We start from the raw sequence: 57671 nt of genomic DNA, 5'->3' as shown, positions 1-57671 counted from the left end.
GCCATACAATTCAAAGTTTTTTAACTTATTGAAAGTGAACTGGATATTCTGAATGCTCCATGTTGGCGAATATTCCTGACGCGGGTCCAGATCGCCCAATAGCGGCAAACGCATCGGACCGTAAAGGTTCCCCGTGTAATCGATGTCAAGGAACCATTTTTTCAAACGGTAGGAAACAGCCCAGGTTCCTGAGAATTTTTCCGTGAGCATTTGTCGGGTTTTCACATCGTTTTCCGTTTTGGCAACATCCATTAACGTGGCACCTACAATCAGTTTCAGTCCGTTTCGGAAAACGGCATCGAGATTTACACTGATTCCTTTGGTAACGGCATATCCGTCAAGGTTTTTATAAATAATCTGATCCGGGTTGGTGTCGTAATCCGGAATGATAGAGTTGGTAAAATGTGTGTACCATGCGGAGGTTTCCAGCGCCAGGTAATCGCCATCCTTAGAATAGAATTTCTTTAGGTAGTTGATGTTCATGTTGTAGGAACGCTCGGGCTTAAGATCCTCCAGAATGATAACTTTACGGGAACCTGTCAGCGCGGCGTGTTCTTCGGTAAACAGATTAACAACACGGAAACCGGTTCCTGCATTGAAACGCAGTATGGAACTGTCATCGGGTGCCCATTTGTAGGCCAGACGCGGAGTGACAATGCTGCCGTGATCGTTGTTGTAATCGTAACGGATGCCTAACAACGTAGTGTGTTTTTCCGCCAGACGGATTTCGTCCTGAACAAAAAGGCTGGGAATCCAAGTCTCATCATCAGTTTGGGCAGCCACTGTGGTATTGTCGTTATAAAACTGATAGCGGACCGCGGTTCCGAAAAGGAAATCATGACGGTTTATTTTTTTATCCCAGGTAAGCTGGCTGAAGCCGATTTTCTGTTGTGCCAAAAAGGGTATTTTACCGTAAACCGAATTCTGATCGTGATCGGTATACGAAAAGGAAAACAGCATTTTTTCGGAAACCGGCAGCTCATAAGCGCCTAATAATTCCCAACGTTTGGTGTAGATGCTTTCGCCATAAACTTCGTCACCGCCTCTGTATTTCTTTTCCCACTGCATTTCACCGCCCCAACGGTCTTCGTAAAAATAGCGTCCTGCCATTGAGAAAAGTTTGTTGCTTTTTCGGTTGAAATTCCACTTCTGGAAAATGGAAATACGGTCCTGTAGGGTTACATCGGTAAAATTATCGTTATTGTTGTCGATGGGATTGCTGTAGTTGAAGTAATTTATCCCGGTTAGCACTGATGCGGTTTTTCCGGCATTGGCTTTGAATCCCAAATCGGCATTCACTTCGCCCCAGCCTGATACAAAAGTGTCGGCGAAAAAGGAAGGGGAACTTTTTGGGTTTTTGGTGATGATGTTGATCAATCCGCCCACGGCTTCACTTCCGTAGAGCGAGGAGGCTGGGCCTTTTACGATTTCAACGCGTTCCAGAAGCGAATTCGGAATTCCGGAAAGTCCGTATACAGTAGATAATCCGCTCACTATCGGCATACCGTCAATAAGTACCAAGGTGTAAGGGCCTTCCAGTCCGTTGATGTGAATGTCACCGGTGTTGCAGACATTACAGTTCAATTGCGGACGAACACCGTTCACGTTTTGCAATGCTTCGAATATAGTAGGTGTCGGATTCTTTTTGAAGAACGTGGGTTTGTATACTTCTACGGGTACCGGGCTTTCCAGACGGTTGACGGCTTTCAGGGTTCCGGTAACCACCACTTCGTCCAGTGAATTGTTTTCTTTCAGGTCGAAATCGAGAATAATTTCTGTGGTGTCCGTAACGATTACCTTTTCGCGAACCGACCGGAAACCGGAATGGGAAACCACAATTTCATAATTGCCTTTCGGGATGCTATTGATGCGGTAATTTCCCAAACTGTCGGTGGGAACCCTTAAATTGGTTTTGCTCAAAGCAACATTGGCGTGCTCCAACGGCATTCCCAATGAGGTGACTTTTCCTTTAAGGGTTGTCTGTCCGAAAGTTACCAAAGTGAATAAAAGACATGTTATATGAATTAGATTTTTCACAATTTAAATTTAGTTATTTACGTAATTAAAATTTAGGCAAATCTAAAAATTTATTTTGAATCAAAAAAATTTGTACTTTTGAAATCGAAAAAAAAATGCAATGACCTATTCTGAAGAAAATTACCTGAAAGCGATTTACCATCTTTCGTTATCCCAAAAACAGGGCGTGAATACGAATGCCATTGCGGCGATGGTAGAAAGTAAAGCCTCATCGGTTACCGATATGATTAAAAAGCTGGCCGAGAAGGAGTTGGTGATTTATCAGAAATACCAAGGTGTTTCATTAACAGAACACGGACTTTTGGCGGCAAAAATGATTGTCAGAAAACACCGTTTGTGGGAAGTTTTTCTGGTGGAAAAGCTGGATTTTTCCTGGGATGAGGTGCATGATGTGGCCGAAGAACTGGAACATATCAAATCGGAAAAGCTAATTAACAAACTGGATGCTTTTTTAGGTTTTCCAACGGAAGATCCGCACGGCGACCCGATTCCGGACAAAAACGGAAACATTGTTAAAGTGGAAAAACAGTTGTTATCGGAATTTGAAATCGGTCAGACCGGAATTTGCGTGGGCGTAAAAGATTCGTCCTCGAGTTTTTTACAATACCTGGACAAACAACAGATTGCCTTAGGATCTAAAATTAAAATAATTGCAAAAGAAAGTTTCGATATGTCGTTAACCATTGAAGTAGAAAAGAAGCAAATGATCATTTCGAATAAAATTGCAAGTAATCTTTTTGCAAAAATCGTTTTATAAAACAAATGGCAACAAAATCTAAATCGTTAGAAGAAGTACACGAGTCGGTGGCGGTAGTTCATAACACCTCTATCTGGAAAAAAATACTGGCATTTTTCGGGCCGGCCTATATGGTGAGTGTAGGATATATGGATCCCGGAAACTGGGCAACGGACATTGCAGGAGGAAGTCAGTTCGGATACACCCTGATTTGGGTTTTACTGATGTCGAATATCATGGCGTTATTGCTGCAGAGTTTAAGCGCGCGATTGGGAATTGTCCGTCAGCGAGATTTGGCGCAGGCTTCTAGGGATACGTATTCCCGACCGGTGAATTTCGTATTGTATTTTTTAGCCGAAATTGCCATAGCCGCCTGTGATTTGGCCGAAGTATTGGGAATGGCCATCGGATTGCAGTTGCTTTTTGATATTCCGTTGCTTTGGGGAGTTAGCATTACCATGTTGGATACATTCCTGTTACTTTTTCTGCTGAATAAAGGAATCAAAAAAATGGAAGCCTTCATTATCGTGTTGGTGGCTATTATCGGTGTTTCGTTTTTGGTTGAAATGTTTTTGGCAAAACCGGAAATTACCGAAATTGCCAAAGGGATGATTCCTTCAATTCCAAACAGTACGGCGTTATACATTGCCATCGGAATTATTGGTGCCACCGTAATGCCGCACAATTTGTACCTGCATTCTTCCTTGGTACAAACCCGAAAATTCGACCGTACGGCCAAAGGAGTTAAACAGGCCATCCGCTATAATTTCTTTGATTCACTAATCGCTTTAAACCTTGCTTTTTTTGTGAATGCCGCCATTTTAATATTGGCTGCATCCACGTTTTATAGAAACGGACTGTTTGATGTGGCGGAAATTCAGGATGCACATAAATTTTTGGAACCGCTTTTGGGAAGCCATTGGGCGCCTACGTTATTCGCTGTGGCTTTGATTGCGGCAGGACAGAGTTCTACGATTACAGGAACGCTGGCTGGGCAGATTGTAATGGAAGGTTACCTGAATTTGAGGATACAACCGTGGGTGAGACGAATCATTACACGTTTAATTGCAATTGTTCCGGCATTTTTGGCCATTATGTATTTTGGAGAATCCGCAACGGGAAAATTACTAATTTTAAGTCAGGTAATTTTGAGTCTGCAATTAGGGTTTGCCATCGTTCCGCTGATCCATTTTGTTAGTGATGACAAAAAAATGAGAGGTTTCGCGATTGGGAAATATACGAAAATTGCTTCGTGGTTAATTGCTCTGGTAATCGTTTCGTTGAATGCCCGTTTGGTTTTCGACGAGATCAAAGGATGGATTGAAACGGCCGAAAATCCGGTGTATATCTGGGTGTTCGTAGTTCCGTTGGCCGTAGCTGCGGCATTGCTTTTAATCTATATCATTGTCAAACCTTTCGTCGAGAAGAGTATGGCAACGCCAACATTGGTTCCGCATATTAAAGAGATTATTGTGAAAGAGGCCGAAAAACCAATCGTGTATTCGAAAATTGCCATCGCTTTGGATTTCTCCAAAACCGATCAGAAAAGTATCGAAAGTGCGTTGCAGTTGGGCGGGAAGGAAGCTCAGTATACAATCATTCACGTAGTGGAATCGGCTGGGGCGATGGTGTATGGCGATGAAATTCAGGATTTCGAAACCACGAGCGACCTTGGCTATTTAGAGAAATACAAATCCGCATTGGAAGAAAAAGGATATAAGGTAAATGTCCTGCTTGATTTCGGAATCCCGAAAAGAAGTATCGCCAAAATGGTCAACGAAGGCGATTTTGATATTTTAGTCCTTGGCGCACACGGACACAACTGGTTCAAAGACTTGTTGTTTGGTACAACGGTGGATGCTGTCCGTCATAGTATTCGTATTCCGTTACTGATCATTCAACACTAATTATAAAGTGATGAAAAGCAAAATCGTTATTTGTTGTATTTTATTTTTGATGGTGGCTTGCAGCTCCGCTAAAAAGAGCGATAACACAATCAATCAGAAATTGGATTCCAAAACGGATAAAGAAATTGTTCTGGTGAAAGTCAGTAACGATTCCCGTTGTCCCGAAGGTGTGGAATGCGTATGGGCCGGGGAAGTTACTTTTGAAGTGGCGGCTTATGAAAACGGAAAGATATTGGAACAAATGCAATTTACCCTAAACCAAAATACAGCAGAAGAAATAAGAGCCTGGTTTGTCCTGCATCTGCCTGAAAATAATAAGGAACTTAAAGCCATAGGCGTTGTGCCTTATCCGAAAGAAGGAATGAAAATACAGCCGAAAGATTATTACATACAGTTAGTTTACTAGTTGCAGCCACATCCGTTGTTGCCGCAATTTTTGTCTTTTCCCTTTTTGCCGAAGAATTTTTTCCACAGAAAAGCCAGGGCAACTCCCAGCAATAAATAGACGATTATTTCCTGAAACGTAATCATTTATTTGAGTATTTGATAAGCGAGTAATGAAACGGCATAGGCAAATCCGCTCATGAAGAGTAACTGTGCTAAAGGCCATTTCCAAGAATTAGTTTCTTTTTTGGTGATGGCAAGTGTAGAAATGCACTGCATCGCAAAAGCATAAAACAGCAGCAATGAAACGCCTGTAGCCAGGTTGAATATTTTTTTGCCGGTAACCGGATGTATTTCGGCGGCCATTCGGTTTTTGATGGTGGTTTCCTCATCAGAATGACTTCCCACACTGTAAATGGTAGCCAAAGTACCGACGAAAACCTCACGTGCCGCAAACGAACTTACCACCGCGATACCGATTTTCCAGTCGTACCCCAAAGGCTTGATAACCGGTTCGATGGATTTTCCGATGATTCCGATATAGGAATTTTCCAGTTTATATGAAGCTACCAAATCGTCTTTATCCCCTGAAACCGTATTGTTTTCCAATTGGGTTGTGATGATTTTATCGGCATCATGGAACGTTTTATCCGGACCATGTGAACCTAGAAACCATAAAATTACCGACAGGGCCAAAATGATTTTTCCGGCCCCGAAAACAAACGATTTCGTCTTTTCAATTACGTTGATTGCCACGTTTTTGAACATCGGGATTTTATAGCTTGGCATTTCCACCACAAAATAGGAATGCGATTTTATCTTAAGGATTTTGTTTAAAACATAAGCAGAGAATACAGCCATCCCGAAACCTAAGAGATATAGTGTCATTAAGGTTAATCCCTGCATGTTAAACACTCCGAAGACGCGTTTTTCGGGAATAATCAGAGCGATCAGAATGGCATAAACCGGTAAACGTGCCGAGCAGGTAGTGAAGGGCGTAACCAAAATGGTGATCAGTCGCTCTTTCCAGTTTTCGATGTTACGCGCCGCCATAATGGCCGGAATGGCACAGGCCGTACCTGAAATTAAAGGGACGACGCTTTTTCCGCTCAAGCCAAATTTCCGCATTATTTTATCCATCAGAAAGACTACACGACTCATATATCCGCTTTCTTCTAAAACGGAAATGAACAGGAACAAAAAGGCAATCTGCGGAATAAAAATGATGATGCCGCCCAAACCAGGGATAATTCCTTCAGAAATCAGATCGGTTAAAATACCGGCCGGCAGATTTGTTTTGGCATACGAACTTAAAGTGGCGAACGTACTGTCGATAAAATCCATCGGAATACTGGACCAATCAAAAATCGATTGGAAAATCAGCATCATTATCGCGAAGAAAATTACATATCCGAAGATCTTGTGGGTCAGTACCCTGTCCAATCGATCCCGGATATCAGTGGCTTTCGATTTGTCTACTTTATAGCCGATTTTCAGTGTGTCGTTGATGAACTGGTATCGTTTGACGGTTTCCTTTTGTTGCAGTCGTTTCAGTTCGGCTTTGGGTTTGGCGAACGAGTTTTGTTCTATCTTATTACGGTGCAGGTTGGCAAAATTCACATCCTGCGTAATTACCAGCCATAATTTATAAAGCAACTGATTTGGGAACGCGCGGCGCAGGTTTCCGAAATATTCAGGATCGATACTGGAGGCGTTTAAACACGGTTCCGTGGGTAGTCCCTGATAGTTGATAATGAGTTTTTTTAAGTTGTCGATGCCGGTTTTCTTGCGGGAACTCACCAAAGCAATTTTGGTTTTGAGTTGTTCCTCTAGAAAAGGAATGTCCAGTGAAATGCCCTTCGGAATCATACGATCCGACATGTTAATAACCAGAATTGTCGGGATTTCAAGATCTTTAATCTGCGTAAAAAGCAACAGATTTCGCTTTAAATTTTCCACTTCCGAAACCACAACGGCCACATCCGGAAAATTAGCGTCATTTTTATTCATTAACAGTTCAATCACCACGCTTTCGTCCATGGAACTTGCGTTCAGACTGTAGGTGCCGGGTAAATCGAGAATCGTTGCTTTGGTGTATTCTGATAATTTTGCGAAACCAACCTTTTTTTCCACGGTAATGCCGGGATAGTTGCCCACTTGTTGGTTCAAACCTGTCAGTTCATTGAAGACTGAGGTTTTCCCGACATTGGGGTTTCCTATTAAGGCTACTTTTATGGTATTGTGGTGCATGAATCAGGGCTACTTTATGATTTCAATACTAATTTCTTTTGCTGTTTCCAACCGAATGGCCACATGACTGTCATTCACGGTAATGTACAACGGATCGCCAAACGGAGCCACTTGTAAAAGTGTCACTTCGTTTCCGGGTAAACAGCCCATTTCCAGTAATTTTAACGGAATTTCATCGATGTTAAAATCCTGAATTATGGCTTTTTGTCCGCGTTGTAATTGCGCTAAGGTAATGTTCAAAGTTTATTTAGATTGAATTTAGATTGCAAAAATAAGGATAATAATGTTTTAAAAGATGATAAAAGTCAATTTTACCAAATTTTAAGAAACGTTTACGGGATTATTCTTCCTGACTGAGGAAATTAATGTCGGCCAACAAACGTTCCACGTCTTCTTTTTTGGTACCGTCATAAAATCCGCGCACACGACGTTTGCTGTCTACTAAAACAAAATTTTCGGTGTGCACCATGTCATACAGTTCTTCCGGTTTTCCGGTTTTTACCGCCAGATACGATTTGCGGGCGATGTAGTAAATGTCTTTTTTATTGCCGGTAACGAGATTCCATTTGCTGTCGATAACCTCTTTTTCAAGTGCATATTTTTTTAAGACGGAAACACTGTCGATATCAGGGGTAACCGAATGCGAAAGAAGCATGACCTTCGGATTGTTTTTAACTTGTTCCTGAAGCCAGGCCATGTTATCGGTCATCATCGGGCAGATGGTCTGACATGTGGTGAAGAAAAAATCGGCTACATAAATTTTGCCTTCATACTCTTTTTGGGTAACGGTTTTTCCGTTCTGATTGGTAAAGGCAAAATCAGCAATATGATGTTCGTTTTTATTGGCAATGTGTTGGATTGTGGAGTCCACTAATTCGGGATTTACCATGGAAGGCGTATAAACAGGCAAAGTTTTCTTAGGTTTTAAAGCTGTATAAAACAATGTGATTATAATAACCGACAGGATTCCGAGAACAATAAAAAAAGGAATATATTTTTTAAAAAAAGACAACATGCGAATTTTATTTCTGCAAATGTACGAAACTCTGAGAAAGACCACATGAAGATCTATTCTTTTGATTTAATGCAGATTAAAATTAGATTATTTAACAAAACTTATTAAATTTGGCAAAACTTAACTAAAAAATGAAAAAAACCTACTTATTATTAACAGTATTGTGTTCCTTGTTGGGATATTCGCAATTCAACCGGTCAGCTCCCTGGATGCAGGGCACCACAACGACCGCGAACAAAAATGAACTGACCATTGATGAAATTGTTTCTTCGTTCAATGCGTATTGGCAAAATCACGACCGAAAGAAAAAAGGAAGTGGTTACAAGCCTTTCATGCGTTGGGAGAACCACTGGAGAGCCCAAACAAATCCGGATGGCACCCTGATGACACCGGAAGCTATGTGGCAGGCCTTAAGCCAGAAGAAGAATAGCAGCGCTTCGACAAACAGAAGTTTACCCGTAAGTAACTGGACTCCCGTTGGGCCTTTTTCACATATTAATACCGGATCGTGGTCTTCCGGACAGGGCAGGGTAAATTTTGTTTATGTGGATCCTACGAATTCCAATACCTTATATGTAGGAACGCCAGCCGGGGGTATTTGGAAATCAACGAACAATGGTTCGGCATGGGCTCCTTTGTCGGATCAATTACCTCAGATAGGCGTATCCGGTATTGCAGTGGATCACACCAACCCAAACGTGATTTACATTGCAACAGGTGACAAAGACTCTTCAGATACTTATTCCATCGGAGTACTTAAGTCGACAGACGGTGGCGTAACATGGAACACAACCGGACTGACTTTTACGGATACCTCGACCTTAGCCGGCGATCTTATCATGAACCCCACCGATCCCAATATGCTATGGGTGGCTACCAGTGTCGGTTTGTACAGAACGGTTAACGGTGGGACAACATGGACCAATGAACAGACAGGTGATTTTTCACAGGGATCAATACGAGTGAAGCCTGGTGATCCGACTACAGTTTATGCAGTAAACGGAAATCGATTTTACAGATCAACCAATTCGGGAGATACTTTTACTGCGATAACCAACGGATTGCCGTTAACTTCAGGGCGGTTGATTTTAGATGTTACTCCTGCCAATGCCAATTATATTTATATTTTAAGTGCTGCAACCGGCGGCGAATTTCAGGGAATTTACAGATCAACTGACAGCGGAACGAGTTGGACAGTAACATCCGGAACAACCGATGTTTTTGAGTCGAACCAATCGTGGTATGATTTGGCACTTGCGGTCTCAGATACCAATGCGGATGAAATCTACACCGGGTGTCTTAATATCTGGAAATCCTCAAATGGAGGAGCTGCGGTTACAAAAATGAACAATTGGAGTTCACCGTCTTCCCCAGCATACACCCATGCCGATATTCATTTCCTAAGGTTTTATGGTGGAAAATTATTTGCCGGGACCGACGGTGGTATTTATATGTCTTCTACCGGTGGAACCAGTTTTACCGATTTAACGGCAGGACTTCAGATCAGCCAGTTTTATAAAGTGGCGGTTTCCAAACAATCTGCCGACAAAATGGTGGGTGGACTGCAAGATAACGGAGGACATGCCTACAGTAGCAGTCAATGGAAAAATTTCTACGGTGCTGACGGAATGGATACGGCTATCGATCCGAACAACAGTGATAAATATTACGGGTTTATCCAAAACGGAAGCAGTATGTACATAAGCACCAATGCAGGAAGTTCTTTAGGATCTTCTGTGGGATCTCCGGGAGGTGCGGATGGTAACTGGGTAACTCCACTGGTAACAAACTCTTTAGGGGAAGTATATTCCGGATTTGCCGGATTGTATAAGCTGGTAGGATCTGCCTGGGTGCTGCAAAATACAAACAGTGTTGGGACCGGAAATTTAGAACTGATAACAGTCGACCCGAGTAATGACAATATTATGTATGTAATTAACGGATCGGCTTTGTATAAGAGTACGGATAAGGGTATCAATTTTACAAATACCTATACTGCAAGTGCCACAATCACTTCGGTTTGTGTACATTCCACGGATAGTAATATCGTGTATATCACTACATCAGGTACAGGCGGACAGGCTTTGAAATCGGTAAATGGGGGAGTTGCATTTACTTCCTTTTCAACCGGATTGCCTTCAATCGCTAAAAGAGTAATAAAACATCAGGGCAGAAATTCGCTTAATCCGTTGTATTTGGGAACCAGTTTGGGTGTTTATTACCGTGATGATTCGATGACACAATGGGAACCTTTCGATATAAATTTGCCTAACGTCAGTGTTTCGGATTTGGAAATCAATTTAGAAGATTCGAAAATAACAGCGGCAACATACGGAAGAGGAATCTGGCAATCACCGATCCCTTCGGAAGTTCCTCCGACCGACATCAAACTGGTTACCGTGAACAGTCCGACAACAGCAGTTAATTGCGGAAGTTTTATCCCTCAGGTTACCGTTAGAAATAACGGTATGAATCCGATTTCTTCGGTTACCGTAAATTATCAGTACAACGGAGCGCCACAAAATTATGTCTGGAACGGTACCATTGCTCCTTCTGCCAGCCAAACTATCGATTTACCGCAAGTAACCGTCGCAAAAGGAGTCTATACTTTAAATGTTATTACCACTACCACAAACGATGCGTATTCTGATAATAACCAAATCAGTATTCCTTTCTACGTTAACGATGGCGGAACAGTCGGAGTTGTTAATACTTTTGAAACTGCCGGAGAAGCGTTGTTAACCTATAACGATGGCGCAGCGGTTTCCCAATGGCAAAGAGGAATCAGAACAGGGGGTGGTGTTATGGCTACAGGAACAAATAAAGTGTATGCCACAAACTTATCAGGAAATTACCCCGACTTAGTAAAGTCATATCTGGTATCGCAATGTTATAATCTGTCCAATGTTGTCAACCCCGTAATTCGTTTCAAAATGAAATTCAATATAGAGTTGAACTGGGATGTGGTTTATGTACAGTATTCCACTGATTTCGGACAAACATGGAATGTGTTGGGGACTCAGGGCGCCAACTGGTACAACAGTAGCCGAACTCCGTCCACAACCGGAAGTGACTGTAATAATTGCCCCGGAGCACAATGGACAGGAGCAGATACAACCCTTAAGTCGTATTTCTGTCCTTTAAATGCATTAAACACACAAACCAATGTAATTTTCAGAATCGTATTCCATTCGGATGAATCGTCTACGCAGGCAGGTGTGGTTGTGGATGACTTTGTAATCGAAGGGACACTGGCCAATCAAAATTTTGAACTGAACAATGTATCGGTATATCCAAATCCTTCCAACGGGTTGTTTACTCTTGCATTGGGGACTTTTATTCCGGAAACAATTACGGTTTACGATCTGTCCGGAAAAATAATTTTAACAGATGAGAATGTAACAATTTCAAATTCTGACTACTCATTAAACTTGAGTTCTGCAGCTTCAGGTATTTATTTTGTAAAAATAGCTTCAGAAAACCAGAGTGTTGTTAAACGAGTAATCAAAAACTAATTCTTTATGAAGAAAAATATGCTTACGGCGGGTTCGCTTGCTGTTTTCTCACTGCTTTGCATGGAAGCTTCGGCTCAGGCTGCAAAACCTAAAAATCCGGGAATTGATTTGGACTTAATGGACAAATCCGTAAAACCGGGAGACGATTTCTTTCGTTATGTAAACGGAACCTGGTTCGACAAAACGCAAATCCCGGCCGATAAAACCCGTTGGGGGAGTTTTGACGAATTACGTCAGAATACGGATAACGATGCGTTGGCTATTTTAAAAGCGGCGGCAGCCAACAAAAATCTGGATCCAAAATCCGATCAGGCAAAGGCGGTGAATGTATATAAAACCTACATGGATACCGTAAGCAGAAACAAACTGGGTATCACGCCTCTGAAACCGTATCTGGCTAAAATCAATGCCGTGAAAACCATAGCCGATGTCAACAAACTGTTGATTGAAATGGAGTCACAAGGAGGTCTTGGTTTTTACGGAATCGGAATCGGTGCCGATGCCAAAAACAGTAACCGAAATGTGGTGTATCTTGGCACGGGAAGTTTAGGCTTACCGGACAGGGATTATTATGTTTCCGATGATAAAGATTCAAAAGAAAAGCGTGAAAAGTATGTAGCTCACGTTACGCGTATGCTTCAGTTTTTAGGCGTAAAACCTGCTGATGCTAAGATTCAGGCCGAAAAAGTGCTGGCGCTTGAAACCGAAATGGCACGTCCAAGGTTAGACAGGGTAGAACGCAGAGACCGCAGAAAAACGTACAATCCTATGACCGTTGCCGATTTGCAGAAACTGACGCCATCGGTAAACTGGAACGGTTATATTCAAGGTGTAGGTATCGGAAAAATTGACTCATTGGTTGTTTCGCAGCCTAAATACATGACCGCTTTGGAGGAAATTTTCAAAGCTAATAAAGTGGAAGACTGGAAAGCCTACATGCGTTGGACGTTAATCAACAAATCTACAGGTGTGTTGACAACCGATATCGAAACGGCCAACTGGGAGTTTTACAGTAAAACGTTAACCGGGGCTTTAAAACAACGTCCGCGTGAAGAAAGAGCCTTACAGGTTGTTAACGGAACGGTTGGTGAAGCTTTAGGAAAATTATATGTGGAGCAAAAATTCCCGGCAGAAGCTAAGGCGAAAGCGAAAGGAATGATCGAAAATGTATTTTTAGCTTTCGAGAACCGTATCAACAATTTACCTTGGATGACGCCGGCTACCCGCAAAGGAGCGATCGATAAATTACGAAAAACAAACATAAAAATCGGTTATCCTGACAAATGGAAAGATTATTCCGGTCTGGAAATTAAAGGAACCGAGCAAGGCGGAAGCTACTATGAAAACATGAAAAATGTGTCGAAATGGGGCTTTGCGGAAAATATCGCTGATCTGAAAAAACCGGTAGACAAAACCAAATGGGGAATGTCTCCGCAAACGGTAAACGCATATTACAATCCGTCGTACAATGAAATCGTTTTTCCTGCCGCTATTCTTCAGCCGCCATTTTACGATTACAAAGCGGATGATGCGGTAAACTACGGTGGAATCGGAGCCGTTATCGGTCATGAAATCTCTCACGGTTTTGATGATTCGGGATCACGATACAATGCCGACGGAAATCTGGTGAACTGGTGGACAGAAGATGATTTAAAGCAATTCACAGGTCTTGGAGGTGCTTTAGCTGCTCAGTACAGCGCATTGGAACCGCTACCGGGAACTTTCGTAGACGGTAAATTTACTTTAGGTGAAAATATCGGTGACTTAGGTGGTGTAAATGCCGCGTATGACGGTTTACAGATCGCTTTAAAGAAAAATGGAAACCCTGGCTTAATTGACGGCTATACTCCGGAACAACGTTTCTTTATTTCCTGGGCGACCATCTGGCGTTCTAAAATGAGAGACGAAGCGATTAAGAATCAGGTGAAAACCGATCCGCATACACCTGGAATGTTCCGTGCTTACGTACCGTTGCAGAATGTGGAATCGTTCTATCAGGCATTCGATATCAAAGAAGATCAGAAGTTATACGTGAAACCGGAAAACCGTGTGAAAATCTGGTAATCCTTTCGCAGTAGATATAAAAAATCCCAAGCTTTAAAAACTTGGGATTTTTTATTGGAATTACTTCAGCAAGTATTCTTCCATAAAGCGTATCACGGCCAAACGCTCATAATCGACGTTTGCTTTTTTCCTAAAACCGTGTCCTTCGTCTTTCGCTTCCAGATACCAAACCGTATTTCCCTGTTTTTTCAGTTTGTCTCGCATTTGTGTTGCTTCGGTAACCGGTACGCGCGGATCATTTGTTCCCTGAATGATAAACATCGGTTTTTTGATTTTATCGGTATTATTCAACGGTGAAATTTTATCCAGAAACGCATACATTTTTTCGTCTCTTTCATCACCGTATTCCACCCTGCGCAAATCACGTCGGTATTCTTCGGTGTTTTTTAAGAACGTATTGAAATTGGAAATCCCTACGACATCTACGGAGCAACGGATTTTATCCGCATAATGGAAAGCGGTTGCCAAGGTCATGTAGCCGCCGTAACTGCCGCCCATGATCATGATACGGTCTTTGTCGAGTTCCGGTTGCTGCGCAATCCAGTCCAAAAGTGCACCGATGTCCTTAACCGAATTCTCTCTTAAATACCAATTGTCCGCTGCGATAAACGTTTTTCCAAAACCGGAAGATCCGCGAACATTGGGTGAAATTACGGCAACCCCCATTTCATTGGTGTAATAGTTATTCGAACCTAAAAAGGAAGCCTTGGATTGTGCTTCAGGGCCTCCGTGGATGTTGATTAAAACAGGTCTTTTTCCGGTAAATTTTGATGAAACGGGATAGTAAAAACCCGAAATTTTCAAATTATCGAAACTTTTCCATTCGATCAATTTGGGCGACGACATGTCTTCCTTCTGCATTTCGCCCAGTTCACTTTCCGTCCAACGCTCTATTTTATTGGTTTTTAGGGCGATTTTGTATACATCCGATGAGGACTCGGCGGTTGATTGTGTGAAGAAGAAATTTTGTCCGTCTTTGGAGTAGGCCTTTCCGCCAATTAATCCTACCGGAATATTTTTTACTTCCTTATAGGTTTTTGTGGCCGGATTCATTAAATATAATTTGGTTACGCCTCCTTCGTTGGTGGTAAAAGCCATCTGTTTTTTATCTTCCGACAGGGAATAACTTTCCACATTCCAGGGAATCGAAGTCGTATGATAGGCTGTTTTTTTGGTATTCAAATTCAATGTTGCCAAGCGCTGAAATTCATTGTCTTTATCCGTAATATACCAGATTTCATCAGCCTTGTCAGAGAAATTGGCACCGGTTTGCACGATGCTTTTGTCGGCTCTGTTGGTGACTTCGGTCGGTTTTCCGGTTTCGGTATCTAACATCCAGATATGCGATTCGTTTGCGGAAACCTGTTCGCCAATTAACAATTTTTTACCGTCTGTAGAAATATCGTGAATACCCCAACCGCCCCCTTTTACTTCCAGGACCAATTTGGCTGATTTCGGATCGTTGGGATTCATATAGTAAATGTCCCTGTCGCCACCGTTTCTTTTTGTGGACGAAAAATAAAACCCGGAACCGTCTTTTTTCCAGGTTATGTTGCCATTTTGGGAACGGCCGCCATCGGTAAGCAACGTGGATTTTAAGGTTTTCAGATCCAATTTGTAAAGCTGTCCGAATTCATTTCCGCCTATGTCCTTGGAATAAATCAGGTAGTCTCCTTTGGTCGGTTCGTAACTGGCATTACCAACGGGTTCATCGAAAAAAGTGATCTGCTTCCTTGCTCCCATGGGCTGACTCACTTTATGCAACTGAGCAGTTGATCCGAAGCGGGTTGTAATAATGATCTCATTTTTGATGGGATGGATTTTTACCAGTGAGGCACCTCTGGCTTCAGAATATTTTTTTACCTGAGTTGCCAACTCTTTTGGGATATCAGCAATGTTTTCGGTTATTAAATTTTCATTGGGTAAAATCAAATTCTTTTTTTCCTGCGCCTGAACACAAAGTACGAAGAGCAATGCGAGCAAACTGATTCTTGTTTTTTTCATAATCACAGAAGGTTTAGTGTTGTTTTCGGCCTAAATTTACGGAATGCATTACCGCAGATGCTAAAACATCGGCGATATCTAAAAATACTCGTTAATTATCCTTTTTGCAGATGTAATTCGGAATTTATCTTGAATTTACCACGTTATCCTTTCCGTATCGATCGGTTTACCAGATACAATCCAAAAATCGTCACGCTTCCACCAATCATAATCATTATTGTTAACGGTTCGTCAAAAATAAACGCCCCCAACACAAGTGCCACTATGGGGTTGATATACGCATAAATACTGCTGATTTCCGAGGGAAGATGCTGCAGCGCATAAATGAAGGCGATAAAGGTAAATACGGAACCAAAAATCACAAGATAGGCAATCGACCACCAGGATTCGGCTGGAATCTGTGTGATATTGATAGCGGTTCCGGTCGCTCCGGTATAGGCAAACAATAAAACACTTGAAATCAGCATTTGGAGTCCCAGACTGAAATACGGATTAAAGCTGGCGGCTTTTTTCTTGGTATGCACGCTTCCGAAGGCCCAGGTAAAGGTAGCAATTACCGAAAGCAGAATACCGAAACGGAAATCGGGTTTAAGAAAATCGGCTAAATAATCATAAAAAATCAAACAGACTCCACAGAAGGAAACCAACAAGCCAACCACCGCCCATTTGGAAGGCTTCTCGCCTTTAAACCAGCTTATTACAACAATCCATAACGGAAAAATGGTGCCGATGATAGCACCCAGACCGCTGGAAATGTATTTCACGCCCCAGGTACTCAGTCCGTTGCTTAAAACGAAGTTAAGAATACTCAGGATCACAATCGTATTCCATTGTTTGCCTTTCGGCCAGGGTGTTTTTTTAAACAGGAAAAACGCGATGTAAATTGCCGCACCCAAAAACTGTCGGATGGCCGCTAGCTGCAACGCAGGCATGTGTCTGACTCCTTCTTTAGACGCCAGCCAGGTGGTTCCCCAAAAAAAGCTGACCCATATCAACGCCAGCATCGGCAACCCGATCGATTGTAATCTATTTTTGGCCGATAGGTGTAGCTTTGAAATTTTGGGCACGTTAAAGGTTGTTTTTTCTGAATGTATAGGCTAAAACCTGTTCGATTTTTGCACTTGAGATGCGTTTTCCGATAGAGGGTTTATCCGATGCAAATTTAGGAATTGCCAAATTCATTTCCGCAGCTTTTTTGACATAATACTCCTTTCGTGTCGGATGGTAAGGAGTCACCGCGTTAAAGGTTTCGTTCCATGCTTCTTTTTCGATGATTCTCAGAATGATGCCGATGCAGTCTTCCTGATGGATCAGATTGATAACCGCGTCCGGATTTTCCAGGTTTTCCCTTCCGGCCAGCATTTTTATAGGATGGCGGTCGGCACCGATGAGTCCGCCAAAACGGATAACGGTCGTTTTGAAATTCGGATTGTTCAGCAGCAATTTTTCAACTTCAATCAATTGCCTTCCGCTTTCGGTATCGGGATCCGGAAGAGCTTCTTCGGTTACGGTTATATTAGCATCGGAATAAACGGAGGTAGAACTCACGAAAAGCAGTTTTTCTACCGATGATTGTTCAATATATGGCAGTAGTTTTTCAATTTTGGAAACAAATGATTTTGTCGTAGAAGTAACGTTTCGCAGACCGGGCGGGATGTCGATAATCAGGATTTCAACATCTTTCAGAAAATCGGTAACGCCTCCCAGAACGGCTTCTTCGGTTAAGACCACCTGAGACGGATGGATGCCGTTTTCTTTCAACAGCGTCATTTTTGCTTCGGAAGTGGTCGATCCTTTTACGGGAAACCCTTCCATGACTAATTTTTTGGCTAAAGGAAAACCTAACCATCCGCAGCCCAATACTGCTATCTGTGGTTTATTTTGTTTCATCTTTCGGTTTGTGCCCCTTAACTTTGACATGTCCCCAGTTTTCACCCGATTTGATGCGGTACAACTGCATTTCGCTCACGCCGAATTGTTTAGCGAGGATTTTCATGCGGGTTTTTCGGTTGGGATCAAGCAGGATTTTTTTAAGCCGCATTACCGTGGTTTCCGTCAGTTTCGGACCATCGGCTTTGATATTGTGTTCAAGGAGTTTCTTTTTGGCTGCTATAACTTTCGGACTGCTTTTGTAATGCGCCATCTTTCCTTCGTAGTTTACCCACTTCAGGTTGCTTACATGGTCGTTGTCCTTCTTACGGTCGATATGAATCACATACAGCTGGTCATCAGCAGTTTTCGGGATGAAAAGTTCGGCGACCCATTTGTAAAGCAATATTGTTTTTTGATGTTTTTTATTGTTCTCATCTCTGTGGGTAACGCGCAAGGTGTGATAGCCATCGGTTAAGGATCCTTTCAGGACTTTGCCGTTTTTCATTTCATCTGTAAAACTCATCAAACGTCCGTAGTTCGAAAGGGCATACCTGAACACATGCTTGTGCTCCAACGGAATCTCTTTAAATACTTCATCGCGGTAAAATCGTGTCATAATTACAAACTTGTTTAATTGTCTTTTTTCACCAATATAAACCCGTCATTTTCAATCGCCCTATAACCTTGGTCGTACAGGAAATAATAAGTGTTTCCGCTTTTTGTCTGGTAAACGGACGTGAAAAAATCGAAATCAAAATTTTTCGCAACCAATTTGGATCGCGTGGTTTTTGATTTTTCTTCGGGATTGAGTTCTGACAAAATTCGGTAATTTTTTCGTAACTTGTTATTAATGTTACGCATCAAATTCGTATTATCCTTATTTATTTTATTATTGTAAGAATTTCTACACCCATCTCCGCAAAATTTCTTGTCTTCCCGACCAGAAAAGGAATCGCCGCATTCTAAACAATACTTCATACGTTAAAAATTGAATTCACCTTTGTAAGAAAAAGCCTGATTGATGTGCGCCAAATGATGTTTGGAATGCCAATCGTAAATGCCCAATGCTTCTTTGACAGAAGCCAGGCGTTGGTGCTGCGGATGATAGTACATGCGGTTCCAATCGTGTTCGGAAAAATTATCCAGCAACTGCGACCAACGTTCGTGTACGCCTTCAATAATTTTCAGTGAAGGCTGAATATCGTCCCGCAGACTATCCTTCAGTTCGGCCCATAGCGCTTCTTCATACGGGCGGATCACCGGTGCGTCTTCGGTAAGGGCGAGTTTTACACGGATGAGGGCGTTCATGTGACTGTCGGCCAAATGATGCACCACCTGTTTGATGCACCAGCCATCCGGGCGGTATTTCCAATTCAGTTCCGTAATAGAAAGGTTTTCGACTGTTTTTTTCAATTCCTGTGGAAATTCCCTAATCGTTATTTTCCAGATTTTCAGATGTTCCGGGGTTATTTCCTCAGGGCATGTAAAACGGCCTATCGGAAATTTGAGTTTTTCGATGTCGGTGTTGTTGTTCATGGCGTTTATGATTTTGATTAATAATTTATGGTTGCCTTTTTTAAGAGAAGGTTAACCAAATATAAGAAAATTCCTGAAAACAAACGACAACAAACACTTACAAACGAAAGTAAACGATTGACAACCGAATAAAATCTTGGTACTTTCACATCTTTGCCCTGTCGAAATCAAATAACCATCGGCACGAACAAAATCATTTTAACACTAACATTTAAATTTTACACGCCATGAAAAACAGAGTGCAATTAATCGGAAACGTAGGTCAGGAACCGGAAGTGAAAACCATTAACGGAGACCGAAAACTAGCGAACTTTACCATTGCAACCAACGATTTCTACTACAACGACAAAGGAGACAAAGTGGAACAAACCGAATGGCACCGTGTAACCGCCTGGGGGAAAACCGCCGAGATTATTGAGAAGTTTGTTGTTAAAGGAAAGGAAATCGGCATCGAAGGAAAACTGACCCACAGAAGCTACGATGATAAGGAAGGGAACAAAAAATACATTACTGAGATAGTAGCGACTGAGGTATTGCTTTTGGGAAATAAATAATCCATGAAGGTTCAGTTGTTTACCATTCGAATCGCTTCTTCCCATTTTTCGGCAGATCAGCAGGCACTGAACGATTTTCTGCAACAGATAAAGTTTGTCAAATCCGACACCCATTTTGTGGAATCTACAGAAGAGCCGCACTGGTCGGTTTTACTTCATTATGAAAGCAATCCGCAAGCCAAAGAAAATTCAATCACGGTTGAAGAAGCAGACTTGACTCCGGGAAGCCTTTATGTGCTGGAATGCTTAAAACAATGGCGAACGGATAAGGCGGAAACGTTAAACATTCCGAAATTTATGGTATGCCATAATTCGGAGTTGATAAGTATTGCTTTCCATCATCCTAAAAATAAGGAGGCATTGGGGAGTATAAAAGGTTTCGGAGCCAAGAAAATTGAAAAATTTGGGGATGAGATTATCGAAGTTCTGAATGCCCTTTAAGTTGAAACAGACCATCAGCCAATGTTGATGGTTTGTTTTTTAAGAGTAAATAGCTGTAGCTACTCTATAGGTATTGGCATGTGCCTCGATAATGGTTTTGATGTTCGGTGAATAACCGCCACCCATGCTCACCTGTACCGATATTTCGTATTTCCGGCAAAGGGAGAACACCATTTCATCCCTTTTTTTACAGCCATCCAGGGTACAGCCCAGTTTTCCCAATTTGTCGGAGGCTAAAATATCCACGCCGCTCAGATAGAAAATGAAATCCGGTTTTTGGGTCTCGATAAGGTAGGGTAAGGTGTTTTGCAGCACTTCCAGATATTTTGCGTCCTCGGTATGGTCATGTAGCGCAATGTCTAAGTCGGAGGTTTCTTTCTTAAAGGGGTAATTGGATTTTCCGTGCATCGAAAAAGTAAATACTTTATCGTTGTTCTGAAAAATCTCTGCGGTTCCATTGCCCTGATGCACATCCAAATCGACAATTAAAATTTTTTTGGCCAGTTTTTGATCGAGTAAATACTGCGCGCCAATGGCTTGATCATTCAGTAAGCAAAACGCTTCGCCTCGGTTGGAATAGGCATGATGTGTTCCTCCGGCGATGTTGAAGCCAATACCGGTTTGTAATGCTTTTTCGGCACCGAGTATGGTTCCCTGTGCCAATCGCAGTTCCCTTTCAACCAATTCGGAAGACAAAGGAAATCCGATTTTCCGAACAGCACGCGGGTCTAATGTCAGGTTGATCAGATTGTCGACATAGTTGCGTTCATGAACTGCAAGTATGTGTTGCATGTCGGGTAAACCGGGTTCGAAAAAGGCAGTGGGTGTAACCGTTCCTTCATGTAAAAGTTGTTGTGGTAACAACTCATACTTAATCATAGGAAAGCGATGCCCTTCCGGTAGCGGGTGCTTGTAAATCGGATGAAAGGCAATTGGAAACATTTAGGAATTCATTTGTTTTTGCAGTTCTTCCACAAAAAGGCCTACATGATAGCCATCCATTAAGGCGTGATGTACGTGTACCGACACTGGCATGGTTTTTTTACCGTTTTCCTCGGTCATTTTCCCGAAAGAGATCTTCGGACAACTGTCGGGATATGAAAAATTTCTCGAATGGGAAATGGAGGTGAAATTCACCCATGGCAGTGATGAGAAATGGATCAGATTGTATTGACCGCTGAAATCGCGTGTTAATAGTCCGTCAGTATTGCGTACTCTTTCTATTTCAAGTAGTGCTTTTTCGTTGAAAAGGTGCAAATCCTCAAAATGGTCTATCAGGGAAAACCCAAACGTAGTATCGTCGCGCAATATGGTCGTGGAAGCATTGATGGTGTCGAAAACGATCACTTCGTTATCGACAATGCGGTAACGGAAGTTTTCAATTGCATTTATGGCCAGCAATGTTTTATGAAGGTAATAAATGAAAAATGATATTTTGTTTTGTTTTGCCCTTTCGTAGGCTTTGGTACAATCGATGTTTACGGTAATACCAAAAAAGGGCTCGTCGAATTTACTGAAAAATTCAAAGTGGGTTTTACGGTTCCAGTTTGAAAGATCTAGTTTATGTTTCATTTTAATAACAATGGTAAGACTTCGGTGATTTTTGAAACCGCTTTGAATTTCGGATGCATAATTTCATGGTCGATTTTCTCATGTGCCCAGGTGGTATGAAAAGGAACGTGAACCGCATAACCGCCAATGTTCAAAACGGGCAGTACATCTGATTTTAAGGAATTCCCAATCATGAAAAACTCCTCGGGCTGGATTTCCAAACGCTGTAACAGTTTTTCATAATTGAGTTCCTGTTTGTCGGCCATCACTTCAATATGGTGGAAATAGTGTCCCAAACCTGAATCGTGCAGTTTACGTTGCTGGTCTTTCAGGTCGCCTTTGGTCGCTACCACTAATTTGTAGTTGGAGTGAAGAGCTTCCAGTGTTTCTTCCACACCGTCCAATAATTCTATCGGTCTTTGAATTAGCTCCTTGCCTAATTCTGTAATTCGATGAATCCCTTTTGAACCAATTGTTCCGTCGGAAACTTTTATGGCAGTTTCTATCATGGAAAGGATATAGCCTTTAATGCCGTAACCGTACAAAGGCAAATTGTCCACCTGTGTTTTGAGTAATTCCTGCGACAGCGTCTGATAGGAGTGGTAATCACTCATCATGCCACAGAATTTCTTTTCGGTTTCCTCGAAATAGGGTTCGTTGATGAATAAGGTGTCGTCGGCGTCGAAGGCGATTATTTTTAGGTTCATAGGTTTAATATTAAAAAACCCTTTCAAAGTTTAAATTGAAAGGGTTGTATTATTTGTTTTTAACTGATCATCGCGCCGTTAATAACACCTTCCGCATCCGGATTCACAAAAACCAGTTTGCCTTCTGCGGTGTTGGATAACAACAACATGCCTTCACTTTCTACTCCTCGTAAGGCTCTTGGTGCCAGGTTCACTAAAACCGTAACGCGTTTTCCGATAACTTCTTCCGGAGTGAAATGCTCTGCAATTCCCGAAACAATTGTGCGCACGTCGATTCCTGTATCTACTTTTAATACCAATAGCTTGTTGGCTTTCGGCATTTTTTCGGCTTCGATAATGGTTCCGATACGTAAATCCACTTTAGCGAAATCTTCAAACGTGATGATTTCTTTCTGCGGTTCCGCTTTAGCGTTTTCAGCTTTGTTGGCTACTTTGGTTGCTTCCAATTTGTCAATTTGTTTTTGAATTTCGTCGTCTTCTATTTTTGCGAATAACAATTCGGCTTCACCAATTTTATGTCCTGCCGGAATTAAATCCGATGACGTCGTAATCTTGTTCCAGTCGAAACTGTTCAATTTCAGAATATTTTTCAGTTTCGCAGCCGTAAAAGGTAGAAACGGTTCTGCCAAAACACTCAATGCCGAAGCGATTTGTAATGCCACATACATTTGTGTCTGGACGCGTTCCGGATTTTCTTTGATGATTTTCCAAGGCTCTTCGTCGGCTAAATATTTATTACCCAAACGTGCCACGTTCATCAGTTCTCCTAAGGCTTCTCTGAAACGGTATCTTTCCACGGAAGAAGCAATTACCGCAGGATACGCCTTAAGTTCCGTTAAAGTAGCTTCATCTACTTCCGATAATTCGTTCGGCTGCGGAATAACGCCTTCGTAATATTTATTGGTAAGCACTACCACACGGTTGATGAAGTTTCCGAAGATAGCCACCAATTCGTTGTTATTTCTCGCCTGAAAATCCTTCCAGGTAAAATCGTTGTCTTTGGTTTCCGGTGCGTTGGCAGTTAGCGCATAACGCAACACGTCCTGTTTTTCAGGGAAATCGATTAAATACTCGTGCAACCAAACCGCCCAGTTTTTGGAAGTGGATAATTTGTTGCCTTCCAGATTCAAAAACTCGTTGGCCGGAACATTATCTGGTAAAATATAACTTCCTTCCGCTTTTAACATCGCAGGGAAAATCACACAATGGAATACGATATTATCTTTTCCAATGAAATGCACCAGTTTCGTATCAGCCGATTTCCAATACGGTTCCCAATCTTTTCCTTCTCTGGCCGCCCATTCTTTGGTGGAGGAGATGTATCCGATAGGCGCATCAAACCAAACATACAGTTTTTTACCTTCGGCACCTTCCACGGGAACATCGATTCCCCAATCCAGATCACGGGTTACCGCACGCGGACGCAAACCGTCTTCCAACCAGGATTTTACCTGACCGTACACGTTTGGTTTCCAGTCGTTTTTATGACCTTCCAGAATCCATTCGCGTAAGAAAGTATCGTATTGGTCTAAAGGTAAGAACCAGTGTTTTGTCGATTTTAAAACCGGTTTTGTTCCGGTGATGGTCGATTTTGGGTTGATTAAGTCGGTTGCATTTAAAGATGATCCGCATTTTTCGCACTGATCGCCATAGGCTTCTTCATTACCGCATTTCGGACAAGTTCCCATTACGAAACGATCGGCTAAAAACTGATCTGCTTTTTCGTCGTATAGCTGATCGGTGGTTTCTTCTATGAATTTGCCTTCGTCGTATAATTTTCTGAAAAATTCAGAAGCAGTTTTATGATGAATTTCGGAAGATGTTCTTGAATAATTATCAAAAGAAATTCCGAAATCCAAAAACGATTTACGAATGATGCCGTCATATTTATCGATTACCTGCTGTGGTGTAATGCCTTCTTTTTTGGCTTTCATGGAAATGGCCACACCGTGTTCGTCGCTTCCGCAGATGAACGCCACGTCTTTTCCCTGTAAACGAAGGAAACGGGCATAAATATCGGAAGGCACATAAACACCGGCTAGGTGACCAATGTGAATAGGGCCGTTAGTGTAAGGTAAAGCAGCAGTAATCGTATATCTTTTCGGATCTTGTATCATAATTTATTAGTTGCTCATTAAGACTAAAGCAATGAGTTTTAAATCTGGACGAAGTTTAATTGTTTGGAAATTTGATGCAAAAATAGTGAACAAATTTATCTTAATTCCAATCTATAAAACACTTTTAGTAAATCTTTCAATAAAAACATTTATCAAAATACCGAAACATAAAATACCTAAAGGTAAAAATGGGATGTACCAAACAATAAAATTTAGATGAGAATGGATGTTAGAGTGCTGAATGAATAATACAAACCAAGATAAAGGTGCGATTATAGAGAACCATGTTGAAAAAACTATTGGTTTGTATTTCTTATAATCCATTTTTATTAAAATAAGACTGGAAATAAAAATCAAAAATATGAGTAATATAAAAGGGATATTGGGTTTTAGCCAAGAAAAGACATCTCCGGATAAATATCTAATTATTATTTGAACATACATGTTATTTGAAATAGCAGCAGTTTTTCCTTCAATTATAACAGCAGCTGTTCTTATATTATAAGAATCAACAATATGACGAATGCCTTCTGTGTAACTGCCTTTTAAGTTTTTTAATTGAAAAATTAATACTAGCATCTCAAGCACTACACTTACTAATAGTATAAATGCTGTTTTAGTACTAAAAAGCAGAAAATCTTTTATTTTTCTGGAGTCCTTTATGTAATAAAAAACGATAGGTGCGAATACAGCTAATAATGTTGTGGAGATGTATTCAAATCCAGTAAAAAAACATTTTGTAAGGCCACTGAAAAGCACTATAAGTAATATTTTATTTGTATTTTCTTTTAAAAGTTCTAAACCTAACAGCATGGTTATAAAGGGTAGGTAAAAAGACCAGAGGCACCACCATAAGCTATCGGCAAATAACCAAATCCAGCTTGAAACAGCTATAAACAGAAGGACAGTGATGGCTGGAATTATCCCAAAATTTCTTTTACACCAGCCTATAAAAATACTGAACATAATTGCATTAATAAGCAAGGTAAAATTTTTTAAAATTTCGATATTCGTTATTAGATTGAATGGTGAAATTTTATTGAATGTTGAATAAAGCAGTCCTTGTCCGCCAGTTTGTGAGTTGTAAGTTTGAAAATCTTTAAAGTTTTTTCTTTTATCTGTGTTTTCTAATAAATAGTATTGTTTAAGTGAGTTTAGTTTAAAACCTTCGTCATTTGAAAGGTCTGTCATCATTCCGGGCAAACCGGAATATGAAAGCAAACCTGTTCTTTCGCTCTCCATCATTCTGCCTACAACAAGAGATTCTGAAACATAATCATAAGGAATACCATCTTTTGTATTGTTTTTAAAAAAACAGAATAGAATGATGACCGTAAACAAATAGGGCCAGTAGTTTTTTAATAAAATCATTTAGAATTTAGAAGAATTTGTTTGAAATTTCGTTTATCGTATTTAGAAAGGTTATCTAAAATCAAGCCGCAACAAAATAATAAAAGTGCCATAATAATTAAAGATACTGCTAAAATTGCTGTTGGAACTTTTGTTATGTAATGATCTGGTTTTACTATGTATTCTCTAATTGGAAAATATCCTAATCCTAAACCAAAAATTGCAAAACAAAGTGAAATTGTACTAAAAAATTGGAGAGGTTTGTATAAACGATACAGATTTAAAAAAAGGGTAATTACCTTAAAGCCATCATTAAATGTGTTTAATTTTGATTTACTATTAGGTGGTCTATCTTTATAATTTATGGGGAATTGATCAATTTTCAGATCATAATTCAAACAAAAAAGTGTAAGGTCGGTTTCTAATTCAAAGCCTTTTATTGAAGATGCATAATTCTTTACAAATCTTCTGCTAAATACTCGATATCCACTTAAAACATCAGAAATATTTGTTTTGAAAAAACTATTTATTAATGTTTTGATTAGAGAATTTCCAAAATTGTGAAACTTCCTCTTGTTTTGATTTTTATAGGCACCATTACTTATACGGTCGCCAATAATCATATCTGCATTTTGTTCTTTTAGTAATGCGATCATACTGTGAATGGCTTCAATCGGATAAGTATCATCACCGTCAATCATGACGTAAATGTCTGCTTCAATTTCGTTGAACATTCTTAAAATAACGTTGGCTTTGCCTTTTTTAAATTCCTTTTTTACAACTGCATTAGCTTCTGAAGCAATTTTGAAAGTATCGTCATTGGAATTGTTGTCGTAAACGTAAACAGTGCTGTTTGGCAATTCTTTTTTAAAACCATTGACAACTCTTTCAATGGTTAATTCTTCATTTAAACAAGGTATTAAAATTGCTATTTCCACAGTATATATTTTTTCAAATTTAAATAATAAAAATTTAAATTATCTGTATTCTATTTGTAGCCAAGCTACATTTGCTTATTTTCGTAAGTAATTTTACTATTTTGAATGATTCGATACTTAGTAATACTAATGTTTTTAAGCTTAAATTCATATTCACAAAAGAAAATGAAAATCCCACCGTATCTTAAAAAAGGCGATACCGTTGCCATAGTTTGTACAGCACGAAAATTTTTCCCTGAAGAGGCGCAACCGGCCATTGATTTACTGAAGTCCTGGGGGCTGGAAGTGAAACTGGGCAAAACCATCGGCTTGGACAGCTGTCAGTTAGGAGGAACCGATCAGGAAAGAACCGCTGATCTTCAGGAAATGTTGGACGACGATAATATCAAAGCGATTTGGTGCGCGCGTGGCGGTTATGGTACGGTACGTATTATCGACACGCTTGATTTTACCAAATTCAAGAAGCATCCGAAATGGATAATGGGTTTCAGCGATGTGACGGTATTGCACAGCCATCTGAATAGATTAGGAATTGCCACGATACATTCCATCATGCCGTTTACGGTTCCTAAAGCGCCGGAGGAAGTGAAGGAAACCTTGCGCAAGGCTCTTTTTGGTGAAAGACTGAAATATGTGGTTCCGTCGAAAGGTTATGAAATCCAAGGCAAAGCCAAAGGACAGCTCGTTGGAGGAAATCTTTCTATTCTATACAGTTTGTTGGGTTCGAAGTCGTCTCTGAATACCGATGGAAAAATTCTCTTCATTGAAGATTTGGATGAATACCTGTATCATATCGACCGGATGATGCAGAACCTGAAGCGCAACGGCTATTTCGATAATCTGAAAGGGCTTATCGTCGGGAGTATGACCGATATGCATGATAATGAAATTCCGTTCGGACAGAATGAAGTGGGGATTATCATGGAAATTGCCAAAAAATATAAGTTCCCGGTCTGTTTTTATTTCCCTGCAGGACACCAGAAAGATAACAGGACGCTCATTTTAGGAAAAGAAGTGGAGTTTGAGGTGAATCCGGATGAAATTATTTTAGAATTCAGATATTAATGGCTGAACATAACGAATTAGGGAAGCTTGGTGAGGATCTGGCAGCTGAATATTTGCAGAAGGAAGGTTATGAAATTCTGGAACGGAATTGGTTTTTTCAAAAAGCAGAAGTGGATATCATTGCACAGAAAAATAACATTTTGGCAATAATTGAAGTAAAAACGCGAACCAATTTGGATTTTGGAAACCCTCAGGACTTTGTAAATCCAAAAAAAATTAAATTACTGGTGAAGGCTGTAGATGAATACGTAAGTCGGAAAGAGCAGGAATTTACAGTGCGTTTTGATATAATTGCTGTTTCAAAAGACGCAACCTTTTGTAAGATTGAGCATCTTAAAGATGCCTTCTATTATTTTTAACACTGTTATATATATAACATATTGTTTTTTATTGTAGATTTGTCGTGATTTTTTAAAAAAAAACATTTTAATTTATGAAAACGATTTCTTCTGTTGTTGAGAATTACATTAAATCCAAACCGTTCCTGCTTAACGGATTAACACTTGGAATAGTGAATCTGACATCATTGGCCAGAATCATTCAGCACGATTTGGAGCATGAAATGGAAAAGGAAGTGAAACAGGGTGCAATTGTCATGGCTTTAAAACGTTTATCCGAGGAGCTGGATTTCCGAATTAACCATAAGATTGAGAAAACTCTGAAGGGAATGGGTGAGATTACCGTGCGTTCCTCATTAATTAATTATAACTTCCCTATTAACCCAAGGGTTTTAAACAGACAAGCCGATTTTTTAACGGAAATCAGTTCCCTTAAGGATATTTTTTACACCTCTTCCCGCGGTGTTAATGAAACCAATCTTATTGTGAGCGAATCCATCAGCGATATTCTTGAGAAGCATTTTGATGATGAGAAATGGTTGATGAAAACGGATAAATTAGCATCGATTACGGTTAAGTTACCTAAAGATAATATTGGTACTCCGGGGTTGTTTTATTTTGTTTTTCAGCGTTTAGCATGGGACGGAATCAATATTACGGAAGTTATTTCTACCAATTTTGAGATTACCATAGTAGTGAGTGAAGAGCATATTGACAGTGCATTTAAGGTGATTAAAGACCTGAAAAAGGTGTAATAATATATTAATTAGGATTTTTGTTTTTTTTGGCTATTTTTGGCAAACCAAAACTAACTTACTAAAAATGAGAAAACTAATTACAATTTTTTCTTTGTTTTGCTGTTTTATTACATTTTCGCAAAACAAGGTAGCCCAAAAATTACGGGAACTGAATTCGTCAAAAACCGAATTCGTTCCCGTTTTTCCTTTAACCGCTATTGAACGGAACCCAAACGTTCAGATTGAGAAAACGGTATCGGATGCCCAATTGGCATCAATAAAAATGCCGGTGGTTAGCGATGTAGTTCAAAAATCCTATCAAACCATCGAATTAGGGGTGTCCTACCACGGCGAGATCCTGCTTTTGCAACTTTACCGGGTTGATCTGTTCTCCGAAGGTTTTCACGTAGATACGGATAAGCAGAAAAACATAAACTACACTAAAGGGGTTTATTATAGAGGGATTGTTAAAGATGATCCTACTTCCTTAGCTTCATTTAATTTCTTTAACGGTGAATTTAATGGTGTAGTTTCCAGTTCCCGACTGAGCAATCTGGTTGTGGCAAAGATTGATGAACCCGGAAACGAAAGTGAGTACATCATTTACGAAGATCAGAAAATGAAAGTGGCAAATACCAACGATTGTCATACTTCAGATGAACTGGCATCAGACACGGAAAATATATCAAACGAATTGAAATCGCCTTCAAGTGCCAAATGTGTTGCCATGTATTTCGAAATGGATAATAATTTATTTGTTTCAAACGGCAGCAGTACCACTACCACTACTAACTGGATGACTTCTGTTTTTAATAATATGCAGACGCTGTACAGTAATGACGGAATTACCGTTGCGCTAAAATCGGTTTACATATGGACTTCTCAGGATCCATATGAGGGAACAGGGACAAGTTCAAGGGACTATCTGTATAAGTTTAAGGATGTTCGGCCTGTTTTTGATGGAGATGTAGGCCAGTTGGTGGGTATAGATCCCGGAGGTCTTGGCGGAGTATCCATGGGAATAGGGAGTCTGTGCACAGCAAACAATTATGTGTATTCGGATGTTAGTATGAGCTATTCGACTGTTCCAACATATTCCTGGACAATTCAGGTGGTTACGCATGAATTCGGACATAATCTGGGTTCACGCCACACTCACGCTTGTGTCTGGAACGGCAACAATACTGCCATAGACAATTGTGCGCCGTATGCAATTGGTGCGTCTGCTGAAGGATATTCGTGCATGACAACTCCTCCAATCATTCCGAGCAGTTCGGTTAAGGGAACAATCATGAGTTATTGCCATCTTGTAGGCGGGGTCGGAATCAGTTTTGCCAATGGATTTGGTTCACAACCCAGTGCCGCTATTTTAAATTTTATCAATTCAAGGGGCTGTTTAAGCTCAGACTGTATTGCCGTTTGTGTTAATGGAGTCGGTTCCATAGATGCGCAATATAATGTCGGAGCTTCTAGTGCAGTTATAACCTGGGCTGACATCACCACTGAAGATACTTGGCAAGTGGCGGTAATGCCTTTCTCAGGTAATTCGCCGATTTGGAATACGGTGACCTCGCCCAATTTTACGGCAACTGGATTGTCGCCCAATACCTATTATAAATTCAGGGTTAAACCAAGTTGTGGTAGTTTGACGGCTTCAACCAGAGAGTATGTTTTTCTGACATCTGCCAATTATTGCAACGGAATTACCTTGACAGATACGGGAGGATTGACGGGGAATTACACCGATAACCAAAATTTTGTCAGAACGATAATACCTAATCTGGCCAACAATAAGATACAATTGAATTTCACAGCATTCTCTTTGGAGCAGGATTATGACTATTTATATGTTTATAACGGATCCGGTACCACATCACCTTTATTTGCTCCTAACGGTTACACGGGAACGGCTTTGCCTGGTCCTATAGAGTCTACAGCATCCGACGGAGCTTTAACAATTCGCTTTGTATCCGATGGTGGTGTGACAGACAGAGGTTGGGCTGCCACAACATCATGTATTGCAACATTGGGAATTGCTGAAGACAGTTATATTGATTATACCTACTATCCAAATCCTACGAACGGATTAGTGACCATCAATTCCAAGGACATCATTTCTGATGTGTCGGTTTATAACGTTGAGGGAAGATTGCTGTTCTCCGGAGCGATTAATAACCTTACTGCCCAGGTAGATATTTCAGGTTTTGCTGCAGGTACTTATTTCTTTAAAATGAAAATTGATAATCAGTTGATTAACTTTAAAATAGTGAAGTTGTAAAACATTCTTTGCATGAAATATGGCCCGTTATCTTAAAAAAGTAGCGGGTTTTATTTTTAATTCAATATATTTGTTTAACTAATAAATGGAGTTTATGTACGAAATTATTCAGAAAGCACATTCCGGAATAGCTTATTTGGCTTTAGGAATATTAGTATTTGCAGTAATCAACGCCTTTTTGGCAATCTCATCAAAAAGAGGATTTGAGGATAAAGACCGAAAAATTTCTTTGTTTGCCCTGATTTTCTGTCATGTTCAATTGCTTTTGGGACTAGTGGTTTACTTTGTTTCCCCATTAGGGATGGCAGCACTTGGCGAGATGAGCAATGCAGCCTTACGTTTAACGTCTTTGGAGCATCCGTTAATTAACGTAATTGCCATCGCTTTAATAACCATTGGTTGGTCAAAGCATAAAAAGGAAGAAAGCAGTAATGGTAAATTTAAGAAGATAGGGTATTTGTATCTTGCCGGATTGCTTTTAATACTCAGCAGAATTCCGTGGAACCTTTGGTTCTAAATCCATAAAAGCCCGTTTAGGGCTTTTTCTTTCTATGGCATATTTCTTGTTAGTCCTGTAGTTTAAAAATTAGAACATGAAAAAAATTATTGCCCCAACTTTACTGCTTTTCATCTTTGTATTCTTTGCCAGTAGTTTTACCAGCGAACGGATGGCGCTGCACGCTAAAGCCAAAAAGACGGTGCAGGATACGTTAAAAACAGATTCTATACCGGTCCGTTTAAAGTATAAGCCTTACAAAAAAGCAGTACACGCTTCGTATTACCACGACAGGTTTAACGGTCGAAAAACAGCAAGCGGGAAACGCTTTGATAATTCCAAATTAACCGCAGCTCATAAAAAATTACCTTTCGGAACAGCCATTAGGGTTACAAATCCCGTGAATAATAAGTCTGTAGTCGTTACGGTTATTGATAGGGGACCATTCACCAGAGGACGTGAAATCGACCTGTCCAAAAAAGCCTTCATGGAAATTGCGCATGCCAAAGGACGCGGATTCATCAACGTCAATCTGGAGATCGTAAAAGAATAAATCTACCAGTTTTTAAACGGATGATTGCTCAGATACGCATTGTAATAACGTTCGTCACCTGTAACTTCTTTTCCCAGCCAGTTTGGTTTTTCGAAGGATTCTGTCTCAGAAGAAAGTTCGATTTCAGCAATGATCAGGCCTTCGTTGGCACCAGAAAACACATCCACTTCATAGACGTGCTTCCCCACGGTTATTTCATAACGGATTTTATCGATAGTCCCTTCTTCGCAAAGCGGTAGTAATTGTTCAGCTTCCGTAATAGGAATTTCTTTTTCCCATTCGAAACGTGTGGTGCCCGATTCGTTTCCTTTTCCCTTAATCGTTAAAAAACCTTTGTCACCTTTAATTCTGACCCTAACCGTACGTTCCGGGTGTGAGTTTAAATACCCCTGAACAATTCGGTTTTGGGTAAACGCCAAGGTCTTAAAATCGTCTGAAGTGACCAGAAATTTCCGTTCTGTTTCCTGCATCTGTAAAGAAATTAATAGAATTTGGGAGCAAGTTAAGAAAATTATAGCGGTGCGTATTGTATTTTTACAAGACAGTAACGCCAAAATAACTGAGATGAGATTACGCAGATATACAAAGCCGGAAATCACCATTGAGAGTTTATTCCGTAAACATTTTTCGGATGGGAAGTACACATCGAAGGAATCCCTGCATTTTTTGGTAGACATTGTTCGTTATTTCCGCCCCGAAAAGCTTAACGAAAGTACGGTTTCCATAGAAAAACTACTCCTTTTTTTAGTTGAAAATCCCCAGGAGAAAGCCGTATTCATCGATCATCTGAAGGATTTGCTGAGCAACAGAAAAGTCAGTCGTATGCTTTCGGATACCGGAATTCTTCGCGATTCTGATTTTATATATGAGGTAAAAAAACGCCTTTTCGATAAGATTCTCCCGTACCAGCCAGAAAAAGACACGTTGGAATATGTTTTAAATCAGGTTTTTTACCTGGACTCAGACGCGATCTGGATTGGTAAAATTGCAGATGAGGAACTTTTGCGTCTGATTGAGATTCTCAATTTTGCAGATATTTATTCTTCTGTAAAAGAACTTTCGATTTTATCCGAACTAATCAATGCTATGGGACTGATTACTCAACGGATGAGTGGTCGTGCCATGGAAACCGATGTGATAAAAATGGTTCCTGAGTATGATTCGCTGGAAAGTCCGTTTGTGGCGCTGGAAAAGGAATTTCTGCGGATAGAAGATACAATCAGAAATCAAAACCGATATTTCATGACTTCGGAAGATTTGCGCTACAAACAGTTTCTGATCCTGCACAAACAATGCGAAGACTATGTAGACAAAGCGTTCAGTAACAGTTCCAAATACGGGATTTCGTTAAAGGTAAATCAAAGTTTGTTACGCATCCGACAACAATTGAACCGACTGAAAATCCTTATTTCTTTGCTGGTGGTTGACAAGGAGGAAGATAAATACAACAACAGTATCCGACTGGCACAGAAAGTAATCAGATACAATTGCTATAAAAAAAACGTTGGGCAGCTCATAAACGAAAGTACGCAGTTACTTTCTTATGAAATAACACAACATTCCGCTAAAACAGGAGAACATTACATCACGGAATCTTCAAAAGAATATTTCAATATGTTTTACACGGCCATGGGGGGCGGGGCAGTGGTCGGAATTCTGTGTATCATCAAGGTATTGCTCGGGAAAATCGAGACAAGTTATTTCGGTCACGCTTTTTTATACAGTCTGAATTACGCAGTCGGTTTCGTTTCCATTTTTCTTCTAGGATTTACTTTAGCTACGAAGCAACCAGCCATGACCGCCGCTACGTTAGCCAAAGCACTGGAAAGCGGTATGAAAAAGCAAAACAAAAAGGGAGAGAAGCACAGTTCGTTTGCGCATCTTTTCGTCCGATTGTTCCGTTCACAGTTTATTGCTTTTGTGGGAAATGTGATTGTCGCTTTTCCGGTTGCGCTTGTGGGAATCTGGCTGATTGATTATGCTTTTGACAACAATATTGCCGAAGCGAAATGGAATACATTGTTAACCGATATCAGCCTAGTCGATTCACCTGCAATATTTCATGCGGCCATTGCTGGCGTTTTTCTGTTTCTCTCTGGAATTATCTCGGGAAGCATTTCCAACCGAAACAAGCACCACCAACTTATTTACCGGATTCAGGAGCATCCGTTGCTGAAAAAAAGTTTCGGAGTAAAAAAAACAAAGCGAATCGCACAGTGGTTTGAGAACAATTGGGCAGGTGTGGTTTCCAATGCCTGGTTTGGTGTTTTTATGGGGAGTACAGCTTCCGTCGGACTGTTTTTGGGACTGGATTTGGATATCCGCCACATTACTTTTGCAAGTGGAAATCTGGCACTCGGGCTATATGGCGGACATTTCAATGTAGATCACCAGATGCTTTTCTGGGGAATTTTCGGAATTGCCGTTATCGGATTTGTGAATTTCATGGTGAGTTTTTCGCTTTCCTTGGGATTGGCTTTCCGTTCGAGAAACATTCCGCTTTCCGAACTGCATTTTCTGAACAAAGCCATTTGGAAATATTTCAAGAAACGACCAATGGCATTCTTCGTTCCGGTAAAAAATAAAAAATCAGCCTGATTGCGACAATTTGAAAATCATATCCGAAGGAATGATGGTTTTTGGATAATCATTTTTTGAAAGATACCACATCGTTTTGGCTATGTTTTCCGGAGCGATACTTCTGTATTTTTTTAGTTTTCCGATCAATATCGGATTAATGATTTTCATCAGATAAATGCCCATCATCTCACCGACCCGCGCTTCGTTTCGGTCACTCGCAATCAGTGAAGGTTCCAGGATATACGTTCTGGGAATTCCAAGGCCAATGACACTTCGTTCCATCTCACCTTTAATGCGGTTATAGAAAACAGGACTTTTAACATTCGCACCCAAAGCGGAAATCACGATAAACGTCGGGATGTTATTTTGTTTCGCCAACTGTGCCGCGGTAACCGGAATGCCGAAATCAATAGCTTTGTATTCGGTTTGGTCCGGAGTTTTGGCTTTGGTGGTTCCGATACAGCAAAACACCACATCGCCGGTAAAATAGGCCGCATGGTTTTCAAGATGCAAAAGATCAACGATATGTTCCTCGATTTTCGGATGAGCAATTCCGGAATTTTTACGGGAAAATAATTTTATTCTGTCGAAATCCGAATCGGAAAGCAACAGCTCCAAAAGCAAACCGCCTGTTAATCCCGAGGCTCCCAAAAGTAATGCTGTTTTTTTCATCGGCTTGAAAATTTCTATTGAATATACATAAATTTACAACATGGAACCAACGGTACTTCAGAGAAAAATTATCCATGTCGATATGGATGCTTTTTATGCTTCGGTGGAGCAGATGGACAATCCGTTGCTCAAAGGGAAACCCGTTGCCGTGGGGGGAAGTGAAGTTCGTGGCGTGGTTTCGGCGGCGAGTTATGAAGCCCGTAAGTTTGGGGTTCGCAGTGCGATGAGCGGTTATCTGGCCCGAAAATTGTGTCCGGAACTGATTTTTGTTCGTCCCCGTTTTGACCGTTACAAGGAGATTTCGAATAAAATCCGCAAAATATTTCACGACTATACCGACTTGGTCGAACCGCTTTCACTGGACGAAGCTTATCTGGATGTGACCCAAAACAAGAAAGGAAATCCGAGCGCGACCTTAATTGCACAGGAAATCCGCAAACGTATTTTTGAAGAAGTGGGTTTAACGGCTTCGGCTGGAATTTCGGTTAATAAATTTGTGGCTAAAATTGCTTCGGATTATAACAAACCCAACGGACAAAAAACCATTAATCCGGATGAGGTCGAACCGTTCCTGGAAGCTCTGGACATCAAAAAATTTTACGGGATCGGAAAAGTTACAGCAGAAAAAATGTACCAACACGGCATTTTCACCGGAAAGGATCTGAAGGAACGCACACAAGAATATCTGGAAGAACATTTCGGAAAAAGCGGTGGCCATTATTACAGTATTGTTAGAGGGATTCACAACAGTCCCGTTAAACCCAACCGGATTACGAAATCCGTAGCGGCGGAACATACGTTTAATACGAATCTGACTTCGGAAATTTTCATGGAAGAACGACTGGAACGCATCGCAGCCGAACTTTCCAGACGGCTTCAAAAACACAAAATCTCTGGAAAAACAGTAACACTGAAAATCAAATATTCGGATTTTACATTGCAAACCCGAAGCAAAACCCTGCCGTATTTCATTTCCGACAAAAGCCTGATTCTCGAAACGACCAAAGAATTACTGTATCAGGAAAAGATGAAAGACTCGGTTCGTTTGCTCGGAATTTCATTGCATAACCTGAATACCGAAATGAAGAAATCGGTGGTAGTGCAGCTGAAGTTTGAGTTTTAGCAAAAAAAAACCGACTTCAATCTGAAATCGGTTTCTTTTATATGTTTTTGCGGATTAATCTCTGCTGGAAATTTTGGAAAGCAAACGTAAAAATTCCACGTACAACCAAACTAAAGTAATCATCAATCCCATCGCGCCAAACCATTCCATGTATTTTGGAAGACTTCTTTGGGCTCCTTTTTCAATCTGATCAAAGTCTAAGAATAGATTCAAAGCCGCAACCACAATTACGAAAGCACTGATTCCGATGCTCATCAATGAATTGCCGTGGTGTACCGGTTGGAAATCGATAAATAAGGAAAGCAACCATGAGATCAGGTAAAAACTTGCAATCGCAAGGGTAGCAGCAACCACTACGGAGCGAAAACGATCGGTTACCTTAACGATATTGTATCTGTACAGTCCGAAACAAACGATGAAAGTCACAAAAGTGGCGCCAACTGCCTGAATAACCAAGCCAGGGTACATCGATTCAAAAATAGCCGAAAGTCCGCCAATGAAAAGCCCTTCAAAAATCGCATAACCCGGAGCCAAATAACCGGAATGTTGCGGTTTGAAAGCGGCAATAAGCACTAAGATAAAACCGATAATTGCTCCGCCGATAGTCAATACCATCGGGTTGTAACCGCTAAAAGTCATCGACCAGGTTACAGCGGCTCCGGCAACAAGTAAAACCAGCATCAGTAAACTTTTATTGATGGTTCCCTGCACAGTCATCGTGTCGGTATAGTCAACAGTGATTATTTGATTATCATTTGTGTTATCAGAGGAATAACGGGTCGTGTTGGTGAACGATTTGTTCTTAAAAAACGGATTGTTTGAATTCATGTTTTTTTACTTTTAGTACTCAAATATACTTTTTTCTATTCAATTTCGGAAATGCGGAGCGTATTTACCATTCCTTTTGAGGTAACCGGCATGGCGGCCAAGTTTACCAGCATGTCTCCGGTCTTTACAAATCCTTTTTGTTTTGAAATCGCGTTAATGTCATCGATGGTGTCATCGGTACTTACAAACTTATCATATAAGAACGCATTTACGCCCCAAAGCAAGTTCAGTTGGGTAAGGATTCTTCTGTTGGATGTAAAAACCAAAATATGTGCATGCGGTCTCCATGCAGAAACCTGAAATGCGGTATAGCCGCTGTTGGTAAGCGTTGTGATTGCTTTGGCATTGATATCATTGGCCAAAAGCGCTCCGTGATAGCAAATGTTTTTGGTGATGTAGCGGTTGGTTTTTATCTGAGGTTGGTTCTGTGGCACCTGAATCAGCGGAGAATCTTCCACGGCTTCAATGATCTGTGTCATTTTTTCAATAACCTGCACGGGATAGTTTCCAACGGAGGTTTCTCCGGACAGCATTACCGCATCGGCACCGTCCATAACCGAGTTGGCCACGTCGTTTACTTCGGCACGCGTTGGCGTCAAACTGGTAATCATGGTTTCCATCATTTGTGTGGCGATGATTACGGGAATACGGGCGGTTTTGGCTCTGTAAACCAGTTTTTTCTGGATCAACGGGACTTCCTGCGCCGGAATTTCCACACCCAGGTCACCGCGCGCTACCATTAAACCGTCGCAATACGCTACAATACGGTCAATGTTTTCCACGGCTTCCGGTTTTTCAATTTTGGCAATGATCGGAATCTTATGACTGGAGTTTGCCATAATCAGATCCTGTAGATCTTTTAAATCTTCGGCCGTTCTCACGAAAGAAAGCGCAATCCAATCCACTTCACTTTTAATGGCAAAAAGGGCATCACGGATGTCTTTTTCCGTTAGCGCGGGAAGGGAAACTTTTGTATTGGGAAGGTTAACGCCTTTTTTGGATTTTAAAGGACCGCCCTGAATAACAATGGCTTCAACTTCGGTTTTTTTATCGGTCGTAAGTACTTCGAAAATCAGTTTTCCGTCGTCCAGCAAAATACGTTCGCCCGGATTCACATCTTTCGGGAATTCTTTATAGTTCATGTAAACTCTCTCGGCTGTACCCAGGATGTCTTCGGCTGTTGTAAAGGTGATAACATCCCCTTTGGTTACCACAACATCTTCTTTCATAACGCCTACGCGTAGTTTCGGACCTTGTAAATCGGCTAAAATGGAGGTGGTATATCCGAATTCATTATTCAGTTCGCGGATGATGTCGATGCGGTGCTGCACATCAGTGTAATCGGCATGGGAGAAGTTAATTCTAAAAACATTTACCCCGGCATCAATCATCTCTTTAAGGACTTCTTTGGTGCTGCATGCAGGGCCTAGGGTTGCTACAATTTTCGTCTTTTTTCTTGTTGGCATTGTATTAGAAAATTAAATTATTTTTCGATTTCAGTTTGTCTTGTTCGATTTTATATGCGGTTGTTATCTGTTTAATTGTGAGTAGGTTGTCAATTAAAGAATCCGTATCAAAAAAATCGTCAGTATTTTCAATTTTCAGGATATAGTCTACTTTTTTGAGTTCGGGAAGCAGAAAAATATTGGTTGTAATTTCCAGTTCTGTTTCCTCGAAAAGGGAAGTGGCTTTGGTTTGTCGGGTTGCGACTTTTGTTTTGTTGGGAATCAGATTCCAAAATATCTCGTGTTCTTCATCGTCAAAAACAAAGCGGGTAAAATGACTTTTCCCTTCAGGAATCTGAATGCCGATGTCATTTTCGCTTTTTTCAAAGGAAATGCCTAATTTCTGATTTATGAAATACGCCAGACGATAATCCTCCAGCGAGGAATGTATTGCTACTAGCTGATAATCAATAGAAATAAAATCGTCAATCAGGATTTTGTGAATCGCCATAGTGCTGTAAAAGATAATGTAAATATAGTACATTATCATATGAAAAAACAGCAAAACGGTGTTGTTAACGATAATTTAGTGAAGCTGCAATCAGTCGTTGGAACTCATTTTTTCCTGAAAAGCGAAGTAGGCACGTTGGGATGCTTTTTCTTCGGCTTTTTTCTTGGAGGTTGCCCGGGCTCTGGCAATGATTTTATTGTCGATCTTCAGTTTTACGCCGAAATATTTCACGCCCTCGTTTCCGTTGTCTTCAAACACATCGTAGTGGAACGATTTTTTTTCTTTCTGACACCACTCAATGACCAAACTTTTATAGCTGATGACTTTGCCTTCCAGTTTAGGGATATCCACATAAGGGATGATCACTTTTTTATGGATGAATTTTTCGCAGTATACAAACCCACGATCAAGATAAATGGCTCCGATTAAGGCTTCGAAAAGATTACCGTGAATGTTTTCACCAAAGTGTTGTGTAGAGACTTTACTTTCTACATATTTTATCAGATTCAGGTCCTTTCCCAATTCGTTCAGGTGATCCCGACTTACTATTTTCGAACGCATCTTGGTTAGATAACCTTCGTCTCCGGTTGGCACTTCATTGAATAAGTGCGCTGCAATTACGGAGCCAAGCATGGCATCACCCAGAAATTCGAGACGTTCGTAATTTACCGGATTTCCTTTGTCGTCCACCTTGTTCAACGAACGATGGGTAAAGGCTTTCCGGTAATTGTTCAGATTGAGCGGTTTGAAGCCCAATATTTTCTGAATAGCGTCAAAAAAAATCCCGTCTTCTGGAGAGCGGGAATTTGAAAATATTTTCCGGATGATACTCATAACAAGCTATTACTCCTCTAATTTTTTGAATAAAACGCATGCGTTGTGGCCGCCAAAACCAAACGTGTTGCTCATCGCAACTTTTACGTCTCTTTTTTGCGGTTTGTTCAGCGTTAAATTCAAGCTCGGATCAATGTTTTCGTCTACAACCGAGTGGTTGATTGTTGGTGGAACAATACCGTGTTTCATAGCTAAAATAGAAGCGATGGCTTCGATAGCTCCGGCAGCACCAAGCAAGTGACCTGTCATTGATTTTGTCGAATTGATATTGATGTTTTTAGCATGTTCGCCAAAAACAGCACTGATCGCTTTCAGTTCCGCAACGTCACCAAGTGGCGTGGAAGTTCCATGTGTGTTGATGTGATCAACATCCTCGGGTTTCATCCCCGCGTCTCTTAATGTATTCTTCATTACTGCAATTACCCCGATTCCTTCCGGATGCGGTGCAGTCAGATGGTAAGCGTCGGATGACATTCCTCCGCCGCCAATTTCGCAGTAGATTTTTGCTCCACGGGCTTTGGCATGTTCGTATTCTTCCAAAACCAATGCTCCGGCTCCCTCGCCCAAAACGAATCCGTCACGGGTAGCATCAAAAGGTCTTGAAGCAGTTTCCGGACTTTCGTTACGGGTTGACAAAGCGTGCATGGAGTTGAATCCGCCCATCCCGGCAATCGTTACAGCTGCTTCCGATCCGCCGGAAATGATAACGTCGCACATACCCAAACGGATGTAGTTGAACGCATCAATTAATGCATTGGCAGAAGACGCACAAGCAGAAACTGTTGTATAGTTTGGACCCATATAGCCGTTACGCATGGAAATATGCGCAGGGGCAATATCGGCAATCATTTTAGGTATGAAGAAAGGATTGAATTTTGGCGTTCCGTCACCTTTAGCATAATAAATAACTTCTTCCTGGAAGGTTTCCAAACCGCCGATTCCGGCACCCCAGATTACTCCCACTCTGTATTTATCAACATTTTCAGCAGTAATTCCGGCATCTTTTATTGCCTCGTCACTCGCTGCAACGGCATATTGCGCAAATTTATCCAGTCTACGAGCTTCCTTACGATCCATATAGTTTTCGATGTTGAAGCTTTTCACTTCACATGCGAATTTGGTTTTATGTTTTTCGGTATCGTAATATGTTATTGGGGCAGCGCCGCTTTTGCCATTAACCAATCCATCCCAGTATTCTTCGATGGAATTTCCAATGGGTGTAAGAGCGCCTAAACCTGTTACTACAACTCGTTTTAATGCCATAATATATTATTTACAATGTATTTAAACAAATAATACCCATGTTGCTTTTCTCTAATCTGTAAAGGAAACATGGGTACTAGATTGTATTTTTTTGATTGCTCCCAATCAGTGTTTTTTCAAATGGAAAAAATAATAACACCCATGCATTCCGGGGAATACATGGGATGTCTATACGTTATTATTTTTTAGCTTCTTCGATGTAAGAAATAGCTTGACCAACAGTAGCAATGTTTTCAGCTTGGTCGTCCGGAATTTGGATATCAAATTCTTTTTCGAACTCCATGATAAGCTCAACAGTGTCTAATGAATCAGCTCCCAAGTCGTTTGTGAAGCTAGCTTCTGTTACAACTTCATTTTCGTCAACACCTAATTTGTCTACGATAATCGCTTTTACTCTTGATGCAATGTCTGACATAATCTTTAATTTTAAAATTTAAATTGTTGGCAAAAATAAAAAACTTTATTTTAAAACAACCTTTTAGTTAATAAATGTGACTACGAAATTAAAAAAATAATTTTACAAAGCCCCCTAATTTTTATTTATTATCATTTATTATTCTTTTTTTTGCAGTGTGAAAACGAGGGTTTTCAGCCTAAATAAAAATTACGGGACAGATGAAAAAAATAGTGATTTTTGCTTCGGGGTCGGGGTCGAATGCCGAAAACATCATTGCGCACTTCAAAAACAGCGGTGCGGCTGAGGTGGTTGCGGTGTTAACGAACAATCCGAACGCTAAAGTGATAGAACGTGCTGAAAATCACAATGTACCTGCGGTAGTTTTTAACAAAGCGGAACTTAATGACGGAACGGTACTGAAAAAGGTTAAGGATCTGCAACCCGATCTGATTGTGCTGGCAGGATTCCTTTTAATGTTTCCGAAGGATATCATCGCCGGTTATCCTGATAAAGTCATAAACATTCATCCGGCCCTCTTACCGAAATACGGCGGAAAAGGAATGTATGGCATGCATGTGCATCAGGCGGTTTTGGACAATAAGGATAAGGAAACCGGTATCACAATTCATTATGTTAATGAAAAATACGATGAAGGTGCAATAATTTTTCAGACATCAGTCAACATAGAAGATTGTAGCACGCCTGAAGAAATAGTGACGAAAGTACACGAACTGGAGCATAAGCATTTTCCGGAAGTAATCGAAAAACTCATAACTCATAATTTATAACGCATACTATTGAAATCCTACGAAGTCCATATTTACACCGACGGTGCCTCTAAAGGAAATCCAGGTCCTGCCGGTTATGGTGTGATTATGGAAATGGTGGGGACTCCTTATAAAAAAGAGTTTTACGAGGGTTTTCGGCTGTCTACCAATAACAGGATGGAGCTGCTCGCGGTTATTGTCGGACTGGAAAAACTAAAAAAGCAAGGAACTTCGGTTCTGGTTACTTCCGATTCCAAGTACGTGATCGATTCCGTGGTGAAGGGTTGGGTTTTCGGCTGGGAAAAGAAAAATTTCGCAGGAAAGAAAAATCCCGATTTATGGATGCGTTTTTTGAAGATTTACCGCAAACATCAGGTTGATTTCCGCTGGATAAAAGGGCACAGCGCGCATCCTCAAAACGAGCGTTGCGACGCCTTGGCGGTTATGGCCTCACAGCAGGCGAAACTGTCTGTTGATTTTTTTTATGAAAAAGAAGAAGGTCACTTGTTTTGATTTTCATAACTTTAGGGAATGGAAAAATCCCGAATACTTTTTTTTCTCAGCCTTTTTTTTCTGTTGAACGGCTTTAATGTCCATTCACAGAAAAAGACTGAACTCGCCCTGGATAAAGAGGGTATTAAAGTGTATCTGACTAAATTTGACACTACTGCCTTCAGGGAATATCGTGCGGTTATGACGGTTAATGCTAATATTGATACCGTTGTGAAGCAACTCATTGATGTGAAAAATCTCCAGCAATGGAACTATAAAACCCGTTACAGCGAACTGATAAAAAAGATTTCCGATACCAGTTGGATTTTTTACATGAGGCACCGTTTGGGATGGCCGGTTCAGGATCGGGACCATATTTCCCGGGTTACCCTGATAAAGAAAAAGAACGAGCAGACCATTTTGATTCAGCCTGAAAACAGGTTGCTTAAGGAAAGATCAGGATGCGTTAGGTTGACCAACTTTAAAGGGTTCTGGTATCTGAAGCGGATAAATGCCAAGCAGACGCTGGTAATGCAGCAGATTTACGGCGACCCCTCGGGTGATGTCCCTGCCTTTATGGTGAATATGGTTGTTACCAAAGGTCCGTTTGATTCGTTTAAAGCGCTTCGGAAACGCGTTGAAAATCTTAACAAAAAATAGGCTTTTAGAAATAAAAACTATGTCGTACCTTTGCCTCTTCAAAAGTAGGATCATTTTATGAATAAATTATTGATTGTGGGGACAGTAGCCTTTGATGCGATTGAAACTCCTTTCGGGAAAACCGACAAAATTTTAGGTGGTGCAGGAACGTATATTGGACTTTCAGCTTCTCATTTTAACTTGAAATCAGCCATTGTCTCTGTTGTAGGAGACGATTTCCCACAAGAATATTTAGATTTATTAAAAGCCAAAAACATCGACTTGTCAGGTCTTGAAGTGGTTCAGGGCGGAAAAACATTTTTCTGGAGCGGTCGTTACCATAACGATTTGAATTCCAGAGACACTTTGGATACACAATTGAACGTATTGGCCGATTTTCAGCCAAAAGTTCCGGCCGATTTTAAAAACGCCGAAGTGGTAATGCTAGGAAACTTACACCCGTTGGTACAAAGCAGTGTTTTGGATCAAATGGAAGTGAAACCTAAATTAGTGGTTTTGGATACGATGAATTTCTGGATGGATTGTGCGCTTCCGGAATTGTTGGACGTAATGAAACGCGTAGACGTGATTACAATTAACGATGAAGAGGCCCGTCAGTTATCCGGAGAATATTCCTTGGTGAAGGCAGCAGCTAAAATCCATACAATGGGTCCGAAATATGTCGTGATCAAAAAAGGAGAACACGGTGCTTTACTTTTCAATAACAGTCAGGTGTTTTTTGCACCAGCATTGCCTTTGGAAGAAGTGTTTGATCCGACAGGAGCCGGAGATACTTTCGCGGGTGGTTTCGCAGGATTCATCACGCAAAGCGAGAACATTTCGTTTGACAACATGAAAAACGCCATCATTTACGGTTCGAATTTAGCTTCCTTCTGTGTGGAGAAATTCGGAACAGAAAGAATGGAAAAATTGCAGAAAGAGGAGGTTTCGGCTCGTTTACAGCAGTTTAAGGCCTTGACACAATTTGATATCGCGCTGGAAAACTAGCACTATATACATGAGCCTCGGAAACGGGGCTCTTTCAATTAATACAACAACACAACAACACAACAACAATGAGTGACGCTTTAAAACACGAATGCGGTATTGCCCTTTTAAGATTGAAAAAGCCATTGGAATTCTACAAAGAAAAATATGGCACGGCTTTCTATGGTGTACAGAAGATGTACCTTTTAATGGAAAAGCAACACAATCGCGGTCAGGACGGAGCTGGTCTTGCCAGCATAAAATTGGATATGGAACCGGGAGAACGTTACATCAGTCGTGTGCGTTCCAATCAGGCACAGCCCATTCAGGATATTTTTGCGCAGGTTAATCAGCGCATTAATGACGAAATGGAACAAAATCCTGAATATCAGAATAATGTTGCACTTCAGAAAGCAAACATTCCTTACATCGGCGAATTGTTTTTAGGACATGTACGTTACGGAACTTTCGGTAAAAACAGTATTGAAAGTGTGCACCCTTTTCTTCGTCAGAACAATTGGATGCACAGAAACCTGATTGTAGCCGGAAACTTTAACATGACCAATGTTAAGGAGCTTTTCCAGGATCTGGTACGTCTGGGTCAGCATCCGAAAGAAATGGCGGATACCGTTACCGTAATGGAAAAGATCGGACATTTCTTAGATGATGAAGTTACCGATTTGTATCAGGAATGTAAAAACGAAGGTTTAAGCAAAAGAGAAGCTTCTCCGGTTATTGCCGAGAAACTGGATATCGGAAGAATTTTAAGAAGAGCTTCCAAAAACTGGGATGGTGGTTATGCCATGGCTGGATTGTTAGGTCACGGTGATGCTTTTGTAACGCGTGATCCGGCAGGGATTCGTCCGGCGTTTTACTATGAAGATGAGGAAATCGTGGTGGTAGCTTCGGAACGTCCTGTAATTCAGACCGTTTTCAATGTGCCATTCGATTCTATCAAAGAAATCACTCCGGGACATGCCATCATCGTTAAAAAAGACGGTCGTGTAATCGACGAGCAAATCCGTGAAGCCTTACCGTTGAAAGCGTGTTCGTTCGAGCGTATTTATTTCTCTCGTGGTAGTGATGCCGAAATTTATCAGGAACGTAAAAATTTAGGGAAACTGATCATGCCGGCGGTTCTGGAAGCGGTTGAAAATGATACTGATAATTCCGTGTTCTCCTATATCCCGAATACGGCGGAAACTTCGTTCTACGGAATGGTGGAAGCGGCCAATGACTTCTTGAATCAAAGAAAAATAGCCGATATTTTAGCTCATAAAGATTCGCTTTCCGCAGAAACATTGCAGGAGATTTTATCCGTAAAACTGCGTTCGGAGAAAATTGCAATCAAAGACGTGAAACTGCGTACGTTCATCACAGAAGACAGCAGTCGTGATGATATGGTGGCACACGTATATGATGTGACTTACGGTGTAATCAAACCGACAGATAATCTGGTAATTATAGATGATAGTATCGTTCGTGGTACGACGTTGCAGAAAAGTATTATCAAAATGATGGACCGTCTGAATCCTAAGAGACTTGTTATTGTTTCTTCCGCTCCGCAAATCCGTTATCCGGACTGCTACGGAATCGATATGGCGAAACTCGAAGGCTTGGTGGCGTTCCGTGCGGCAATGGAATTGCTGAAAGAGCGTAATTTATTACACATTGTGGAAGAAGTATATCAGAAATCCAAAGCACAGGAAAATTTCCACGACAGTGAGGTGGTGAATTACGTGAAAGAAATTTACGCACCGTTTACCGATCAGGAAATCTCCGATAAAATTGCTCAGATGTTAACAGAAAGTTCGGTTAAGACAGAAGTTAAAATTATTTTCCAGACGGTTGAGAATTTACATAAGGCCTGTCCTAAAAATTTAGGTGATTGGTATTTTACCGGTGACTATCCGACTGATGGAGGTAATCGTGTAGTGAACCGCGCCTTTATGAATTTCTACGAAGGGAAAGATGCCCGTGCATATTAAAAAAAGATTAAAAACGACTTTCAACGATTTTATTTGCAGTTTATCTGTTTTTTTTGATGAATGAAAGCCGTCGTGATACATTCGTACTACCATAGCATTAGTAGGTTAAGTTTATGGTAGATTTGGGGCAAAAAGGGTGGAAGCAATTCCACCTTTTTTATTTTAGTTACTTTCGGTTTGAAGAAAGCGCTCCATCCTTTTTTTGATTAAAGGAGATTAAAGCCTAAAGATGCATTTTATCGAAAAAAATAGTAGTATGTCTGATTTATTTGAAGTTGAGTAACAACCGCCATACATTCGTACTACCATAGCATTAGTAGGTTAAGTTTATGGTAGATTTGGGGCAAAAAGGGTGGAAGCAATTCCACCTTTTTTATTGGGGTAAAGTGAAGAAAAAGGGAAAATAGAACCAAGAAAATAGAGCAAAGAAAAAGACGGATAAACCCTTAAAGTTCATCCGTCTTTTTATATTCTGTACGCTGATTTTTCTCTTATTTCGCTGCTGCGTAACGTTTTGAAACTTCAGCCCAGTTAATTACGTTGAAGAACGCCTCGATATAATCCGGTCTTCTGTTTTGGTAGTTTAGGTAGTACGCGTGTTCCCAAACGTCCATTCCCAAAATCGGTTGGCCACCACAAGGTACGCCCGGCATAATCGGGTTGTCCTGATTTGGCGTAGAGCATACTTCTAATTTTCCGTCTTTAACACACAACCAAGCCCATCCGGAACCGAAACGGGTCGCACCTGCTTTAGCGAACTGTGCCTTAAACTCTTCAAAAGAACCGAAAGCAGCGTTGATAGCCTCAGCCAATTCTCCTGTTGGAAGACCGCCTGCATTTGGTGCCATGATTTCCCAGAACATAGTGTGATTGTAGTGCCCGCCACCGTTGTTGCGCACCGCCATGTTGTTCATGTCAAGATTTTTCAGGATATCTTCAATCGATTTTCCTTCCAAATCTGTCCCTGCAATGGCAGCGTTCAGGTTTGTGATATAAGCGTTATGATGTTTTGAATGGTGGATTTCCATCGTACGTGCATCAATATGAGGCTCTAAAGCATCATAAGCGTATGGTAATTGTGGTAATTCGAATGCCATGATATTTTTATATTTAAGATTAATAATTAAATGCATTCAAAATTATAAATTTATCTTCGTAAAAGAAAATAGTTATCGGCTATTCTTACAGTATCAAAACCAATTGAAGCCTAAATAATTTGAACAAAGCAGCTTTCACCATTTACGACGCCTCGGCGGGTTCCGGAAAAACCTATACGCTGGTAAAAGAATATTTGAAAATTCTGATGCTGGCCAATACGAACGACGCTTATAAAAAAATTCTCGCCATAACTTTTACCAATAAGGCGGTGGAGGAAATGAAATCGCGTATTGTGAATTCACTGCACGAATTTTCAAAAGACGACCCGAGTCCAAAAGCATTGGAATTCATGAAAGACGTCGCTTCGGAAACCAAACTTTCAGTAGCCACCATCAAAGACAAATCGAAAGCGATTATCAAAAACATCATTCACAATTATGCGGCTTTTGATATTTCCACGATTGATAAATTTACGCATAAAGTAATCCGCGCTTTTGCGCACGATCTGGATCTTCCGGTGACTTTTGAAGTCTCGCTGGAGACCGATTTGCTTTTACAGGAAGCCGTAGATGCCATCATTGCCAAAGCCGGTGAAGATGAAGTACTGACAAAGATATTGGTTGATTTTTCGGTGGATAAAACCGATAATGATAAGAGTTGGGACGTGACGCATGAATTGTTCGACGTGAGCAAATTGTTGGTCAACGAAAACAACCGAAATGAAATTTCCCACTTCCACGAAAAAACCATTGATGAGTTTTTAGTGATTCGGGAAAAATTATCGGAAACAATAAAAAAACTGGAGAATGAATGTGTGGCTTTCGCCGATGAAGCACTGCGGTTGATAGAAAGCAATAATATTGATGTGAGTTCGTTTTCCCGCGGAACGTTTCCTAATCATTTGGGGTACATTCAAAAGGGCGAGTTGAAAAGTTCGCATAAAAAGTTCTTCGAAGCCGAAGACATTCAGGTGAATAAAGCGGCCAAGGACAAAGCAATCATCGAAAGTATCGCGCCCGGACTGATTGCGATTCTGGCCAAAGTCTATAAAAATTACGAAAAGAAGAATTTCTATTCCGCCTTTCAGAAAAATATCACGCCGTTGTCGTTGCTGAATTCGATTGCGCAGGAGTTGGAAGCAATTCAGAAAGAGAAAAATATTCTGTCGATTTCCGAATTCAACGCCATTATTTACAACGAAATCCAGAATCAGCCTGCTCCCTTTATCTATGAACGATTGGGTGAGCGCTATAAACATTTTTTTATCGACGAATTTCAGGACACCTCCGAAATGCAGTGGCACAATCTGGTTCCGCTGATTGACAATGCGCTTTCTTCGGAAGATTTGTCGGGAACACAGGGTTCGCTGATGATTGTGGGTGATCCGAAACAGTCGATTTACCGTTGGCGTGGCGGAAAAGCGGAACAGTTCATCAGTCTGAGTAAAGATGAAAAGCCGTTTTCCAATCCGAGTAAGGAATTGGTGCGATTGGGTAAAAATTACCGAAGTTATTCGGAGGTCATCGAATTCAATAATGCGTTTTTTGCGATGCTGGCCGATGAGTTTTCCAATGCCGATTATCAGGATTTGTACCGAAACAAAAGCGGTCAGGAAGTCAACGATAAACAAGGTGGTTACGTAAATATTTCCTTCATTCCGAAAGTGGAAAAAAACGATGATGCTTCGGATGAGGAAACCGATGACAAGGAGCAATTGTATCTGAAAGCAACTTTGGCAACCATTGCAAAAGTGAAAGCGAAAGGGTTTCAGTACCGCGATATCGTTTTGCTTACGCGAAAGCGAACATCGGGGGTTGCGTTGGCAAATTATTTAACCGAAAACGATATTCCGATTTTATCTTCGGAAACCTTGCTGATTGATAATGCGACAGAGGTAAAACTGATTCTAAATGTGCTGCGTTATCTCAAAAATAACAACGATAAGGAAGCCAAAGCCGCTTTCCTGTATTTCATCGCCAAAAACAAACAGTCTGAGTTGCCGATTCATGATTTTATCGAAATCGGCATGACGAAATTTTCGGAAGAAGAGCTGCAAAAGTGGCTGACCGGATTCGACATTTCCATTTCGTTTACCAATTGCCGTAAAAAGTCGTTGTATGAAGCGGTGGAAATAATTGTGTCGACCTTCATCAAAGAGAAAAGTACGGTCTCCTATGTGCAATATTTTATGGATTTGGTGCTGGAACGTGATGTGCGCACGCAGGCCGGAATTTCGGATTTTCTGGAGTATTGGGAAAATAACGGAACCAAGTTCAGTATTCCGTCCCCGGAAGGTAATGATGCCGTGCGGATTATGACGATTCATAAATCGAAAGGGCTGGAATTTCCTGTGGTGATTTTTCCTTTTGCTGAAGAAGATTACGCCCGTTCACCGCGAAATAAAATGTGGCTGGAACTGGAAGATGAAACATTGAATATCCCGAAAGCGTTAGTCGATACCAAAAAAGAAGTCGCCGAATACGGAGAAAATGCCGCGCAGGTTTATGAAGAACGAAGTCAGGAGGAACTTTTGGATAATATCAATGTGCTGTATGTGGCGTTAACAAGAGCCGAAGAACAGTTGTATGTTATCTCCAATAAAAATCTGACCAGTAAAGGTGAATTGACGAACAATATGTCGTCGTACTTTATCAACTACCTTGATTTTAAAGGTGTGTATCATGTCGATCAAGCTGAATTTGAGTTTGGTGACAGCAACCGGCTTTCGGCATCCAAAGGTGAAAAGGAAAAACAGCCTACCATAGAAATCGTAAAGGAAGTTTTTAATCCGAAAAAAATCAAAATCGCACAACGCGAAGCGCTGATGTGGGGAACCGATCAGATAAAAGCTATTGAATTCGGTAATATTATGCACGAGATTTTGTCGTTTGTGAAAACTAAAGACGATGTGGAAGCGGCGCTGATGAAATCGGTCGAAAGCGGACTGATTACCGAATCGCAGAAAGAAGAAGTCCGGAAAACGGTACTTCAGATTGTAGGTCATCCTGAATTGCAGGTTTTCTTTGAATCTGATAAAAAAGTGTACAACGAGCAGAATATTATTAAGAAAGGAACCGCAACCATTAAGCCGGATCGTGTTTCTGTAAATGGAGATAAAGCCTATCTGCTGGATTATAAAACCGGAGCGCACCAAGCAAAATACGAAATGCAATTGGCGGAATATGAAAAAGCACTGCAGGAGATGGGTTTTTATGTCGAGAAAAAAACGCTGGTATATATAGGAGAAAAATTAGAAGTAGTACATTTGCAGCCTTGAGAAGAAGATGGGAAATGGAGAATAGAGAATAGAGCCAAGAGGCAAGAAGTGGGAGTGTTGATGTTTCAGATATCAAATTCAAATAACCAAACAATCGAATAACCGAATAAACACATAACAACATGTACGGAAAAATTAAAGAGCATTTGCAAAACGAACTGAATACCATTCAGGAAAACGGATTGTATAAAAAAGAGCGTATCATTACCTCGCCACAGGGAGCGGAAATCACCATTTCAACCGGAGAAACGGTTTTGAATTTTTGCGCCAACAACTATTTGGGATTGTCTTCGCATCCGGAAGTGATTCAGGCGGCCAAAGATGCTTTGGATACGCATGGATTCGGAATGTCGTCAGTGCGTTTCATCTGCGGAACCCAGGATATTCACAAAACATTGGAGAAAAAGATTGCTGATTTCTACGGAACCGAAGATACGATTTTGTATGCTGCGGCTTTTGATGCAAACGGTGGGGTTTTCGAACCTTTGCTAGGAGAAGAAGACTGTATCATTTCAGACAGTTTGAATCATGCTTCTATTATTGACGGAGTGCGTTTGTGTAAAGCAGGACGCTACCGTTATGAAAACAGCAACATGGAAGATTTGGAAAAACAACTGATTCAGGCAAATGCTGACGGACGTCGATTCAAACTAATAGTTACCGATGGAGTGTTCTCTATGGACGGATTGGTAGCGCCGTTGGATAAAATCTGTGACTTAGCCGATAAGTACGATGCGATGGTAATGGTGGACGAATGTCACGCTGCCGGATTCATCGGAGCAACCGGAAAAGGGACTATGGAGGCTAAAGGCGTAATGGGCCGTGTGGATATTATCACAGGAACATTAGGGAAAGCACTTGGTGGAGCCATGGGAGGATATACAACGGCTAAAAAAGAAGTGATTGAAATTTTGCGTCAGCGTTCGCGTCCGTATTTGTTTTCCAATTCGTTAGCGCCTTCCATTGTGGGAGCGTCCATCAAGGTTTTTGAGTTGTTAGAAAAGGATACGACTTTGAGAGATAAATTGGAATGGAATACCAACTATTTTAAGGATGGTATGAAGAAAGCCGGATTTGATATTATTGATGGTGATTCGGCTATTGTTCCGGTGATGTTGTACGATGCGAAATTATCGCAGATAATGGCGGATGAGTTGTTGAAAAAAGGGATTTACGTGATTGGATTTTTCTTTCCGGTAGTGCCAAAAGATAAGGCGCGAATCAGGGTGCAGTTATCGGCTGCGCACACCAAAGAACATCTTGATAAAGCAATTCTCGCATTTACTGAGGTTGGACAAATGTTAAATGTGATATAATTAGGGTTTTTTTTAGTAAGAAAATGTATTTTTTTTAACAAAACTCTTTGTAGTTAATAATTAACCTATTATTTTTGTCTTGATTATAACGTATTGTAATTAAATAAAAAAAGTATGAAACATCTAAACAAATTATTTGTTGCTGCTCTAATGTTTGCAGGTTTAAACGCCCAAGCACAGGATAGTAACAATCCATGGGCTATCACATTCGGAGCAAACGCGATGGATGGAGGTAGGGTGAGTGCTGCTTCTAAAGTAGAAGACCAGTTCTCTCAGTATTTCAATGCCAAAGATTACTGGAACATTATTCCTTCGGTGTCTTACGTAAACGTATCAAGACTGGTTGGGAATAATTTCTCTTTCGGTATTACAGGGTCAGTAAACAAAGTTGATAAATTTGTTTTAGAAAGACCTACTGTTCCTGGAGATTACCCTGTGGTAAATCCTGGAGATTTAATGTATTATGCAGTTGATGGAGTTATCAAATACAGCTTCTTGAAAGGCTGGTTTGATCCGTATGCTCACATCGGTGGAGGTTACACTTTCTTGGGTGACGCTTCAGCAGGTACAGTGAATGGTGGTTTGGGTGTTAACTTCTGGTTTACGGATCAGGTAGGTTTATCTTTCCAATCAACATACAAACAGTCTTTCGACGATACAAGAACTCCGGATGTGGACGTAGCTTCACACATGCAGCACTTCTTGGGTCTTTCTTTCAAAATCGGAGGTAAAGATACAGACGGTGACGGAATCTATGATAAAGATGACGCTTGTCCGGAAGTTGCAGGTTTGAAAGAATTCCAAGGATGTCCTGACACGGATGCTGACGGAATCACTGATAAAGACGATGCTTGTCCAGATGTTGCTGGTCCGAAAGAATTAAACGGTTGTCCTGACACAGACGGTGACGGAATCGCTGATGTAAACGATGATTGTCCTGAGGTAGCTGGTCCGGCTTCAATGAAAGGTTGTCCTGATACAGACGGTGACGGTGTTGCTGATAATGTTGATAAATGTGTTGACGTTAAAGGTCCTGCTGAAAACGCTGGTTGTCCTTGGCCAGATACTGATAAAGACGGTGTAGCTGATAAAGATGACAAGTGTCCGGATGTAATGGGTACAATAGCTAACAACGGATGTCCTGAATTAAGTGAAGCGGTAATCAAATCATTGAACGATTATGCTAAAACTATCTTGTTCGTGACTAACAAAGCTACATTCCAACAAAGATCTTACGCTGTATTGAAAAACATCGTATCTATCTTGAAAGAATACCCAGAGGCTAAATTCTCTATCGAAGGTCACACTGATAGCGACGGTAAAGACGCATACAACATGAAGTTGTCTGACGAAAGAGCTGCAGCAGTTAAAAACTACTTCATTGAGAACGGAATCAATGCTGATAGATTATCATCTAAAGGTTTTGGTGAAACTATGCCAATCGATTCTAACAAAACAAAAGCTGGTAAAGCTAACAACAGACGTGTAGAAGTGAAATTAGTGAAATAATTTATTTCTTTACAAATAATGAAAACGCCTCGATTTATCGGGGCGTTTTTTTTATTTTTATGGCATGACACATTTTTCATTCCTCGACAAAGTAAGCCATGAGATTGTTTCTCAATTTGGGGACAGCCTTTCAGAAATAACCATAATACTGCCCAACAAAAGAGCTCGTGTGTTTCTTTTAGAAGCATTGAAGAAGCGGTTGGATCAAACTGTTTTTGCCCCAAATATAATCAGTATCGAAGACTTTATACAGGACGTGGCCGGTGTGAGGTCTGTGGATTCCGTTGAGTTGCTTTTCGAATTTTACAATGTTTATCTTTCGGTAACTCCTGTTGAAATACAGCAGGACTTCGAACTGTTTGCCAATTGGGGAAAAACACTGATTCAGGATTTTAATGAAATCGATCGTTACCTGTTAAAACCCTCGCATGTTTTCTCTTATCTGAAAGATATTGAAGTGCTAAAACGCTGGGATCTGCAACCTTCTGAAACTACCGTATTAATCGATAAACATCTGGAATTCTGGAGCCGACTGCCGGAATATTACGATACGTTTTATCATCATTTGAAAAACAAAGGAATCGGGTATCAGGGATTAATTTATAGAGAAGCAGTTGAAAATCTCCAGTATTTTTCGGAAGCACTGGGTAACAAGAAGCTCATTTTCGCAGGGTTCAACGCGCTGAATCAGGCCGAAGAAAAAATTATACAACAACTATTATTCAACGATCAGGCAAAGATTTACTGGGATATCGATGCCGTTTTCCTAAGTGACGGGCATCACGACGCGGGTTTGTTTATCCGACGGTTCAAAAAGGAATGGAAGCAATTCGCCAATCAGCCTTTCGAATGGATTTCCAGTGAATTCGGAAAAGAAAAGAACATTCAGATTATCGGAACACCAAAGACGATCGGTCAGGCTAAAATTGCCGGAAGGGTTATAGAAGGAATTCAGGCTAATGGTGAAAGTCTGGACAAAACCGCGCTTGTTCTCGGTGAAGAAAACCTGTTGATACCTGCTTTATATGCTTTGCCGAACTCCGTGGAAAGTCTCAACATCACGATGGGTTACAGCAGCAAGAACAACCCCGCCCAGATTCTAATCAGTAAATTGTTCCGATTGCATGCCAATGCGGTGCAGCGCAGTGAGACGAGTTATACCTTTTATTACAAGGAAGTGCTGGACATCCTTACGCATCCTTTGGTGGAACCATACAATAATGCTTCGGACGTAATTAGGAAAATCAATCAGAACAACATTACGTTCTTGTCGCAAAAGAAATTCCTGGAACTCAGTCAGGAACCATCCGAGTTGTTTTTGTTGTTGTTCGGTCGATGGGAGGGTGATGTGCTTTCGGTTTTGAACCGATTGTCAGCTATCATTTTAAAAATAAAATCTTTTTTAGGGGACAATTCCGAAGAAGAAAAGGTGGCCAAAGCGTTTCTGTATTCCATTTTCAAAACCATCAACAAACTGATCAATTATCAGGAAAAATACAACCGTATTGATTCCGTGGCCATGTTGCAAACGATTTACAAGCAGATTATTGATTTGGCCGAAGTGTCTTTTGAAGGTGAACCGCTTTCCGGATTGCAAATCATGGGAGTTCTGGAAAGTCGCGTGTTGGATTTCGATAACGTGATCATTACGTCCATGAATGAAGGCGTGTTTCCGGCCGGAAAATCGATGAATTCGTTCATTCCGTATGATGTGAAGCGCGAGTTGGGGCTGCCGACTTACAAGGAAAAAGACGCTATTTACTGCTATCACTTCTATCATTTGCTGATGCGCGCCAAGAATATATATCTGCTGTACAACACCGAAAGCGAAGGTTTGGATGCGGGCGAGAAAAGCCGTTTCATCACCCAGCTGGAAATCGAAAAACAGCCCAAGCATACCATCACGCATCAGATCTATAATGCCTATTTGCCGGACAAAGCTTATGAGCCGATTGTTGTTCCGAAATCTGATAGAGTGATGGAAAGGCTGAAGGAAATTGCGACAGATAAAGGATTCTCACCTTCGGGATTGACGAGTTACATCCGAAATCCCATGCAGTTTTACAACCAGCGGGTTTTGCGTATTTCGGAAGTGGAAGAGGTGGAGGAAAACATCGCATTGAATACTCTCGGAACCATCATTCACGGTGCTTTGGAGGAATTGTACAAGCCGTTTTTAAACCAATTTTTGTCGGTTGACAATATAAATGAAATGCTTTCCAAGGCGAATGGCGAAGTCGAAAAGCAATTCCGCGAAGTCTATAAGGAAGGTGAAATCAAGAAGGGGAAGAACCTGTTGGCTTTTGAAGTAGCTAAACGCAATGTCTTCAATTTTTTAAACGAAGAAAAAAAGTTAATTGACCAAGGTGATGTGGTGAAAGTACTCGCACTGGAAATTTCGCTGGAGCGTATATTGGAAGATGCCCGTTTGCCATATCCTGTGAAAATAGCCGGAAATGTAGACCGGATCGAACAACGCAACGGAAAAATCCGAATCATCGATTACAAAACCGGAAAAGTGGAACTCAGAAGTGTTCAGCTCAAAGACTGGAACGGATTGATATCGGATATTAAAAACGACAAAATCATCCAGTTGTTGTGCTATGCTTTCATGTACGAAGAGCAAAAGAACGGCATGGAACTGGAAGCCGGAATCGTTTCGTTTAAAAACATGCGTGCCGGTTTTTTACCTTTTGGGATTAAGGAAGATAAAAATGCGGATGTCGTAATCAGCGCAGAAGTTTTAAAGGCTTTCAAAACGGAAGTTGTGAGTTTAATCAATGAGATTCTTGATGCTGAAATTCATTTTGAGGAGAAGGTTTAACATTTCATTATAATTTTCTTACATATTTTTTCATTCCTTTACGAGTACAAAATGTAAGTTAATTATTAAAATTGCTGTTAATCCGCTACGTATTTATGAAAAACATTTTCACGCTTCTTGCTGTTCTTTTGATTAGTCCTTTGTTTGCTCAAGATGCTGCTCCGAAATTCAACCTTGATTTCGAAGAATTGTCCGAAGGGAAAAAATTGCCTACAGATTGGATCAAATGGGGCGATTATCCGCTCGAAAAAGATTCTGTAACCACCCAGTCCGGAAACTATTCCATGCGGATTGAAACCGAAAACGGGGAATCTTTCGGATGTGTGGCGTACCAGCTGCCGGCCAATTATAAAGGAAAAAAAATCACACTGGAAGGCTATGTGAAATATGAAAATGCCCGCGACGGTTTTGTGGGATTATTGATGCGTTTGGATAAGCAAGGTGCTTCCGTCGCTTTTGATAACATGCAAAGGCAGAAACTACAGGGAACGCAAGACTGGAAGAAATACACTATAGATCTGAATTTTAAAGGAGATCCGGATAAGGTTTACGTAGGCGGTATTATGGTCGGAAAGGGGAAAGCCTGGTTTGACAATTTTAAAGTTTACATCGACGGAAAACCAATCGAAAGTTTAAAACAGGTTGAAATAGAGCCTTCTCTAGTAGACAAAGACAT

At 40.8% G+C, this 57671-nt stretch carries 50 protein-coding genes (2 of these 50 running past the window's edge); 25 read left to right on the top strand and 25 right to left on the bottom strand.

The window, feature by feature from the left end:
* Nucleotides 1-2037, bottom strand: the 5' portion of a protein-coding gene (locus FLJC2902T_RS01790; RefSeq protein WP_035676669.1) for a TonB-dependent receptor. Its footprint begins 219 nt before the window's first position; the window shows 2037 of its 2256 coding nt (coding positions 1-2037); it begins with the start codon at nt 2035-2037; its stop codon lies off the left edge, out of view.
* A 100-nt stretch (nt 2038-2137) separates the two neighbouring features.
* Here FLJC2902T_RS01790 and FLJC2902T_RS01785 point away from each other — a divergent pair, with 100 nt between their 5' ends.
* The 3 genes from FLJC2902T_RS01785 to FLJC2902T_RS01775 are packed head-to-tail and all read left to right on the top strand — an operon-like array spanning nt 2138 to nt 5086.
* Nucleotides 2138-2794, top strand: coding sequence for a metal-dependent transcriptional regulator (locus tag FLJC2902T_RS01785; protein ID WP_023578071.1), 657 nt, complete (start codon nt 2138-2140; stop codon nt 2792-2794).
* A gap of 5 nt (nt 2795-2799) precedes the next feature.
* Entirely contained in the window at nt 2800-4680 is a 1881-nt protein-coding gene (locus FLJC2902T_RS01780; RefSeq protein WP_023578070.1) for an Nramp family divalent metal transporter, read from the top strand.
* A gap of 10 nt (nt 4681-4690) precedes the next feature.
* Nucleotides 4691-5086, top strand: a complete 396-nt coding sequence (locus FLJC2902T_RS01775; protein WP_023578069.1) for a hypothetical protein — start codon at nt 4691-4693, stop codon at nt 5084-5086.
* A gap of 125 nt (nt 5087-5211) precedes the next feature.
* Here the strand turns inward: FLJC2902T_RS01775 and feoB are convergent, their stop codons facing one another.
* The 3 genes from feoB to FLJC2902T_RS01760 form a co-directional block, all read right to left on the bottom strand.
* Nucleotides 5212-7314 carry a ferrous iron transport protein B gene (gene feoB, locus FLJC2902T_RS01770; protein ID WP_023578067.1) on the bottom strand — a complete coding sequence of 701 codons (2103 nt, stop codon included), beginning with the start codon at nt 7312-7314 and terminating at the stop codon, nt 5212-5214.
* A gap of 9 nt (nt 7315-7323) precedes the next feature.
* Nucleotides 7324-7554: a FeoA family protein gene (locus tag FLJC2902T_RS01765; protein ID WP_023578066.1), complete on the bottom strand. Its 231-nt coding sequence runs from the start codon at nt 7552-7554 to the stop codon at nt 7324-7326.
* Between the two features lie 100 nt (nt 7555-7654).
* Nucleotides 7655-8329 carry an SCO family protein gene (locus FLJC2902T_RS01760; protein WP_023578065.1) on the bottom strand — a complete coding sequence of 225 codons (675 nt, stop codon included), beginning with the start codon at nt 8327-8329 and terminating at the stop codon, nt 7655-7657.
* A gap of 131 nt (nt 8330-8460) precedes the next feature.
* Here FLJC2902T_RS01760 and FLJC2902T_RS16190 point away from each other — a divergent pair, with 131 nt between their 5' ends.
* Entirely contained in the window at nt 8461-11844 is a 3384-nt protein-coding gene (locus FLJC2902T_RS16190) for a T9SS type A sorting domain-containing protein (RefSeq protein ID WP_023578064.1), read from the top strand.
* A gap of 6 nt (nt 11845-11850) precedes the next feature.
* Nucleotides 11851-13908, top strand: a complete 2058-nt coding sequence (locus FLJC2902T_RS16185) for a M13 family metallopeptidase (RefSeq protein ID WP_023578063.1) — start codon at nt 11851-11853, stop codon at nt 13906-13908.
* Nucleotides 13909-13968: 60 nt separating this feature from the next.
* On the opposite strand, the gene FLJC2902T_RS01745 is transcribed toward FLJC2902T_RS16185, so the two are convergent.
* The 6 genes from FLJC2902T_RS01745 to FLJC2902T_RS01720 all read right to left on the bottom strand — a co-directional run bounded on the left by FLJC2902T_RS01745 (nt 13969) and on the right by FLJC2902T_RS01720 (nt 19320).
* Entirely contained in the window at nt 13969-15912 is a 1944-nt protein-coding gene (locus FLJC2902T_RS01745; RefSeq protein ID WP_023578062.1) for a S9 family peptidase, read from the bottom strand.
* Nucleotides 15913-16055: 143 nt separating this feature from the next.
* Nucleotides 16056-16916: a DMT family transporter gene (locus FLJC2902T_RS01740; protein ID WP_081712521.1), complete on the bottom strand. Its 861-nt coding sequence runs from the start codon at nt 16914-16916 to the stop codon at nt 16056-16058.
* Nucleotides 16917-16980: 64 nt separating this feature from the next.
* Complete coding sequence (locus FLJC2902T_RS01735) at nt 16981-17802, bottom strand: SDR family oxidoreductase (protein WP_023578060.1); 822 nt, start codon at nt 17800-17802, stop codon at nt 16981-16983.
* Complete coding sequence (locus tag FLJC2902T_RS01730; RefSeq protein WP_035676662.1) at nt 17789-18400, bottom strand: NUMOD4 domain-containing protein; 612 nt, start codon at nt 18398-18400, stop codon at nt 17789-17791. Before FLJC2902T_RS01730 ends, FLJC2902T_RS01735 begins: the two co-directional genes overlap by 14 nt.
* A 14-nt stretch (nt 18401-18414) precedes the next feature.
* Complete coding sequence (locus tag FLJC2902T_RS01725) at nt 18415-18762, bottom strand: hypothetical protein (protein ID WP_035676659.1); 348 nt, start codon at nt 18760-18762, stop codon at nt 18415-18417.
* 3 nt (nt 18763-18765) lie between these two features.
* Nucleotides 18766-19320: a YfiT family bacillithiol transferase gene (locus FLJC2902T_RS01720; protein ID WP_023578058.1), complete on the bottom strand. Its 555-nt coding sequence runs from the start codon at nt 19318-19320 to the stop codon at nt 18766-18768.
* 227 nt (nt 19321-19547) lie between these two features.
* Between FLJC2902T_RS01720 and FLJC2902T_RS01715 the strand changes: the two genes are divergently transcribed.
* Both FLJC2902T_RS01715 and FLJC2902T_RS01710 read left to right on the top strand, forming a co-directional pair.
* A complete protein-coding gene (locus FLJC2902T_RS01715) occupies nt 19548-19874 on the top strand; it encodes a single-stranded DNA-binding protein (RefSeq protein WP_023578057.1) in 327 nt (108 codons plus the stop codon).
* A 3-nt stretch (nt 19875-19877) separates the two neighbouring features.
* Nucleotides 19878-20315 carry an HRDC domain-containing protein gene (locus FLJC2902T_RS01710; protein WP_023578056.1) on the top strand — a complete coding sequence of 146 codons (438 nt, stop codon included), beginning with the start codon at nt 19878-19880 and terminating at the stop codon, nt 20313-20315.
* 39 nt (nt 20316-20354) lie between these two features.
* Here FLJC2902T_RS01710 and FLJC2902T_RS01705 read toward each other — a convergent pair whose 3' ends face one another.
* From FLJC2902T_RS01705 to FLJC2902T_RS01680, 6 genes are all read right to left on the bottom strand, one after another.
* Nucleotides 20355-21257: a histone deacetylase family protein gene (locus tag FLJC2902T_RS01705; protein ID WP_023578055.1), complete on the bottom strand. Its 903-nt coding sequence runs from the start codon at nt 21255-21257 to the stop codon at nt 20355-20357.
* Nucleotides 21258-21887: a chloramphenicol acetyltransferase gene (locus tag FLJC2902T_RS01700; protein WP_035676658.1), complete on the bottom strand. Its 630-nt coding sequence runs from the start codon at nt 21885-21887 to the stop codon at nt 21258-21260.
* Nucleotides 21884-22573 carry an HAD family hydrolase gene (locus tag FLJC2902T_RS01695; protein WP_023578053.1) on the bottom strand — a complete coding sequence of 230 codons (690 nt, stop codon included), beginning with the start codon at nt 22571-22573 and terminating at the stop codon, nt 21884-21886. The genes FLJC2902T_RS01700 and FLJC2902T_RS01695 overlap by 4 nt, the downstream gene beginning before the upstream one ends.
* A gap of 59 nt (nt 22574-22632) precedes the next feature.
* Nucleotides 22633-24690, bottom strand: a complete 2058-nt coding sequence (metG, locus tag FLJC2902T_RS01690; RefSeq protein WP_023578052.1) for a methionine--tRNA ligase — start codon at nt 24688-24690, stop codon at nt 22633-22635.
* A 111-nt stretch (nt 24691-24801) separates the two neighbouring features.
* On the bottom strand, nt 24802-26061 hold the full coding sequence (locus FLJC2902T_RS01685) for a hypothetical protein (RefSeq protein ID WP_035676657.1): 1260 nt from the start codon (nt 26059-26061) through the stop codon (nt 24802-24804).
* Entirely contained in the window at nt 26058-26978 is a 921-nt protein-coding gene (locus FLJC2902T_RS01680) for a glycosyltransferase family 2 protein (protein ID WP_023578051.1), read from the bottom strand. Before FLJC2902T_RS01680 ends, FLJC2902T_RS01685 begins: the two co-directional genes overlap by 4 nt.
* Nucleotides 26979-27143: 165 nt before the next feature.
* Between FLJC2902T_RS01680 and FLJC2902T_RS01675 the strand changes: the two genes are divergently transcribed.
* From FLJC2902T_RS01675 to FLJC2902T_RS01650, 6 genes are all read left to right on the top strand, one after another.
* Nucleotides 27144-28043, top strand: coding sequence for a S66 peptidase family protein (locus FLJC2902T_RS01675; protein WP_023578050.1), 900 nt, complete (start codon nt 27144-27146; stop codon nt 28041-28043).
* The gene (locus tag FLJC2902T_RS01670) at nt 28043-28402 is read left to right on the top strand and encodes a YraN family protein (RefSeq protein WP_035676656.1); all 360 of its coding nucleotides are present in this window, start codon (nt 28043-28045) and stop codon (nt 28400-28402) included. The genes FLJC2902T_RS01675 and FLJC2902T_RS01670 overlap by 1 nt, the downstream gene beginning before the upstream one ends.
* A 74-nt stretch (nt 28403-28476) precedes the next feature.
* Complete coding sequence (locus tag FLJC2902T_RS01665; RefSeq protein ID WP_023578048.1) at nt 28477-29136, top strand: hypothetical protein; 660 nt, start codon at nt 28477-28479, stop codon at nt 29134-29136.
* 67 nt (nt 29137-29203) lie between these two features.
* Nucleotides 29204-31396: a M12 family metallo-peptidase gene (locus tag FLJC2902T_RS01660; RefSeq protein ID WP_023578047.1), complete on the top strand. Its 2193-nt coding sequence runs from the start codon at nt 29204-29206 to the stop codon at nt 31394-31396.
* A 94-nt stretch (nt 31397-31490) separates the two neighbouring features.
* The gene (locus tag FLJC2902T_RS01655; protein WP_035676654.1) at nt 31491-31913 is read left to right on the top strand and encodes a hypothetical protein; all 423 of its coding nucleotides are present in this window, start codon (nt 31491-31493) and stop codon (nt 31911-31913) included.
* Nucleotides 31914-31989: 76 nt separating this feature from the next.
* On the top strand, nt 31990-32445 hold the full coding sequence (locus tag FLJC2902T_RS01650; RefSeq protein ID WP_023578045.1) for a septal ring lytic transglycosylase RlpA family protein: 456 nt from the start codon (nt 31990-31992) through the stop codon (nt 32443-32445).
* Nucleotides 32446-32447: 2 nt separating this feature from the next.
* Here the strand turns inward: FLJC2902T_RS01650 and FLJC2902T_RS01645 are convergent, their stop codons facing one another.
* Nucleotides 32448-32915, bottom strand: coding sequence for a CYTH domain-containing protein (locus FLJC2902T_RS01645; RefSeq protein ID WP_023578044.1), 468 nt, complete (start codon nt 32913-32915; stop codon nt 32448-32450).
* A gap of 94 nt (nt 32916-33009) precedes the next feature.
* Between FLJC2902T_RS01645 and FLJC2902T_RS01640 the strand changes: the two genes are divergently transcribed.
* The gene (locus FLJC2902T_RS01640) at nt 33010-35043 is read left to right on the top strand and encodes a site-specific recombinase (RefSeq protein WP_023578043.1); all 2034 of its coding nucleotides are present in this window, start codon (nt 33010-33012) and stop codon (nt 35041-35043) included.
* On the opposite strand, the gene FLJC2902T_RS01635 is transcribed toward FLJC2902T_RS01640, so the two are convergent.
* Nucleotides 35035-35697 carry an NAD(P)H-binding protein gene (locus FLJC2902T_RS01635; RefSeq protein ID WP_023578042.1) on the bottom strand — a complete coding sequence of 221 codons (663 nt, stop codon included), beginning with the start codon at nt 35695-35697 and terminating at the stop codon, nt 35035-35037. The genes FLJC2902T_RS01640 and FLJC2902T_RS01635 overlap by 9 nt on opposite strands.
* Nucleotides 35698-35737: 40 nt before the next feature.
* Between FLJC2902T_RS01635 and dinB the strand changes: the two genes are divergently transcribed.
* The gene (gene dinB / locus FLJC2902T_RS01630) at nt 35738-36820 is read left to right on the top strand and encodes a DNA polymerase IV (RefSeq protein WP_023578041.1); all 1083 of its coding nucleotides are present in this window, start codon (nt 35738-35740) and stop codon (nt 36818-36820) included.
* A gap of 54 nt (nt 36821-36874) precedes the next feature.
* On the opposite strand, the gene FLJC2902T_RS01625 is transcribed toward dinB, so the two are convergent.
* The 6 genes from FLJC2902T_RS01625 to FLJC2902T_RS01600 form a co-directional block, all read right to left on the bottom strand.
* On the bottom strand, nt 36875-37648 hold the full coding sequence (locus FLJC2902T_RS01625; RefSeq protein ID WP_023578040.1) for a Bax inhibitor-1/YccA family protein: 774 nt from the start codon (nt 37646-37648) through the stop codon (nt 36875-36877).
* Between the two features lie 35 nt (nt 37649-37683).
* Nucleotides 37684-39114 carry a pyruvate kinase gene (gene pyk / locus FLJC2902T_RS01620; RefSeq protein ID WP_023578039.1) on the bottom strand — a complete coding sequence of 477 codons (1431 nt, stop codon included), beginning with the start codon at nt 39112-39114 and terminating at the stop codon, nt 37684-37686.
* Nucleotides 39115-39118: 4 nt separating this feature from the next.
* Nucleotides 39119-39637, bottom strand: coding sequence for an IPExxxVDY family protein (locus FLJC2902T_RS01615; protein ID WP_245594734.1), 519 nt, complete (start codon nt 39635-39637; stop codon nt 39119-39121).
* 57 nt (nt 39638-39694) lie between these two features.
* The gene (rnc, locus tag FLJC2902T_RS01610) at nt 39695-40438 is read right to left on the bottom strand and encodes a ribonuclease III (protein ID WP_023578037.1); all 744 of its coding nucleotides are present in this window, start codon (nt 40436-40438) and stop codon (nt 39695-39697) included.
* A gap of 9 nt (nt 40439-40447) precedes the next feature.
* On the bottom strand, nt 40448-41701 hold the full coding sequence (fabF, locus tag FLJC2902T_RS01605; protein ID WP_023578036.1) for a beta-ketoacyl-ACP synthase II: 1254 nt from the start codon (nt 41699-41701) through the stop codon (nt 40448-40450).
* Nucleotides 41702-41879: 178 nt separating this feature from the next.
* Nucleotides 41880-42116 carry an acyl carrier protein gene (locus FLJC2902T_RS01600; RefSeq protein WP_007137004.1) on the bottom strand — a complete coding sequence of 79 codons (237 nt, stop codon included), beginning with the start codon at nt 42114-42116 and terminating at the stop codon, nt 41880-41882.
* A gap of 200 nt (nt 42117-42316) precedes the next feature.
* Between FLJC2902T_RS01600 and purN the strand changes: the two genes are divergently transcribed.
* From purN to FLJC2902T_RS01575, 5 genes are all read left to right on the top strand, one after another.
* Nucleotides 42317-42886, top strand: a complete 570-nt coding sequence (purN, locus tag FLJC2902T_RS01595) for a phosphoribosylglycinamide formyltransferase (protein WP_023578035.1) — start codon at nt 42317-42319, stop codon at nt 42884-42886.
* A 9-nt stretch (nt 42887-42895) separates the two neighbouring features.
* Nucleotides 42896-43378: a ribonuclease HI gene (locus tag FLJC2902T_RS01590; RefSeq protein ID WP_023578034.1), complete on the top strand. Its 483-nt coding sequence runs from the start codon at nt 42896-42898 to the stop codon at nt 43376-43378.
* Between the two features lie 18 nt (nt 43379-43396).
* On the top strand, nt 43397-44017 hold the full coding sequence (locus tag FLJC2902T_RS01585) for an START domain-containing protein (protein ID WP_023578033.1): 621 nt from the start codon (nt 43397-43399) through the stop codon (nt 44015-44017).
* A 57-nt stretch (nt 44018-44074) separates the two neighbouring features.
* Nucleotides 44075-45004, top strand: coding sequence for a PfkB family carbohydrate kinase (locus tag FLJC2902T_RS01580; RefSeq protein WP_023578032.1), 930 nt, complete (start codon nt 44075-44077; stop codon nt 45002-45004).
* Between the two features lie 68 nt (nt 45005-45072).
* Nucleotides 45073-46971, top strand: coding sequence for an amidophosphoribosyltransferase (locus tag FLJC2902T_RS01575; protein WP_023578031.1), 1899 nt, complete (start codon nt 45073-45075; stop codon nt 46969-46971).
* A 491-nt stretch (nt 46972-47462) separates the two neighbouring features.
* Here the strand turns inward: FLJC2902T_RS01575 and FLJC2902T_RS01570 are convergent, their stop codons facing one another.
* On the bottom strand, nt 47463-48068 hold the full coding sequence (locus FLJC2902T_RS01570; RefSeq protein ID WP_023578030.1) for a superoxide dismutase: 606 nt from the start codon (nt 48066-48068) through the stop codon (nt 47463-47465).
* 119 nt (nt 48069-48187) lie between these two features.
* Here FLJC2902T_RS01570 and FLJC2902T_RS01565 point away from each other — a divergent pair, with 119 nt between their 5' ends.
* The 5 genes from FLJC2902T_RS01565 to FLJC2902T_RS01545 all read left to right on the top strand — a co-directional run.
* The gene (locus FLJC2902T_RS01565; RefSeq protein WP_023578029.1) at nt 48188-51346 is read left to right on the top strand and encodes a UvrD-helicase domain-containing protein; all 3159 of its coding nucleotides are present in this window, start codon (nt 48188-48190) and stop codon (nt 51344-51346) included.
* 122 nt (nt 51347-51468) lie between these two features.
* Entirely contained in the window at nt 51469-52662 is a 1194-nt protein-coding gene (gene kbl, locus FLJC2902T_RS01560; RefSeq protein ID WP_023578028.1) for a glycine C-acetyltransferase, read from the top strand.
* Between the two features lie 114 nt (nt 52663-52776).
* A complete protein-coding gene (locus tag FLJC2902T_RS01555) occupies nt 52777-54171 on the top strand; it encodes an OmpA family protein (protein ID WP_023578027.1) in 1395 nt (464 codons plus the stop codon).
* Between the two features lie 64 nt (nt 54172-54235).
* Nucleotides 54236-56995: a PD-(D/E)XK nuclease family protein gene (locus FLJC2902T_RS01550; protein WP_035676651.1), complete on the top strand. Its 2760-nt coding sequence runs from the start codon at nt 54236-54238 to the stop codon at nt 56993-56995.
* Nucleotides 56996-57090: 95 nt separating this feature from the next.
* Nucleotides 57091-57671, top strand: partial view of a S41 family peptidase gene (locus tag FLJC2902T_RS01545; protein WP_023578025.1) — the 5' end (the start) only. The gene runs 1597 nt beyond the window's last position; the window shows 581 of its 2178 coding nt (coding positions 1-581); it begins with the start codon at nt 57091-57093; its stop codon lies off the right edge, out of view.

It is taken from the genome of Flavobacterium limnosediminis JC2902, assembly GCF_000498535.1.
GTDB lineage: Bacteria > Bacteroidota > Bacteroidia > Flavobacteriales > Flavobacteriaceae > Flavobacterium > Flavobacterium limnosediminis.
Note: the sequence above shows the minus strand (reverse complement) of the source record. Positions and strands in the feature narration are given on the sequence as shown.

What these genes read in the sequence shown, in the direction of transcription:
- FLJC2902T_RS01675 (WP_023578050.1), top strand. Translation starts at nt 27,144, where the DNA reads ATGAAAATCCCACCGTATCTTAAAAAAGGCGATACCGTTGCCATAGTT.
- FLJC2902T_RS01720 (WP_023578058.1), bottom strand. Translation starts at nt 19,320, where the DNA reads ATGAACAACAACACCGACATCGAAAAACTCAAATTTCCGATAGGCCGT.
- FLJC2902T_RS01725 (WP_035676659.1), bottom strand. Translation starts at nt 18,762, where the DNA reads ATGAAGTATTGTTTAGAATGCGGCGATTCCTTTTCTGGTCGGGAAGAC.
- FLJC2902T_RS01785 (WP_023578071.1), top strand. Translation starts at nt 2,138, where the DNA reads ATGACCTATTCTGAAGAAAATTACCTGAAAGCGATTTACCATCTTTCG.
- purN (WP_023578035.1), top strand. Translation starts at nt 42,317, where the DNA reads ATGAAAAAAATAGTGATTTTTGCTTCGGGGTCGGGGTCGAATGCCGAA.
- FLJC2902T_RS01575 (WP_023578031.1), top strand. Translation starts at nt 45,073, where the DNA reads ATGAGTGACGCTTTAAAACACGAATGCGGTATTGCCCTTTTAAGATTG.
- FLJC2902T_RS01585 (WP_023578033.1), top strand. Translation starts at nt 43,397, where the DNA reads ATGGAAAAATCCCGAATACTTTTTTTTCTCAGCCTTTTTTTTCTGTTG.
- FLJC2902T_RS01600 (WP_007137004.1), bottom strand. Translation starts at nt 42,116, where the DNA reads ATGTCAGACATTGCATCAAGAGTAAAAGCGATTATCGTAGACAAATTA.
- FLJC2902T_RS01660 (WP_023578047.1), top strand. Translation starts at nt 29,204, where the DNA reads ATGAGAAAACTAATTACAATTTTTTCTTTGTTTTGCTGTTTTATTACA.
- FLJC2902T_RS01640 (WP_023578043.1), top strand. Translation starts at nt 33,010, where the DNA reads ATGAGATTACGCAGATATACAAAGCCGGAAATCACCATTGAGAGTTTA.
- FLJC2902T_RS01645 (WP_023578044.1), bottom strand. Translation starts at nt 32,915, where the DNA reads ATGCAGGAAACAGAACGGAAATTTCTGGTCACTTCAGACGATTTTAAG.
- FLJC2902T_RS01555 (WP_023578027.1), top strand. Translation starts at nt 52,777, where the DNA reads ATGAAACATCTAAACAAATTATTTGTTGCTGCTCTAATGTTTGCAGGT.
- FLJC2902T_RS01735 (WP_023578060.1), bottom strand. Translation starts at nt 17,802, where the DNA reads ATGAAACAAAATAAACCACAGATAGCAGTATTGGGCTGCGGATGGTTA.
- FLJC2902T_RS01695 (WP_023578053.1), bottom strand. Translation starts at nt 22,573, where the DNA reads ATGAACCTAAAAATAATCGCCTTCGACGCCGACGACACCTTATTCATC.
- FLJC2902T_RS01655 (WP_035676654.1), top strand. Translation starts at nt 31,491, where the DNA reads ATGTACGAAATTATTCAGAAAGCACATTCCGGAATAGCTTATTTGGCT.
- pyk (WP_023578039.1), bottom strand. Translation starts at nt 39,114, where the DNA reads ATGCCAACAAGAAAAAAGACGAAAATTGTAGCAACCCTAGGCCCTGCA.
- FLJC2902T_RS01740 (WP_081712521.1), bottom strand. Translation starts at nt 16,916, where the DNA reads ATGCTGGCGTTGATATGGGTCAGCTTTTTTTGGGGAACCACCTGGCTG.
- FLJC2902T_RS01685 (WP_035676657.1), bottom strand. Translation starts at nt 26,061, where the DNA reads ATGATTTTATTAAAAAACTACTGGCCCTATTTGTTTACGGTCATCATT.
- FLJC2902T_RS01650 (WP_023578045.1), top strand. Translation starts at nt 31,990, where the DNA reads ATGAAAAAAATTATTGCCCCAACTTTACTGCTTTTCATCTTTGTATTC.
- metG (WP_023578052.1), bottom strand. Translation starts at nt 24,690, where the DNA reads ATGATACAAGATCCGAAAAGATATACGATTACTGCTGCTTTACCTTAC.
- FLJC2902T_RS01745 (WP_023578062.1), bottom strand. Translation starts at nt 15,912, where the DNA reads ATGAAAAAAACAAGAATCAGTTTGCTCGCATTGCTCTTCGTACTTTGT.
- feoB (WP_023578067.1), bottom strand. Translation starts at nt 7,314, where the DNA reads ATGCACCACAATACCATAAAAGTAGCCTTAATAGGAAACCCCAATGTC.
- FLJC2902T_RS01705 (WP_023578055.1), bottom strand. Translation starts at nt 21,257, where the DNA reads ATGTTTCCAATTGCCTTTCATCCGATTTACAAGCACCCGCTACCGGAA.
- kbl (WP_023578028.1), top strand. Translation starts at nt 51,469, where the DNA reads ATGTACGGAAAAATTAAAGAGCATTTGCAAAACGAACTGAATACCATT.
- fabF (WP_023578036.1), bottom strand. Translation starts at nt 41,701, where the DNA reads ATGGCATTAAAACGAGTTGTAGTAACAGGTTTAGGCGCTCTTACACCC.
- FLJC2902T_RS01780 (WP_023578070.1), top strand. Translation starts at nt 2,800, where the DNA reads ATGGCAACAAAATCTAAATCGTTAGAAGAAGTACACGAGTCGGTGGCG.
- FLJC2902T_RS01625 (WP_023578040.1), bottom strand. Translation starts at nt 37,648, where the DNA reads ATGAATTCAAACAATCCGTTTTTTAAGAACAAATCGTTCACCAACACG.
- FLJC2902T_RS16185 (WP_023578063.1), top strand. Translation starts at nt 11,851, where the DNA reads ATGAAGAAAAATATGCTTACGGCGGGTTCGCTTGCTGTTTTCTCACTG.
- FLJC2902T_RS01700 (WP_035676658.1), bottom strand. Translation starts at nt 21,887, where the DNA reads ATGAAACATAAACTAGATCTTTCAAACTGGAACCGTAAAACCCACTTT.
- FLJC2902T_RS01775 (WP_023578069.1), top strand. Translation starts at nt 4,691, where the DNA reads ATGAAAAGCAAAATCGTTATTTGTTGTATTTTATTTTTGATGGTGGCT.
- FLJC2902T_RS01615 (WP_245594734.1), bottom strand. Translation starts at nt 39,637, where the DNA reads ATGTACTATATTTACATTATCTTTTACAGCACTATGGCGATTCACAAA.
- FLJC2902T_RS01730 (WP_035676662.1), bottom strand. Translation starts at nt 18,400, where the DNA reads ATGACACGATTTTACCGCGATGAAGTATTTAAAGAGATTCCGTTGGAG.
- FLJC2902T_RS16190 (WP_023578064.1), top strand. Translation starts at nt 8,461, where the DNA reads ATGAAAAAAACCTACTTATTATTAACAGTATTGTGTTCCTTGTTGGGA.
- dinB (WP_023578041.1), top strand. Translation starts at nt 35,738, where the DNA reads ATGGAACCAACGGTACTTCAGAGAAAAATTATCCATGTCGATATGGAT.
- FLJC2902T_RS01760 (WP_023578065.1), bottom strand. Translation starts at nt 8,329, where the DNA reads ATGTTGTCTTTTTTTAAAAAATATATTCCTTTTTTTATTGTTCTCGGA.
- FLJC2902T_RS01670 (WP_035676656.1), top strand. Translation starts at nt 28,043, where the DNA reads ATGGCTGAACATAACGAATTAGGGAAGCTTGGTGAGGATCTGGCAGCT.
- FLJC2902T_RS01550 (WP_035676651.1), top strand. Translation starts at nt 54,236, where the DNA reads ATGACACATTTTTCATTCCTCGACAAAGTAAGCCATGAGATTGTTTCT.
- rnc (WP_023578037.1), bottom strand. Translation starts at nt 40,438, where the DNA reads ATGAGTATCATCCGGAAAATATTTTCAAATTCCCGCTCTCCAGAAGAC.
- FLJC2902T_RS01710 (WP_023578056.1), top strand. Translation starts at nt 19,878, where the DNA reads ATGAAGGTTCAGTTGTTTACCATTCGAATCGCTTCTTCCCATTTTTCG.
- FLJC2902T_RS01570 (WP_023578030.1), bottom strand. Translation starts at nt 48,068, where the DNA reads ATGGCATTCGAATTACCACAATTACCATACGCTTATGATGCTTTAGAG.
- FLJC2902T_RS01715 (WP_023578057.1), top strand. Translation starts at nt 19,548, where the DNA reads ATGAAAAACAGAGTGCAATTAATCGGAAACGTAGGTCAGGAACCGGAA.
- FLJC2902T_RS01580 (WP_023578032.1), top strand. Translation starts at nt 44,075, where the DNA reads ATGAATAAATTATTGATTGTGGGGACAGTAGCCTTTGATGCGATTGAA.
- FLJC2902T_RS01635 (WP_023578042.1), bottom strand. Translation starts at nt 35,697, where the DNA reads ATGAAAAAAACAGCATTACTTTTGGGAGCCTCGGGATTAACAGGCGGT.
- FLJC2902T_RS01665 (WP_023578048.1), top strand. Translation starts at nt 28,477, where the DNA reads ATGAAAACGATTTCTTCTGTTGTTGAGAATTACATTAAATCCAAACCG.